This window comes from Microcoleus sp. EPA2, assembly GCA_020882975.1.
GTDB lineage: Bacteria > Cyanobacteriota > Cyanobacteriia > Cyanobacteriales > Microcoleaceae > Microcoleus.
The window spans coordinates 108,450-154,862 of the sequence record JAHRFD010000013.1 but is presented as its reverse complement, the minus strand read 5'-3'; the positions used below and the strand labels follow the sequence as shown (position 1 = coordinate 154,862).

Below are 46,413 nucleotides of genomic sequence, written 5' to 3'. Positions count from 1 at the left end.
AGGATGGCTAATCCTGAATTCACGCCTGTAGAGTAGAAGGAGCCGACTCCCTACGTAGAAGCAGGAAGTAAGTTTTAAGTGTCCGAGATGTCATTCTTGTCCGCTTTATGTCAATCTTATGTAGCAGTTGAAACAGGATAAATCAAAAGGCGATCGCCCTTAAGCGATGCCCCATCCCTTGTGGCGCGGGCTTCCCGCCCGCCATTTATATCAATTCCGGTTGTGTCGGAATGATTTAACCGCGAAGGCGCTAAGGACGCGAAGGAAGAGAAGAGAGAGTTTAATACAGGACGATGAAGACAGGATTTTATATTACCTGCTGTTAAAACAAGAACGATCGCTACTCAAAAAAATAAGGTGAGCCTCAGCCCACCTTACTAAGATTATTTAACTGTCACCAACTCGGCCGGCAACCTTTTAAACGCCAACCTTTCATTCTCGATATCCACAAAAATCGTATCCCCATCTATAAAATCTCCTCGCAAAATACCCTTCGCCATTTGCGTTTCCAACTCCCGTTGAATTCCCCGCTTCAAAGGCCGCGCACCATACACCGGGTCGTAGCCTATTTCTGCTAAGAAATCAAGAGCAGATTCCGACAATTTTAGAGACATTTTGCGATCGGCCAAACGTTTTTCCAACCGCTTAATTTGCAATAGCACAATCTGGCGCAATTCTGGCTTAGTCAAACTGTGGAAAATAATCATTTCATCAATCCGGTTCAAGAATTCCGGGCGGAAAGTTCCCCGCATCGCTTCCATCACCCGACTCCGCATTTGTTCCTCATCTCCCCCTACATCTAAAATGTATTGAGAGCCGACATTCGATGTCATAATAATCACAGAATTCTTAAAGTCAACTGTGTGACCTTGAGCGTCGGTAACGCGGCCGTCATCGAGAATTTGCAGCATGATATTGAAGACATCCGGGTGTGCTTTCTCGATTTCATCGAATAGAATCACCGAGTAAGGACGGCGGCGCACAGCCTCAGTTAACTGTCCACCTTCATCGTAGCCGACGTATCCCGGAGGCGCACCAATTAAGCGAGAAACTGCGTGTTTCTCCATGTATTCCGACATATCAATGCGCACGATCGCCTCTTCTGTATCAAACAGATAAGACGCTAAGGCTTTAGCTAATTCGGTTTTGCCCACACCCGTGGGGCCGAGGAATATAAAACTAGCAACGGGACGGTTGGGATCGGCTAAACCTGCGCGCGATCGCTGAATGGCATCTGCAACCGCAGTCACCGCTTCATCCTGACCAATTACCCGCTTGTGCAGTTCATCTTCCAAGTGCAGAAGTTTCTGCATTTCCGATTCAACTAACTTACTAATCGGAATTCCCGTCCACTTAGAAATGATTTCGGCAATGTCCGATTCAGTGACTTCTTCCCGCAGCAGAGTTTGACCTGTAGTTTGAGTTGCTGTTAGTTGAGATTCTGCTTCTTGCAGTTGTTTTTGCAACTGAGTTAAGGTTCCATATTTCAATTCAGCAGCCCGGTTGAGGTCGTATTTCAACTCAGCTTGTTGAATTTCAATATTCACCTTGTCGATTTGTTCTTTGATTTTTTGAATGCTACCAATGACACCTTTTTCCGATTGCCATTGAGCATTCAAACCGCTTTGCTGTTCTTTGAGGTTGGCTAAGTCTTTTTCCAGTCTTTCCAAACGTTCAATGGAAGCAGCATTGCTTTCTTTTTGCAGCGAGAGTCTTTCCATTTCTAGCTGCAAAATTTTGCGGTCGATTTCGTCTAGTTCTTCCGGTTTGGATGTAATCTCCATTTTGAGTTTAGCCGCCGCTTCGTCCACTAGGTCAATGGCTTTGTCTGGCAAAAAGCGATCGCTAATATATCTGGTTGACAAAGTAGCCGCCGCCACTAGGGCGCTGTCGGAGATTTTCACGCCGTGGTGTACTTCGTAACGTTCCTTCAAACCGCGCAGAATCGACACAGTATCTTCTACTGTTGGTTGGTCAACGTAAACCTGTTGAAAACGGCGTTCTAGGGCTGCATCTTTTTCCAGATATTTGCGGTATTCATCGAGAGTTGTAGCGCCGATACAGCGCAATTCTCCCCTCGCTAACATCGGTTTCAATAAGTTGCCTGCATCCATGGAACCTTGGGTAGCACCGGCACCGACAACGGTGTGAATTTCATCGATAAATAAGATGACTTTCCCGTTGCTGTCCATCACTTCTTTGAGGACTGCTTTCAAGCGTTCTTCAAATTCTCCTCGGAATTTTGCACCGGCAATTAATGCGCCCATATCTAAGCTGATTAATTGTCTGTCTTTGAGAGATTGGGGGACATCTCCGGTGATAATTCGCTGGGCGAGTCCTTCGGCGATGGCGGTTTTTCCTACTCCCGGTTCTCCGATTAATACGGGGTTGTTTTTGGTGCGTCGGCTCAATATTTGAATCGTGCGGCGGATTTCGTCATCTCGTCCGATGACTGGATCGAGTTTGCCTTGACGGGCTGCTTCGGTCAAGTCTCGGCCGTATTTTTCCAGCGCTTCGTATTTGCCTTCTGGATTTTGGTCGGTCACTTTGTTGTTCCCCCGGACTTGGGTAATTATTTCTTTGAGTTTGGCTTCATTTAGTTTAAATTCTTGTAACAGATTTTTGCCAAAGCGATCGTCTTTGACGTATCCTAGTATCAGGTGTTCGACGGAAATAAATTCATCACCATAATCTTTGCGGTAAGCTTCGGCCCGATCGAGTAAAGTGTCGAGAGAACGGCCGAGATAAACATTGTTGGTACTACCAGAGATTTTCGGCTGGCGGCTGATAAACTCATCGGTACGATCGCGAAATTTGGCTAATGATACGCCTGCTTTATTAAATAGGCTGCTAGCTAGTCCCGATTCTTGTTCCAGCAAAGCTTTCATCAAGTGTTCGCTTTCTAGCTGCTGCTGCTGGGCTGCTTTGACGAGTTCGGGAGTCCGAGACAGGGCTTCCCAGGCTTTTTCGGTAAATTGGTTTGGATTATTGGGTTGCATAAATTTTAATTCCCTGAATTCACAAAGAGCGATGCTTAGCGAGGCTAATGCTCGATCGCCCGTATAATTGTCATTGTAGGGAGTTAGTGGCGATCGGGCGATCGGTATTCCGCTATCTGAAGATAGGATTTCCGTCCTTTCTGGCAGTGAAGTTTTACAATACTTGCATCGTCACCCGTTCTGGGAGGCTGACAGTAAAAGTTGAACCTTTACCATCTTGGCTTTCGACACTAATTTCGCCACCCAAAATTTGACACAAACGTTGACTAATTGTCAATCCCAAACCAGTCCCTCCATACTTGCGAGTAGTTGAAGCATCGGCTTGAATAAAAGGCTTAAATATCTGCTGCAATTGCTCCTCTGTCATCCCTATGCCAGTGTCGCTGACTCGAAAGACTAAAACTTGAGCAGTATAGTATGAATTAGAGATAGAATCTTCCTTATTTTTAGTCCTTTTTATCGGTCGGAGTTTGTCAATTTTCATTCTTTCTACCCCAATGGTAATCACACCTTTTTCGGTGAATTTGGCGGCGTTGCTGAGCAAGTTGAGCAGAATTTGGCGCACTTTGGGCTGGTCGGCGTACATCGTACCTAGTTCACCTTCGGTTTTTAGTGCTAAAGCATTGCCTTTTTTTTCTACTAATGGTTGAGCCGTAGTCATCACTTCTTCAATCATTGTGGCTACATCGAAGTTTTCTAAATAAAGGGTGACGTGACCGGCTTCAATTTTGGAAATATCCAGGATATCGCTAATCATATCCAACAGGTGTTTGCCTGCTGTTTGAATTTTTTGTAAGTCGGGCAGAAAGTCTTCAGAACCGGAATCTTGAGCATCTTCTTGCAGCATTTCGCTGTAGTTGATGATGGCGTTGAGGGGGGTACGCAGTTCGTGGCTCATGTTGGCCAGAAATGCACTTTTGGAGCGGTTGGCTGCTTCGGCTGCTATTTTCGCTTCCTGCAAGTCTTCTGTATATTCTGCTACTCGTTGAATGAGTTCGTTGAGGGAAATTGCTAGCAGTCCTACTTCGTCGGGATTGGTGACAGGCGCTTGTAGGTCAAAGTTCGATTCTTCGGTAACTCGCTGAGCGATGAGGGTGGTGGCTTCTAGGGGGCCGGCGATCGCACCGCTGGTGTATGCTGCTAACATGGCTGCGATCGCTGCTGATATTCCTAGAGAACAGACGAGAATTAGAGTTCCCAGTTTTTCAGCTTGGTCATAGGTTCTGAATACTTCGTCTGCTTTGTCGCGAAAAGTACCCGCTAGTTGGGCGGAATCCTGGGAAAATTTTTCCAGTTTAAAAGCGCTGTCGCCTGTGGCAAAATTATTCCAGTTGCGCTCGAACACCTGCCGCTGTTTAGGATTCAAATCAGATAATTTCCCATTCCCTAATAGTTTCTGGACTTGTTGGAAGTAAGTTTCTACTGCTTTATTGTTGGCTTTAGCGAACTCTTGAATTTTTTGATAATCTGGGACTAAGCCGTGATTTGAAGTCCGCGGGAGGCTTTGCAGTTGTTCTAGTTCTGCGCTCATCTGAGCCACGCGACTGAGAAAGTCCGAGCGTTCGCGATCGAAAATTTGCGGTTTTTTCGTCAGACTCACCAGCAACAACTGGTGAATCCTGACTTCCTGGGCGATATTATTAAGGTTGGTCAAGATTTCAGCTTTGTCTCGCTCGATCGCCAGTTGTTCCCTAACCTGGTGTTTGCAATAGGATTCCACTGCCCGTCCCGTCACCGCGCCCAACATAGCAATACTAATGACCAAGGCGTATCCGCAGCCGATTTTCTGCCTGATACCCAAGCGACTGAATAGATGCTTTAACCCTGTTTGAGGAGGGTTCTGGAGTTGATTTTTCAAGATTAAAGTTAAAGACATGGGCAATGTACTCGTTACCCAGAAAGGCACTACCTAAATTGTAATTGATGGCAGCCTGACCGTAAATAAGTTGTTAGTCGATCGACAAATTTCGTGATTTATGGGGTCCTTGCATAATTCCGCTACCTGCTCTACTTGACATTTTGCGAAATTCATGGGTGTGGTTAACTGTGGACTGTTAACCAAAATCTGTCTGTGTAAAAAGCCCCCGCAGTTAATGTAAAATCCCCCGCACCTGACGACAGGGGGAGGAGCTGAAAATTTGCAACTTTCCTCTACTGGCAAACTCGAAATTGTGCTAGCTCAGGAGGAATTTTGGAAGCATTAGGTATGCTCGCATTGGCGGGAGCGAAGATTCCCATACCGAAACTACAACCCTCTGCTTTTGTACATTCCCCAGGCTTAGCGGTGATTTGATATTCACCTTGGGATGGAGGAGTAAAAGAGATTGTGGCGAGTTCGCCTGCCTTTTGACTGGTGGCGATTTCCTTACCGTTGACATCGGTGAGAGTTAGGTTTAAATCCTGGCAATTGCCGTCACAGGTAGCTGCAAAAACATACTCTACATCTGGATGTAGCGTCGCTCTAAAAGGAGAGGACACTTGTTTACGAACAGTGCCAAATAAAGGCACAAATACTAATTTTTTACCTTGGGATTTTCGCTGTTCAATTTCTGTTTTTAAGCGACAAGTAACAGTTTTTTGCTCGTTAGTGAGTTCTTGGGCGATCGCCTTTCCTACCATTGCCGTACCCAGCAGCAGTGCGATACCAGAAATAACCAGATGTTTGGTATTCATTGATGTCCCCTAAAGCTAATTTGTGGGTGATTGCAATAGACTGCTTTTGTCAGCAATCTATTGAGTTATCTGGAGCCTATCACATTTGTTGGGAATTGGCCAAACAGGGAATTGGGAATTGGGGATTTGACTAATGACTCAATCATTTCTTACGAAAATCCCAAGCTGGCACAAACTTGGAATCTCCCCAAACGCCGCGGCGATTTTTCTTAGCTGCTGCTTCGGCTTGTTCCAGAATACTGGCGCTGGGACAGTTTTTTAAGTAAGGACGATAAACCATTGCTAGTCCTTCGCTAGTCAAAACTTCTTGCACAAATGTGCCGTTTGGTAAGCGAACTTCGCTGATTTGGCGTCCGTAGCGATCGGTATCGGTGACAGTCAAAACCACTCGATCGCCTCCTTGTTTCACTAGCTGCTGTGTTCTTTGTTGCGCTAAATTTCCCCATTTAAATTGATTTTTTTGGGCTGCTGCTTTGCTATTCTTTTCAGCATTTGTGTGGGGAACTTCCGGTGCATCTACACAGGCAAAACGCACTTTGATATCTTTGCCAGTGCTGTCACTGGCGACAAGGGTATCGCCATCGCTCACTCGTTTGACAGCATAGTTATTTGCTGCTATTTTTTGGGGACATCCGAATAGTAACAATACCATACTTAAGGTCATCAATCTTGTCATTACTCGGAAAATAGTCATTTTTCTTTGATTCATAGTTCTCGGTTTTTATTTAGTTTCCATCCAATTTTGACCCGCGTGGATGTCAACTATCAATGGTACACTCAAAGGTAGGGCATTTTCCATAGCATCTTTGATTTTTGGCTGCAATTCTTCCCATTCCTGGGGAGGTACTTCAAAGATTAATTCGTCGTGAACTTGCAGCAGCAATCGCGCCTGATAGTTTTGCAAAACTTGGTTGACTTCTATCATGGCAAGTTTAATGATATCAGCACTGGAGCCTTGGATGGGAGCGTTGGCTGCCGCCCGCAAAGATTGGGCGTCATCTCGGCTGAGAGATTTAAGTCTATCGGGGTGGATGTCTTCGGGGTTAGTGCCTTTTAAGTCGCTGAGGCGATCGAAGTTTAAGTAACGGCGGCGGCCGAGTATGGTGGAAACATAGCCAAGGGCGATCGCCTCTTTTTTGACTTTCTCCAAATATTCAAATACTTGACTATAACGCTGGTTAAATCGTTCAATAAACTTTTTACCATCGGCGGCGCTTTTGCCCATAGATTTGCCAAACTTAATCGCCCCCATCCCATAAATTACCCCAAAATTAATCGTTTTGCCAAACCGTCTTTCATCCGGCGTAACTTCTGCTTTTTCAAATAATAATTGAGCCGTGACTGTATGCACATCTCTGTTATTTTGATAAGCTTCAATTAACACAGGTTCTTGACTCAAATGAGCTAAAATTCGCAGTTCAATTTGAGAATAGTCAGCCGACACCATCAGCCAACCTGATTCTGGTAAAAAAGCCTTGCGAATTTGTCGCGAAAATTCGGTACGGATGGGAATATTCTGTAAATTTGGATTGGAAGAAGAAAGCCTGCCCGTCCCGGTAGCAGTCTGGTTAAAATCTGTATGCACTCGCCCGGTATCTGCACGCACTAACTGGGGCAAAGCATCCACATAGGTAGATTTCAATTTGGATAATGTTCGGTGTTCTAATAAATCATCTACAATCGGGTGGTCTCCTTGGAGTTTATCCAAAACAGCGGCATCGGTGGAGTATCCTGTTTTGGTTTTGCGAGATTTTTTTTGAAACTCTTCTGGGATTTTTTCTAATAAGATTTCGCTTAGTTGTTTTGGGGAAGCTAAATTGAACTTTCTCCCCGCTGCTTCATAGGTGTTTTCTTCGAGTTGGGCTAATCTCTGTTCTAGTTGTTGTGAGAGTTCTTGCAGATAGGCTGAATTAATGCGAATGCCACGAAGTTCCATTTCGGCTAAAATTGGTTCTAGGGGCTGTTCGACATCGAGCAGTAATCGATGTAAAGATTTTTTAGATGGCGCATCGCGATCGGCTTCATCTAATTCTGCTCTCAGTTTATCTACTAATTGAAATGTGGTGTACACATCCATGCCGCAGTAGTCTGCTACTTCGGGAATGCTGATGTCAGCAATTGTTTTGTGTTTCGGTACTAATTCTTTGTAGCTTTTGGCGACAATGCCTAAGTATTTCCTGGATAATTCGCTGAGGCTGTGGCTGGTTTCGGGATTGAGTACATAACTGGCTAGCATGGTGTCGAAGATGACTCCTGTTAGTTTAATTCCCTGACAGCGGAAGATGAGGCGATCGAATTTAGCATTTTGCAGCGCTTTGGGATAATTTTCGCTTTCTAAAATCGGACGCAAAGTATTTAAAACTGTGGTTTTATCTAAGTTTTGGCCTGTTTTATGTCCGGTTGGGATATAGGCTAAATCTTGTTCGCCGGTTCCCCAACAACAGCCAATTCCAACTAATTCGGCGTCTCGTGGTTCTAAGGCGGTGGTTTCGGTATCCCAGGCCACTGGTGTTGTTTTGTCTGTGCGGGTTTCCAGCAGTTTGACTAATTCATTTAACTGTTCTATGTTTTGAATTATCCGGGGTTTGATTGGTAATTTGTTTGCTTCCTGGGCTGTTGTTGTATCAGCATAACTCCAAAACCAGAGGTCTTCTGAATTTTCAAGAGCTACAGGTAAGTTTTCTGTGGCACTGTCATTGGTATTTATAGTAACAGGTAAGTTTTCTGTTCCACTGTTGGAGGAGACTGCTTCTTGGTTATTGCTGATTGGTTCTGCTTTCTCTTCTACACCGCCGAAACGTTGTTGAATTTGTTTGACTTTGCTTAAAAATGTCTTAAATTCTAATTTTTCTAGCATCGGTATCAATGCTGCTTCATCAAAACCTTTGAGCTGGCAATTTTCTAGTTCTACTTCTAAGGGAACGTCTTGGACGATGGTTGCCATGTGCTGAGAATGATAGGCTGCTGCTTTTCCTTCTTCTAATTTTTTCTTGGTGGCTCCTTTGATTTCGTCTATCGCTGCATAAATTCCGTCCAGGGAGTTGTAAGTAGTTAGGAGTTGGATGGCGGTTTTGTCGCCAATGCCTTTGACTCCGGGAATGTTGTCGGATTTGTCGCCGCAGAGGGCTTTGTAATCTATTACTTGTTGGGGCAATATGCCGAGTTTTTCTTGGACTTGTTCGGGACCGTATTCTTGGGATTTGCCTTTTCCCGATCGCCTTAATTCATCTGTGCTTAAGTATAAAACACTGATTTTTTTAGCGGTGTCTACTAATTGAAATAAATCTCGATCGCCCGTGAGGATTTTGACCTCATAACCGGAGGTGCTGGCTTTGTTGGCCAAAGTTCCTAAAACATCGTCGGCTTCGTAGCCCGGAGCGGTGATCGCTGGTAAGTTTAAATAGCCCAGGAGTTCTTGGAGGTTTTGCAAATCGGGGATAAAATCTTCTGGGGTTTCGGCGCGGCCGGCTTTGTAGGTTTCGTCGGCTTCGTGGCGAAAGGTGGGTGTGGCGGTGTCAAAGGCGATCGCCATGTATTCTGGTGCGATCGCCGCCATGACTTCCAACAGAGACTTAAGAAAGCCGAAACAGACGCTGGTGGGAATGCCGGTGCTAGTTCGCAAACCTCCATCTCGACTTTTGGCAAAGGCGAAGTAGGAGCGAAAGGCCAAAGAGTGGCCGTCAACTAGGATGAAGGTGGGTGTTTGATTGGCGGACACTGGCACTGAGGGCGATCGCACGAAAGTATTTTCTCATTGTAGCGAGTTGTCGCCTCATCGTTCCTCAAGGATGAATCGATTTATTCCGACTCAGTAATTCTCAAGTTCCACATCCCCAATCTGAAATTTATTGGCTGTGCAGCTTGCCTGAGAATAGTGGAAGATATGAAGTACGATCGCACTTTTTCCAGATCGAAGTTTATGGCTGACATTGACCAATACTATGCAATCCTAGAAATTGAGCCTGGAGCTTCCTTAGAACAAGTTAAGCAAGCTTACAGAGATTTGGCCTTTGTGTGGCATCCCGATCGCTTTGCCCACAACGATCGGCTGCAACAAAAAGCTCAACAAAGATTAGCAGAGATTAATCAAGCTTACGAGCAATTGGTGTCGTTTCTGAGTCAGCCGGAATTAAAAGCGATCGAACCTGCGTTTGAGACAGCAGCAACTCCTGGACCTGTACGTGAAAAACTCAACAGAAGGGGCTTTATTAAGCCAAAAACTAGGGCAAATCTCAAAAAAAGTCAAAATTCTCCAAAAGCTACCTCAAAAAGACAAAAAGGATTTAAAGCTGAAAACCCTCAACGGTTTTCAGGGCGGCGTGGCAATCTCTACACTCCCAGCCATGCCCAGGCTATCTCGAACCGGAAACAACAATTTTCGATTCCATATTCAAAACCGCGAAACTTTGTTACTCCCAGGCGACAATCTCCCAAATATTCTGGCTTTCCTTGGTGGCCGCTGGCGATCGCCTTTGCCAGTTATGCTTTGACTAGCTGGATTTTGACGAAATCTGCCGTCCCGCTATGGATGTGGACTTTAATCTGTGGTGCTGATGGGCTGTGGGCGGTGATTTTGGTGGCGGAGGGTTCAGTAACAGCGAGAGTTTGGTTGGCGGCTTTTGTTTTAGCTGGGGCGGTGGGGGGGTCGATCGCAGGTTTTCAGGCGGGAGGCGCAATCACAGGGATGGTTTGGGCTCTGGTTGGGGCTGGCTTGGGGGCGATCGCCACTTCTGAGGCTGAGTCTAGGGCTGTGGCTGGTGTGTTGGCTGTGGCGGGAGTCGCGACAGTGACGGGATTGATGGCTGGAACTGCTTCTGGGGATTGGATCAGGACGATGGCGGGGGGTATCTGTTGGGGGGTTGTGGGCTTGCTGTGTGGGCTGATGGGGGAAGTATCTGTTAATTCTGACAGCCCTAGGGGGCTTGTAGGTTTAATTGGCTTGGGAGTTGGGGCGATCGCGGGTGCGGTGGCGTTGACTGGTGCCGAGAATCTGGGTTTAGCTTTGGTAATGGCGGGTTCTAAGGCTGTCTATGGGGCTTGGGTGGCGATCGGGATTATTGCTGGAGTTGTGGCGAGGATGGTGGCCGCCGAAAGGTCGATCGTCTCTGGGAATGGGTTTTACACCTCTATTCTGTTAGTGGCTACTTCTGGTTGTGGACTGTGGTTGGGAAATTGGTTAGCCGAGCAATTTTAGGGATTTTTTTGAATTTATTTTAAATGCCAGTGTTTACCGCTTTTCAACAGCGCTTCAAACTCATCCTGGGGCAAAGCCTTGCTGAAAAAATAGCCCTGAATTTCGTCACAATCGTGAGTACACAAAAAAGCCAGTTCCTGTTCATTTTCTACCCCCTCAGCCACCACCTTCATATTCATCGAGTGTGCCATTTGAATAATCGCGATCGTAATCGCTGCATTCTGACGATCCTCTGTAATATTCCGAATAAAACTCTTATCTATTTTCATCACATCAAAGGGAAACCGCTTGGAATAACTTAAGGAGGCATATCCCGTCCCAAAATCGTCAATTGCCACCCTAATTCCCATTTTTTTCCACACACTAAAAGCTTGGGCTACTGCCGTTTCATCTTGCAACACCAGACTTTCCGTCAATTCTAATTCCAGATATTTAGGGTCGAGACCAGTTTTTGTTAATATTTGACTGACTCTTTGCGTCAGATTTTTTTGATCGAATTGGCGGGCTGACACGTTGACTGCTACTCTTAGCGGACCCAAACCCTGGGCTTGCCAAGCTTGAGTTTGCCTACAAGCCGTCTCTAATACCCATTCCCCCAAAGGCGCAATCAAGCCCATTTCTTCCGCCATGGGAATGAATTCTCCAGGGGAAACCCGTCCCATTTCTGGATGGTTCCAACGCACTAAAGCTTCTGCACCTACTATTTTTCCACTCTTTATTTCTACTTTCGGCTCATAGTAAACTTCAAACTCAGACCGTTTTAAAGCATTACGAAGACTAATTTCTTGAGCTAGTTTATTAATAGAATGAGCTGCAATATTTCGGGCATGAAATTGATAATTATTTCCACCTTTTTCCTGAGCATAGTACATAGCTGTATAAGCATTTTTTAGCAAATTATCTGCATCCCTACCATCGGCGGGATACAAAGAAATACCCATACTAGCCGTGACGTAAACTTCGCTGCTTTCTACCATGATGGCTTGGGCGACAATTTCCAAAATGCTTTGAACAATCTTGGCCGCATCCTGTTTATCTTTAACAGGTTCGAGAACCAACGCAAATTCGGCTGCTTCCAAACGAGCCGCCAGATTAATTTTGTTTGTACAGTTATTCAGCCGCTGAGCAATACTGCAAATTACTAAATCACCAATATGGTGTCCCAAGGTACTATTAATCCGGTTAATTCTATCTAAGCTGAGAGTCACCACCGGAATGAATTCTGACAATTCTGTTTTTTCCTTTAATAGCTGACTTAGCTTCTCTTGAAGCAAGGAACGATTTGGTAGATTTGTCAAGCTATCATAGTGATGTCGGTGGAGGGCTATTTGAATAGTTGTGTGCAAGTTTTTTTCTTCAAATGGTTTGACGATGTAACCAAAAGGTTTAGTAGAATTGACTCGTCGCAAAGTATTTTCATCGGCATAAGCTGTGAGGTAAATCACTGGGATTTGGAAGCGAGACCTAATTTTTTCTGCCGCGGTTATCCCGTCTATTTTTCCTTGTAAATTCACATCCATTAACACTAAATCTGGTCGCACTTCTGATGCGGCTATAATCGCTTCTTCCCCAGAATAAACAATCGCAGTTACTTGATATCCCAGACTTGTTAAACTGTCGAAAAGATCTTCAGCAATGATGCTTTCATCTTCGACTATCAGTATTTTATTATTTGACATGAGGTTGGCTCTCCTAGTGGATTTGTGGTTGTGAAAATGTTATTTTAAAAACTGTCCCGGCAGTTTTTAAAAGTTCTATATTTCCCCGAATTTGCTTAACCAAAGATACTACTAAACGCAAGCCCAATGTGCGAGAATTTTTATAGTCTAATTCTTTGGGTAAACCAATGCCGCTGTCGCTAACGACTAGCACACAAACCCTGTCATCATCGAAACTAAAGTCTATTTGAATTGTACCTTGATTTGGCTCTGGGAAAGCATACTTTAGCGAATTTGTCACGAATTCGTTGATAATTAGTCCGCAAGGAACTGCGGTGTCAATATTCAAAAAACATGGTGCAATATTGGTTTGTAATTTAATTCCTTTGGCATTAATTTCATAGGCTTGGAATAAATTTTTGGCTAAGTTGTGGATATAATCAGCAAAGTCAATCTTTGATAAGTCTTTGGATTGATACAATTGCTCGTGAACCAGGGCCATTGATCTGACACGGTTTTGGCTTTCTTTGAGCATTTCAGTAACGTGGCTATCTTGAATATAGCGAGACTGAAGTTTTAGCAAACTGGAAATAACTTGCAGGTTGTTTTTGACGCGGTGATGAATTTCTTGGAGTAGCACTTCTTTTTCGGCGAGGGAAGCTTTGATTTGCTCTTCATCTCGCTTGCGGTCCGTAATGTCGCGCACTACTGCTTGTAAGAATTTTTCTCCATTAATTTCCATGCTGTTTAACAGCACTTCTGCGGGAAATTCTGAACCGTCTAGTCGTTTGTGAACCCAGTCAAATCGACAGCTTCCTGTTGCCATGGCTGTGGCTATTTTTTGTTTGGAAAGAGTCTTTGAATCTTCTCCGTTAGGCTGAAATGGTGGAGATAAATCCCTGGGATGTTTACCAGAGAAATCTTCTTTTTTGCTACAGCCAAACATTTTTAAGGTAGCGAAGTTGCAATCAAAAAATATCTCTTCATTTAGCAACATTACTGCGTCGCTGGTGGCTTCATAAAGGCTCCTAAATTTGTGTTCTGATTCTTGCAAGGAAGCAATTAACTTGGTTTTTTGAGCCTCGGCGCGTTTGCGATCGGTAATGTCGATTCCTACAGACACTGCTGCGGTTCCTTGATGATATTTTTGAGCGACTATTAAATAGTTGCGCAGGGAGCCGTTAATTTCTATTTCTATTTCTTGGGATGTTTCCCGATCTGAACTTTCAAAAAATTGCCGCAGTAGTTGTCCAAAGTTAGATCCTCGTTCGAGAAACCCTATTTCTTCACCAACAAAGCTTTCAGGAGAACGCTTGAATGAAGTTGCTAAGTGCTGGTTGACTCCTATATACCGCAAATCTGAATCCATCCAAGAAATTAATCCCGGTACGGCATTTAAAACTGCCCAAAGTTGGTCTGTTGTTTTTTCTAGAGCTTCTTCCGATCGCTTGCGATCGCTAATATCTGTCGCCGTACCAGTTAGTCCTAAAATAGTGCCGTTTTCGGCTTGGTTAACGATGCTGTTTACCCGCAGGTGAACGGGAGTGCCGTCTTTGCGAAGATGTACTGTTTCGTAAGCATAGTTAGGTGCTGGGGGCTGAAGGCTGGTGTTATCTAAAAGTTGTTCAAATATTTGTATTTGTAAGGGTTTGTGTTCGGGAAGCAAAAATTCCGTGAAACTGCGCCCGATCATTTCTGGTGGTTCATAACCGTAGATGCGTTCCGCGGCGGCATTGACAAAGGTTAACAAGCCTTGAATATCGACGGACCAAATTAATTCTTGGGAGGTTTGGACGAGATTGCGGTACTTTTTTTCGCTTTCGTAAAGTGCTGCATGAAAGTTTTTTGTTTGCTGCTGAAGCTGGCGTTGTAATTCTTGATTTGCTTTTTGCAATGCCAATGGCGATCGCGCTCCATCCCCTATTTCCGTAGAAACACCGACAGCACCGACAACTTCGCCTTGGGAATTGTATACAGGTGTCGATCGAATTTCGTATATTAAATCCCCCTGTTGGGCATTCCAATACCGCGAGTTTCCCGCCAATACCCAAGTCATATTTTCATAGATATCTGGATGGTGATTGTAAACTTCAAAAATCGAGGTTCTGGTGAGTTCTTCTGGCGAAAAACCCAAATTTTCTCGTCCTTTGCCTTCGGCAAGCGTTAATTTGCCGTTTTTGTCTGTCGCCCATAGCAGAATCGGAGCAACACCTATCGCTCTTTGCCAAGTCTCGTTGGCTGTTTTGAGGCGATCGATTTCCCCTTGAAGTTGCTCGCGGGTGTTGTTTAATTCTGCTGTTAGCTGCTCTACTATGAGCTGCAAGTTAGTAGTAGTGTCTGGCATTTGCGCCCTCGCACAGGAGCAATAGCTTGATTGGTTAGACTGTGACATAGTTTCTGTGAGATGCACTCTGATTTTTAGGCAAGCCTATTTTTTAAGCATAAACTTTTCCTGTCAACTCTTACGGTTAACTGGGATACTCATTTTGTAAATCAAGGATATTATAAAGCTTGTTTAAAGCAATTAGGAGTTACCTGTCGTGGCGCTGTTGTGATCCCAATCGATCGACAACAGGCTAAATCATTACTGGTAATCAGTATTTTTACGTCTATTATGGGTAGGCTTGCCAAAATCAATTCGGTAATCTTCACCTTTTGTCTATCCCAAAATTGTAAAGTTATGATTAATGTGCGTAAATATACTGAATATAGTCATTAGTTATTAGTTATTAGTTATTGGTTATTAGTTATTCGTCAACTGCGGCGCGCCGTGTCCTTCCACCCTTCGGCTACGCGGTTAGACCACCGGAGTCGAAGGGTCAACTGTCAACTGTCAACTATTTTCCCTACAAATCAGCAGCGTGCTGCTTCAATTCATCCAAAGAAACGTATTCCAAAGTTAAGGCATGAGTCGCTGACAAAACCACCTTGGGTGCAACTCCAGCATCCATCGCTTCTTTCCAGCGTGACGCACATAAACACCAGCAATCCCCTGGTTTTAAACCGGGAAAATTAAATGCTGGGACGGGAGTTATCAAATCATTTCCCCTCGACTTGCTGAATTGCAAAAAATCTGCTGTCAATTGAGCGCAAACTGTGTGAGCCCCATAGTCGCCACCACCAGTATTGCATTTGCCATCTCGATAATATCCCGTCATGGGCGACGTGCAGCAAGTTTCTAATTTTCCACCCAACACATTTGTAGCTTCTGTCACAATTCCCACTCCTTGATAAAATATTCTCTCTAAATTATACCGATAAAAATGTTAGAGATTTTTGCTCATGGCAAAGTTGATAAATTTTTGCCCTCTCCGTGCTACCTCTTGTTGTTTAATTACCACAAAGTTTTGGTTTTCAAAGAAAGGTTTGGCTGTAATACTGGCTTCGGTAAATATTGTTTTTAGTCCTAATTCTTTGGCTTGTGCTTCAATCTGTGCTAATATTTTTGTGCCTACTCCTTTCCTTTGAAAGTCCTTGTGACAGTAAAAGCAATCGATATGGCCGTTGGTTTCTAATTCTCCAAAACCTATAATTGTCTCACCTTCTGTCGCTACAAAGGTAAATTTATTGCTTAAACTTTTGACCCAATTTTCCCGGTCGATGTCAACAGGAGCCCAAGCGTCTACTTGTGCTTTTGTGTAATCCTGGATATTTACTTGGTGTACGGTTTCATAAAACAGTTTGATAATTTGTTCGGTATCCCCTATTTCGTAGTTTCTGACTTTCATAGTTGGTTTCCAGAGGGTGCAAAAAGGCGATCGATACAGTTGGATTAATTTCTGCCACTTCCATTGACTCAAATAATTTTACTGTACCTCTTGACAAAATATACCACTTTGTGCAAGATTAATTATAACAAATGTTCGATATACAAAAACCTAACTCAACAGCTAAACCTAAGCTAATACTTAGGTTATAGTATATCGGATGTTCGATATAGTAATATGTTTCGATCGATTTTAAATTTTCGATAACCTAGGATCTAAAATCCACCATTTCAGATCGATCGACCTTATGCCAAAGATCGTTGACCACGAACTCTACCGCAAACAACTGTTGAACCAATGCTTTGAGATCTTTGCCGAAAAAGGCTATTCCTCAGTAACAATGCGTGAAATAGCCTCAGAAATTGGAGTTTCTACAGGCACGCTTTACCACTATTTCCCAAGTAAAGAAAGCCTATTCGATCAATTAATTGAATATTTGAGCTATGAAGATACAAAAGAAGAAGCGCTGGCGGAATTAGGAAATCCACCAACCCTAGCCGAAAAGATTGAAAAACTGATGGAATATGTCTGTAAAAGTGAGGATTATATTGTCAAAAGTTTGTCAATTACTTTTGATTTTTGTCATCACAAAACTCGGCAAGAGGTTGAAAGTAATCAGGCTCTTCAGGAAGCAGGAAAGCGTTATGAAGAAGCCGTAGGCTGCTACTTAGGCATCTCCAATCCAGAAATTCCGATATTTATCATCAACTATGTTGATGGTTTGTTGGGAAGAAGATTTTATCAAGGTGAAAGGATTTCTTTCACGGAACAAGCGAATTTATTAAAAGAGATGTTGGTCGCTTATCTAGAAAAAACCAAGGGAAATAGAGGAGATATATGAACTTTCAAGATTACATCAAACCTCACAATCGATTGCTAACGGGATTAGTAATTGCTGGCGCTTTAATTAGCGTGGGTACTGCTTTTTACGGAATTTCTCAGTCGGGAATTATCAGTGAAAGTGCTGAACCTTTGCCTGTGGAAACAACTCCTCCAGCTAGGAAAATAACCGCTTTAGGAAGATTGGAACCCCAAGGAGAAGTGATTCGGTTGGGAGTATCGCAAAATCTCAATGGCGATCGCATTTCCCAGATTTTAGTCAAAGAAGGCGATGCGGTGAAAGCTGGGCAGTTAATCGCAATTTTGGATGCAGGCGATCGGCTAAAATCTGCCTTAGACGAAGCCAAAGAAAAAGTAAAAGTTGCCGAAGCAAATTTAGCAAAAGTCAAAGCCGGTGCAAAATCAGGAGAAATTGCAGCACAATCAGCGACAATTGGCAAGCTAACAGCAGAATTGCAAGGGAATCAAACAGCACAACAAGCAACAGTCGATCGCCTCCTTGCCCAATGGGAAGGAGACAGAAGCGCCCAGCAAGCAACAATAAACAGAATCAGCGCCCAGTGGGAAGGAGAAAAGAAAGCTCAAACAGCAACTATTAGCCGCATAAATGCACAGTGGAAAGGAGAAAAACAAGCACAAATAGCAGCGATTAACAAGTTGCAAGCAGAGTTAAATAATGCACAATCTGAATACGTGCGAAATCAACAACTTGTGGTTGAAGGTGCAATTTCTAAATCCGTAATGGATACCAAAAAGCTAGCAGTAGAAACCAACAGCCAGCAAGTTAAAGAAGCTCAAGCAAATCTCAGCAGGATTAATAGTACAGCAACAGAGCAACTTGAAGAAGCCCAAGCCAATCTCGATCGAATCAACAATACAGCCAAACAGCAACTGAAGGAAGCCGAAGCCAATCTTGCCAGAATTAATAATACAGCCAAACAGCAGCTAAATGAAGCCGAAGCCAATCTCAAACGCATCAAAGGAAGTGGTAGCCAACAACTAGAAGAAGCGAAAGCCACTCTCGAAAAAATAGCCGAAGTACGCCCGGTGGACATAGAAGCAGCCGAAACAGAAATCAATAGTGCGATCGCCCAAGTCAAGCTTGCCCAAGCGGAATTAAATCAAGCTTATATCCGCACCCCAACTCCCGGAAAAATCCTCAAAATTCATACTCGCCCCGGCGAAAAAATTAGCGATGAAGGAATTGTCGATGTAGGAAAAACTGAGCAAATGGTAGTAGTAGCCGAAGTTTATCAAACTGATATTAGTAAAATAAAAGTCGGTCAAAAAGCAAATGTCACCAGCCAAGCATTTCCCGGAGAATTGCCAGGAGTTGTTCAAGAGATTGGATTGAAAGTCAGCAAACAAAATGTGTTTAGCAACCAACCGGGAGAAAACTTGGACAGCCGAGTAGTGGAAGTAAAAATTCACTTGAATTCTGAAGGTAGCAAACAAGTTGAAGGGTTGACAAACTTGCAGGTAATGGTAGCAATTCAGAAAGACTAAAGTCCCGAATCCGAACCTTTAAGGATGGCAAGTTATGGCAGAATTTGGTCCAGATCAAAACCTACCTTATCCCATGATAGACCAGTCGCGGGTAGGTTTTATCAAAAACTTTGTGAAATCGCCTAATATTATGGTCGGGGATTACTCATACTATGACGATCCGAATGGTCCTGAACACTTCGAGGAAAATGTACTTTACAACTACGGAGACGACAGATTAATTATTGGTAAATTTTGTGCGATCGCCACCAATGTCAAATTCATCATGAATGGTGCTAACCACAAATTGGACGGCATTTCAACCTATCCTTTTCCAATTTTTGGCAAGGGTTGGGAAACGGCCATGAATTTATTAATGGAACTGCCAAGTAAAGGAGATATTGTGATTGGTAATGATGTGTGGATTGGTTACGAAGCAGTGATTATGCCAGGAGTCAAAATCGGTGATGGTGTGGTGATTGCAGCGAAATCTGTGGTGGTAAAAAATGTTCCGGCTTACACCATTGTCGGTGGAAATCCCGCAGGTATAATCAAACAGCGTTTCAGCGATGCTGAAGTTGCACAACTATTAGAAATTAGGTGGTGGGATTGGCAAATTGACAAGATTACGCGCCATATTAACTTGATTATGAACAGAGATATTCAAGCACTGATAGATGCGGAATAAAAGGGAGCATCCCGATTTGGTAAGGGCGAAGCATGGCCGCTGTAAATCTCAGGCGCGAGCTAATAAATTGTCTGCGGTCATGCTTCGCCCCTACGAATAACCAATAACCAATAACCAATAACCAATAACCAATAACCAATAACCAATTCCCCATTCCCCATTCCCAAATTATATGTTTCGTAAAACACCCCTTGCATGGTTGCAAGTAACCAGAGAAAAAACCCGCCTTGCAGTTGCCATTGCCGGCATTGCCTTTGCAGATATCCTAATCTTCGTGCAACTAGGATTCCGAGATGCACTTTTCGATTCGGCCATCAAACCGCACCAAAGTTTACAAACAGACTTAGTGTTAATCAATCCTCAATTTGAAACATTTGCTGCGGTAAAAAGTTTCAAAAGAGATAGATTATACCAAGCCCAAGGATTTGAAGGAGTCAAATCTGTAACTTCTTTGCATATTGATATTGGGCGGTGGCGAAATCCCACCAATCGCACTACGAGAGCAATTTTAATTTTTGGAGTAGATCCGGGAAACATAACATTTAATTTGCCAGATGTCAACAAACAACTCGATAAAATTCAAATGTTTAATCATGCCTTATTCGACCAATCTTCGAGACCTGAATATGGCGATATTGCCCAAATTATCCAGAAAGAATCCAGCCTTGAAACTGAACTAAATAAACGCAACATTCAAGTATCGGGTTTATTTACCCTGGGCACTTCTTTCACGGCTGATGGGAATGTCATAGTCAGTGACTCCACATTCATGAACTTATTTCCCGAAAGGAAAACCGATGAAATTGATGTGGGTTTAATCACCCTTAAACCTGGTGCAGATATCAAAAAAGTCCAGTCTATGCTACAAGCAACTTTACCCAATGATGTTAAAGTTTTAACCTTAGCAGAATTTGCGGAAATCGAGAAAGCTTACTGGGCAAATGCTACCCCCATCGGCTTTATTTTTGGATTTGGCACTATCATCGGATTTATTGTGGGTCTAATTATTGTTTACCAAATTCTTTACTCCGATGTTTCCGACCACTTGGCAGAATATGCTACTTTAAAAGCAATGGGATATAGCGATCGCTATTTAGTAGGAGTCTTAATTCAAGAAGCTCTACTATTAGCAGTTTTAGGTTTTCTGCCAGGAATTGTTATCGCGAATGGAATGTATTCTCTCGCACAATCTGCCACTTTATTACCAATTATAATGACCACAAACCGAGCAGTTGTTGTGTTAGGTTTGACGATTGTGATGTGTACAGGTTCCGGTGCGATCGCTCTTCGGAAACTTCAATCAGCAGACCCCGCAGACATCTTTTAATCAGCGCTAATTTTCGGTAAATTTTGCCCCAAAAATCCCCATGGAAACCCTAAATCTCCCTGCTGAAACAACCACGACAACCGAACCAGTAATTTCCGTCAAAAACCTCAATCACTACTTCGGTCAAGGGTCCCTCAAAAAACAAGCCTTATTTGACATAAATCTGGATATCAACCCAGGAGAAATAGTAATTATGACGGGGCCATCCGGTTCCGGGAAAACAACGTTATTAACCATGTTAGGAGGCTTGCGTTCTGCCCAGGAAGGGAGTCTCAAAATTCTCGGACAAGAAATAGTCTCGGCTAGCAAAAATAAATTAACCAAACTGAGAAAGCAAATTGGGTATATTTTTCAAGCACATAATCTGATGACATTTTTGACAGCCAAGCAAAACGTGCGAATGTCTTTGGAATTGCATAAAGAAATGCTAAATCAGAATATGGATGCTTTGTCCATAGCAATGTTAGAAGCAGTGGGTTTGGGAGAGAGGGCTAATTATTACCCCGAAAATTTGTCAGGAGGACAGAAACAAAGAGTGGCGATCGCCCGTGCGTTAGTCAGCCATCCTAAAATAGTATTAGCCGATGAACCCACTGCTGCTTTAGACAAAAAATCCGGGCGAGATGTGGTAGAAATTATGCAGAAACTAGCCAAAGAACAAGGTTGCACAATTTTGCTTGTCACCCACGACAATCGTATTTTGGATATTGCCGATCGCATTATTTACATGGAAGACGGGCATTTAGTCACAAATCTGGCAGATTAAAGTCATGAACCTGGAATGCCTGCTGTATCATCTCTCGTACCAACTTTGCAGCGCCAAACGATGAACTTCCCGCCAGCTAATATTTTTAAGTCGGGCAATTTCTGCACAATCTTCGTATTCCGGCTGCACATTAGTAATCATTTCTCCACTCTTGGCAACTTTGATGTTTACTGGGCCGTACTTGGTTTGAACTTTCTGGATTTCTCTGTGCAAAATAGTTCTGTGTTGAGTCGATCGCCTAATTCCCAAAGTAGTAGTTTCGCGAAAGATGACTGTTTCGCAAGCAGCCTGATGTTCGGGATGACAAATCACAGTTAACAACACCCCCAGCCGCGACTTTTTCATCACAATTGGTTGAGTAAAAACATCCAGAGCACCGCAGACAAACAAAGCATCAAAAACATAGGCGATCGCCTGGGGACTCAAATCATCAATTTGGGTTTCCAATACCATAATAGTTTCTTGGCAATTGTTCATGGGAAATGGGGAATCTGCGACTTTCCCCCCTTGGGGGGTGAATGGGGAATCTGCGACTTTCCCCCCTTGGGGGGTGAATGGGGAATCTGCGACTTTCCCCCCTTGGGGGGTGAATGGGGAATCTGCGACTTTCCCCCCTTGGGGGGTGAATGGGGAATCTGCGACTTTCCCCCCTTGGGGGGGGTAGGGGGGGGTTGACTTCTCCCCTCCAATTTTCCCCCCTTGGGCGGGGTAGGGGGGGGTTGACTTCTCCCCAATCCAGAGGCGCAAAATATTAGGAATTACCAGCATTCTAGAACCGGCACCCAACCCGATCGCCTGAATCTGCATAGATGGTGGCGGGCCAAACCCAGAAGCCAGAGTACAGGCGATTGCAGTACCCGTTGGCGTGCACAATTCGCGATCGATCCCATTGCTATAAACCGGCACTTGGTGCATTTCCCACAAGCGCATCACCGCCGGTGTCGGCACCACCAATCTACCGTGGGCTGCTTTCACCGTACCGCCCCCAGTGGGCATTGCCGAAAAGTAACACTCATCAATATCCAACCAATCCAAACCCAAACAAGTACCGATAATATCCACCAGTGCATCCGTAGCGCCCACTTCGTGAAAGTACACCTCCTCTGGGGAGATACCATGTACGGCACCTTCAGCCTCTGCCAATTTCCGAAATACAGCCAAACTCCAGGCTTCCACGCGCGGAGGTAACTGGGCCAAGAGGATGATGCGCTCAATTTCTGGCAAGTGGCGATGGGGATTGTGGCTAGTTTCGGCATCATCTTGGTGATGGTGAGAATGTTCGTCACCGTGGTGGTGGTGGTGGTGAGTGCGATCGAAGGTGGGGGATTCGGTTTCCGAGGGATCGAGGGTGGAGTCAGCAGCCAGATTTTGAGCTTTTTTCGGCAAATCCGCCATCAAATCCACATGAAATTTAGTTGCTTGTTGAGTATTGCGATGAACTAATTCGGTACGCAGTTGATATTCTGTCGAAATTCCCAATAAATTTAATTTTTCAATTAGGTACTCCAAAGGTACGCCGGCATGGACGAGGGCTCCCAGACACATATCGCCAGCAATACCAGTTGGGCATTCAAAATAAGCTATTTTATTCATTATTAACAATTAATTTTCATCATTGATTGTTTCAGCGGATATTTCGATCGCCCAATTAGCCTGCAATATCATAACATGGCAATTATTTACGAAGTGCATCCAGTGACACCCCAAAAAGACCGCATCGAGAAGATTAAAGCTTCCCTAAAAGCTGGGGCCGTAATGCTTTATCCGACTGATACGGTTTATGCGATCGGCTGCGATATCAATGCTAAATCTGCGGTAGAACGAGTCCGGCAGATTAAGCAACTCTCTAATGATAAACCTTTAACGTTCCTCTGTTCTTCTCTGTCAAATATTGCCGAGTATGCTGCTGTCAGCAATGAGGCTTACCGAATTATCAAGCGACTAATTCCCGGCCCTTACACGTTTCTGTTACCAGCTACCAAGTTAGTACCAAAGTTAGTAATGAACCCGAAACGCAAAACCACTGGAATTCGCGTGCCCGATCGCCCAATTTGTTTTACACTGTTGGAAGCCTTGGGAAATCCTATTATTTCCACATCCGCTCACATGACTACCGATGATGATGAAGGTGAAGCACCATCAGCCGCCAGCAACACACAAAGCTTTGGCAAAGCTGAACTATTTGACTGTTTGGAAAACTTGGTAGATATCATTGTTGATGACGGTTCCGATCCTGGATATCAAGTATCTACCATCTTAGATTTAACAGACAAAGAACCGGTGATTGTTCGTCGCGGTTTGGGATGGGAAGCTGCCGCTGCTTGGGCCGAGTCATAGTATAGCAGAAACTCCCCCCTGTTCGAGCTTTGAAAATACCATAAAACTAACTCTTGATAGAACAGGCTGGATTGCCTGTTCTATCAAGAGATTAACTCAAAACAGCCTTAAGCTTCTACCTTAACACCTTTCCAAAAAGCAATGTACCCTGCAATATTTTTAGCAGCATCTTTCGGAGTCGGATAATACCAAGCGGCATCTTTATTAACTTGTCCACCGACTTCAATGCTATAATAACTAGCGACACCTTTCCAACCGCAAGTAGTGTGGGTGCTGCTGTCCTTAAAGTATTCACGTTTGATGGCATCTGGCGGAAAATAATAGTTGTTATCCACAACTTCGCACTTGTCGCTTTCGGCCAAAACGGCATCATTCCAAATTGCTTTCGGCATCGGTTTCTCTGGTTAAATTAAGAATTTTAATTATTGTAACTGTATTTGTACTCAAAAAGCATAGAATAATGTAGAACTCACAAACCAACTACTGCAAATGTCAGGGTCGAATCTGCCCACATCTCCTGTCCCACCCTCCCTCGAACAAGCTCTGAAACATTTTTTTGGCTATGACTCCTTCCGTGCGGGACAACGAGAAATTGTCGAAGCTGCTCTCCAAAAACGAGATCAGATGATTGTGATGCCGACAGGGGGTGGCAAGTCTTTGTGTTTTCAATTGCCAGCCCTATTGAAACCGGGTTTAAGTGTAGTTGTTTCCCCCTTAATTGCTTTGATGCAAGACCAGGTGGAAGCTTTGGTAGATAATGGAATTGGGGCGACTTTTCTCAATAGCACTTTGAACTCTCAGGAAGTGCGATCGCGAGAAAATGCGATTCTCCAAGGTAAAATTAAACTGCTCTACGTTGCTCCCGAACGCTTGCTGGGGGAGAGATTTTTGCCATTCTTAGATATAGTAGCAGATAAGTTGGGAATTTCAGCTTTTGCGATCGACGAAGCCCACTGCGTTTCCGAATGGGGACACGATTTTCGTCCCGAATATCGACAAATGGAACGAGTGCGCGATCGCTACCCAGACATCCCCATTATGGCACTAACGGCCACCGCCACCGAGCGCGTCCGCCAAGACATTATCCAGCAGTTAACCCTGCGCAATCCTTACATCCACGTCGCCAGTTTCAATCGCCCCAATTTATACTACGAAGTCAGACAAAAAAACAAGCATAGTTTTGCCGAAGTTTTGCAAATAATCCAAAAAAAAGGCGGTTCGGGAATTATCTACTGTCTCAGCCGCAAAAAAGTAGAAGAAGTTGCCTATAAATTGCAACAGAGTGGCATCCCAGCTTTACCATATCACGCTGGCATGAACGATAGCGATCGCACAACCAACCAAACCCGCTTCATTCGCGACGACGTACAAGTAATGGTAGCCACAGTTGCCTTCGGAATGGGAATCAACAAACCCGATGTCCGATTTGTCATTCACTACGACTTACCCAAAAATCTCGAAGGATACTATCAAGAATCAGGTCGAGCAGGCAGAGACAACGAACCATCCCATTGTACCCTATTTTTTGGATTCGGTGATGTCAAAACCATCGAATATATCATCGATCAAAAACCCGATGAACAAGAACAGCGCATAGCCCGCCAACAATTACGAAGAGTCATCAACTACGCTCAATCCACCGATTGTCGTCGCACAGTTCAGCTAAGTTATTTTGGGGACTCATTCCCCGGAAATTGTGCAAATTGCGATAACTGTTGCCACCAAAAACCTGTAGAAGACTGCACAATAGAAGCCATGAAATTTCTTTCCTGCGTGGCTAGATGCAAAGAAAAATTTGGCATGAATCACATCATAGACGTGTTGCGCGGCTCTAAAAATCAAAAAGTATTGCAATACCAACACAACCAACTTTCTACCTACGGCATCGGCAAAGATAGAAGTGCAGAAGATTGGAAAAACTTAGTGCGATCGCTATTAAATCAAGGTTTAGTAGATGAAACAACCGACGGCTTCCCCATCTTGAAACTCAACGAGAAAAGTTGGGAAGTCATGAGACGCCAGCGCACAGTAGAAATCGCCATTCAACCCAAACGCGAAGTACAAGCCACAAATCGCTCCTTAGCCGTAGAAGTCGAAAGTTTATTTGCCATATTACGGACACTGCGCAAACAAATTGCCGACGAACAATGCGTGCCACCCTACGTCATCTTTGCCGATAAAAGCTTGCGAGACATGGCAGAAAAACGCCCCCAAAACCTCACAGAATTCGTAGAAGTTTACGGAGTTGGTAGTAACAAGCGAGATAAGTACGGGAAAGTTTTCTTAGAAGCAATCCGCACCTTTTGCCAAGAAAAAGGCTTACCAACAGGTGCAGCACCTTCTGCTGTAGCTCAAAGTTCTAATGCTGGGAATATACCTTCTTATACACAGATGCAAACCTGGGAATTGCACAGAAGAGGTTTGACAGTTGAAGGCATAGCAGAAATCAGAGGCATGAGTCCTAATACGATTGTTGGGCACTTAGTAGAATTAATAGATATGGATCAAAAAGTCGATATTCATTTGTTAGTGGAACCAGAAAGACAGCAACCAATTGTGCAAGCAATTGAGATAATTGGGGATGAAAGATTGAAAGCAATCTATGATTTTTTGCAAGAAGCTTATAGCTTTGAGGAGATTAAATTAGTGCGTGCTTGGTGGCGGCAAAATTACGTGGGTTTTTGATGCCAAGCCTGGTTGTATACAATGTTATATTCAAAATGTCAGATTGCGATGTGGCGCAGTCCGACGAGGGTTAAAACCCCTGGCGGACTATCGGGCTTACCCTTAAACATTGTGTACATCTTCAGTCCTCTTTGAGAGGACTTTCGCTATGAGACAGGGGTTTTAACCCCTGGCGGACTTGGGGACTAACAAAGAATCCCCACAATTCTTGCTACAATAACCAAAACCAACCGCCTCACAATCTCACCAATGTTAGATAAAATTTGGCGCTTCCTCAAACAATTAATTCAGCGGATTTTTCGCATTTTTGGCAAAGATTCTAACCCCCCCCTAACCCCCCCCTTGGTAAGGGGGGGGGACAAGAAAGAAAATATTTCCTCCTCCCTTAGCAAGGGGGAAGAACAAAATCTTGCTTCCCCCCTTAGCAAGGGGGAAGAACAAAATCTTGCTTCCCCCCTTAGCAAGGGGGAAGAACAAAATCTTGCTTCCCCCCTTAGCAAGGGGGAAGAACAAAATCTTGCCTCCCCCCTTAGCAAGGGGGGACAGAGGGGGGTTCTTCCAACTTTGACGGAGAAAGAAAATCTTGCTTCCCCCCTTAGCAAGGGGGAAGAACAAAATCTTGCTTCCCCCCTTAGCAAGGGGGAAGAACAAAATCTTGCCTCCCCCCTTAGCAAGGGGGGACTGAGGGGGGTTCTTCCAACTTTGACGGAGAAAGAAAATCTTGCTTCCCCCCTTAGCAAGGGGGAAGAACAAAATCTTGCTTCCCCCCTTAGCAAGGGGGAAGAACAAAATCTTGCTTCCCCCTTTAGCAAGGGGGGACAGAGGGGGGTTCTTCCAACTTTGACGGAGAAAGAAAATCTTGCTTCCCCCCTTAGCAAGGGGGAAGAACAAAATCTTGCCTCCCCCCTTAGCAAGGGGGGACAGAGGGGGGTTCCTCCAACTTTGAGTGATGCGGAATACGAGTCGAAGTTGATGCAACTTCTGGAAGGGGTGAATCAGGGCTGGGGAAGAGGCGATGTTGCGGAATTCTTAATCGCAAAACGGATTAAAGATGGTGATTTGGCGGCTTGGTTGCGGAGGTTTGGAGTGCGATCGTTGGAGGGCGCGCAGGGGAGTACAGAGGGCGGGCACGCACCATCCACCGCCCCTACAAATGCGGTGGTATCGCTTCAGGAATTGGCGCGCAGGTTGGAGTTGTTGGGTAGAGTTGCGGGTGGGGAATTGGGAGAGGTGGCGGGGAATGTTGGTAGGGAGATTTTGGTTGAGTTTCCGCCAGTTTCGGGTGAGGGGGATGAGGATGTTGATGGGGAGGCTGAGGCTTGGTTCGATAGAGGATATGAGCAATGTATGAAAGGAGATTTTGAAGGAGGACTTGTATCTTTCGACGAAGCCTTAGAATTCAAACCAGATTATCACAAAGCCTGGAACGGTCGGGGCATTGCACTGGATGATTTAGGATTGCTTGAAGAGGCGATCGCCTCCTACGACAAAGCCTTAGAATTCAAACCAGATTTTCACCAAGCCTGGCACAATCGGGGCAATGTACTGCGTAATTTAGGATTGCTTGAAGGGGCGATCGCCTCCTACGACAAAGCCTTAGAAATCAAACCAGATTTACACGAAGCCTGGCACAATCGGGGCGTTGCACTGCGTAATTTAGGATTGCTTGAAGAGGCGATCGCCTCCTACGACAAAGCCTTAGAATTCAAACCAGATAAACACGAAGCCTGGCACAATCGGGGCGTTGCACTGCGTAATTTAGGATTGCTTGAAGAGGCGATCGCCTCCTACGACAAAGCCTTAGAATTCAAACCAGATGATCACCAAACCTGGTACAATCGGGGCAATGCACTGCGTAATTTAGGATTGCTTGAAGAGGCGATCGCCTCCTACGACAAAGCCTTAGAATTCAAACCAGATAAACACGAAGCCTGGTACAATCGGGGCAATGTAGTCAAAAATGCAGCTAAACATAGGCTGCTAGTTTATGAAATCTTACAAACAAAATTCCCTAAATCTCCACCTGTTACCAGAACTCTCTTAACCCACAACCTGACACAGCGCGGCTACGAAGGACAAGTATTAACATTACAAGCAGGCTTAGAATATTGTCGCCAAAATACCCATCCCAAAGGATATGGAGAACTACATCAAGCACTAGGAAATGCTCATTATAGTCGCGGCAAACTCAATTCTCCGTACACCTATTGGAATAAAGCCACCGCCAGCTACAAAGAAGCACTCAAAACTCTCACACCAGATGCTTTCCTAAAACTGCATTTAGAAGTTTTGCAGAGTTTAATCAAAACCTTAGTCAGCTTAAAACAAACTGACGAAGCCAATAAATTACGACGAGATGCCACCGATTTATTGCAACGCTTGCTGAAACAGCAAAACTATGCCCAACTCACCCAACAGCAACTCACCGACAAATTAGTTAGCTTTGAACAATTAACCGTAAATATATTCATCCAATCCGGGCAGTTTGCCCAAGCCTTAGCCACAGCAGAAACCGATAAAAATGTCTGCCTATCTTGGCTGCTAGATGCCTTGCCAACTCCCGATTACGCCACCGAAGAAACAGTCACCCACGCCCAAATTCAGCAACTTCTCAATCCCGCAACCGCCGCCATTTACTGGCATCTGGGCGACGCAGCCCTGACAGCATTTATCATTAAATCCGATGGCTTGTTGTCTCCCGAAACCTGTTTCAGCGATTTTCCCGATGAATTTGAAGCATGGGTGAAGGAGTGGAATCAACAATACACCGATTATCAATCTAAGCAGAAAGAAGGTCAACAAAATCATCCTTGGCGTGGGGGAATGGCAAGTAAATTTGCGCGACTTAAGGAAATATTGAAAATCGATGTTATCGAACAGCAATTAGAGGGAATTACCGACTTAATTTTGATTCCGCATCGGGACTTGCACCGCTTCCCAATTCATGCTTTGTTTAGTCGGGATTTTGTGGTGAGTTATTTGCCTAGCGCCGCCGTTGGGATTAATTTGCAACAGCGGTTTACCGGAATCTCTCGTTTATCTCCAAGTCTAGATCCCCCTAAATCCCCCTTAAGAAGGGGGACTTTGAATGAACAGATTCCTCCCTCCACAAGCGAGACATTGAACACTCCAGTCCCCCCCTCACAAAGCGAGACTTTGAACACTCTTGTCCCCCCCTTCTTAAGGGGGGTTAGGGGGGATCAAAGCATAGAAAACCCAGCCGAAATCTCTCACTTACCTCCAAGTCTAGATCCCCCTAAATCCCCCTTAAGAAGGGGGACTTTGAATACTCCAGTCCCCCCCTCACAAAGCGAGACATTAAACACTCTAGTCCCCCCCTCACAAAGCGAGACTTTGAACACTCCAGTCCCCCCCTCACAAAGCGAGACTTTGAACACTCTTGTCCCCCCCTTCTTAAGGGGGGTTAGGGGGGATCAAAGCATAGAAAACCCAGCCGAAATCTCTCACTTACCTCCAAGTCTAGATCCCCCTAAATCCCCCTTAAGAAGGGGGACTTTGAGTACACCAATTCCCCCGTCACAAACCGAGACTTTAAAAACTCCTGTCCCCCCCTTAGCAAGGGGGGCTAGGGGGGTTCTTTCCATCCTCAGCATCGAAAATCCCCACAGCGTAATTACCGATAAAAACGGCCAACCAAAAAGACTCGCCCCTCTCCCCGCCGCGGAAATTGAATCGGAAATTATTTGCCGAATGTTCGACAATTCCACCCGACTCAAAGAAGACGCAGCTACCCTCGATGAAGTCGAAAGATTATGGCAACAACCGCACAATATTTTTCACTTCACGGGCCACGGCAGCTATAATTTCGATCATCCCCTAGAATCGACTTTATACCTCAGCAACACCCACCGATTAACAGTCAGAGAAATCATCAAACACAATCTCAGCAACTACCAATTAATCTGCCTTCCCGCCTGCGAAACCGCATTGACAGACAAACAAACAATTCTCGCCGAATATGTAGGATTGACTAGCGGTTTTATGCGCGCCGGAGTTGGCTGTGTCGTCAGTACCCTGTGGCCCGTAGAATCCGGTGCGAGTACGTTATTAATGATTTATTTTTACCACCGCTGGCGAGAAGTAGGCGATTCTCTACCCGTGGCTTTAAGAAATGCTCAAAAATGGCTGCAAGAAGCCACCCGCGAGGATTTAGCCACCTGGTATCAAGGGGAAATTGACAAGATTTCCGCAAACAGCCCCGAACTTTCTGAAGTTGAATTTATGCTAAGCCGATTCTTTAAGAGGAATCGCCAAGCATTAGCTACAATGGAATTAGACCCACCCTATCAGCATCCCTATTACTGGGCTGCTTTCACCATCACCGGATTATGATAGACACGCAAGACGAAATTTTCAAAGCTTTTATTGTCGCCCTAGTCCAACAGACTGAACCTTTGCCCGCAGCCGTCCAATCAGAGTTCAATAAAATAGGTGAAACTCTAACAATTAGAGACATCGAGAGACTTGCTGAATTGCATCCACCTCTGCTAGTAGCATATGAAGAAGCTGACACTTGGTTGGCGAATCATAGCAGCCAACGCAGCAAAGGATTAGATGTTTTGCCGAATGCTGAATCTGAAATAAACAACACTACTAATATTGAAACTGATAACAGCGCTAGCGACATCAGCGACTTGACAAATTTACCACAAATTATCAATAAAATAGAAGCAAAAGTCCAGCCGCGTGGCTTTAGAGAATTCCTCAGCAAGATTTTGCAAGCTGGGGACTCAGTGCAAGCAAGTCGAGATACAATCTTAGTGTCGATCGCAGATGGTTTAATCCATGAGTAACGAGAATTGGCTAATCTACCCGACTGTCGATTTGTTTGTCTACGATTTAGCAGACGGTATCGGGCAAAATGAGGAGAAGATTAGCCAAAATCGCACACAGTTTTGGCAAAAGATTTATGGCGACAAAATCTCTGTGCCACAATTAGAAAATCTCAAGCAAGCTGAAACTGTAACTGCTGAGTATATCGAGTTACTGGGCGACAAAAAATTAGCAGCATTTGAGTCTCCCCTCGATGGCTATGCTTATCCAGTCAAATTCGGCGATACCTATGCGGCACAATTTGACTTGTCTGGGAAAAGAGAACCCGACGCAGACAAGAGATTTGCACCGAAAGAAATCGACTGTTTGGAATGGCTGCAACAACAGGTGATTTCCCGTGTCAATCCACCTGGGACAATTGGTCAAAGTTGGCTGGTTTGGGGACAATTAACTGCTGATGACCAAGATGCTTTAGCAACTGCTCAAAAATGCTATAGTAAACTCAATCTATTCCCCAAGGCTAAATGGGATAGAGACTTAAAAGCTGAGGGTAAATTTTTAGGTGCTGATTTTTACGAATTGTGGCTACCACCTGGGGATAGGGGCAATATTGGTCAAAATTATCATGTCTTAATTTGCTTGTTTCCTTACAATAACGGTCAAGCAATTGCCGATATTAGCGAGACTGTCGCCAAACTTTACGTGCATTTAATGCGATTGTTTGCTTTCCGCAATAAGGTGATTTGGGCTTATACTCAAAGCCGCCAACTTAAGGCTGATTTGAAAGATGCGGCACGGACGATTCAACAAATTGTTACCCAACTCCCGAATCAGGTGAATGCGCCTAAAGTTGACTTGAAAGAATTGCAGCAAAGTTTGGTTAAATCCTTGACAATTTTTTCGGTTTATGCTAACTATATCAGCAAATTGGAAGAGCAAGAAAATATAATCAAAACTAATCTGAAAAATTATAAGAGACGGCTGGAAACTATTGGTAAGGACATGGGAAATGATGCCGAAGCTTTTAAGTTTATGGCAAGTTTTAGCGATTTTGCTAAGGAGAAGTATGTTTGGCAAGCGGCGGCGGATAACAGGAGTTTGAGTGCGGGTTTGAGGTTGCTAGAAAATGCGATTCAGACGATTGAGGGGATTATTGAGATTGAGAGGGCTAAGGGCGATCGCACTTTGAATGTTACCCTTGGAGCTGTAGGTGTGGGAATTGCCACCAGTGGGGTTTACGCCAGTGTTTATGCAGGCCAAGTTGCACCTCCCAAAAATCCGATGGATGTGAATACTGTTTTTTGGTCTAGTATTGGTTGGGGATTTTTATTTAGTGCGTTGAGTGCGATGTTGCTGATAATAATTGGTAAAAACAGGCGTTAAATCAGTTGACAGTTGACTGTTGAGGGCTAACAACCAACAGCAAACAGTTGACCAATAGTGGGCGATCGCCAAAGTAAATGTGCTGTATTATACTAAACTCGACCTTGTTACCCCCTCTAGGATTCTGCGGTTGAAACCCCGATTTGGTATCAGGTGCCCAGCCATCCCTAAATCTGCCAGTTGTATCCCAGAGCTCCCAGCGACTCGGACTACGGATTAATACTGTACTTGATGGCCCTGTAATGTACTATCAATCTACCGTTCCTCCGCCAAAATGTAGATATTACACAGTAGCCACTCTCAAAAATTACCTCAACCTAATCAGCACTGAGGATGATTCCGCTCCCGTAATTGCCCTGATAACTTAGGAACATCAACAACTACTTCATTCCTTGCAGAGGTGTATCATGTTCGGACTTTCTATCTTGGCTATGTACGTGATGACTTTTTTGATACTGACTCAACCCATGAGTAGCAGTAGAACTCGCGACTGGTGGGTGGAAGTGGATACAGACTCAGGAAACCGCACTTATTACTTTGGTCCCTATAGAACTAAAGATGAAGCCGACAATAGCACGATCGGCTATATTAGAGACCTGGAGAGAAAAGGAGCTAAAAAAATTAGCATCGACATCAAACAAGGTCGCCAACCCAGCCAACTACAAACCAGCGAAGAGTAACACCAAAGGTTGAAGGCTAAAACATGAAGACGTCGATCGATATAAATCCTGTCACATTGCGGGTTCACAAATATCCATAACTTCAAATCTAGATATTTGTCAACCCGCCTCAATCCCAGAACAGGTTTGCTGTCCTTCCTTGGTTCATCAGGTATCGGTGACTAAAGTTTGTCAAAGCAGGCCTTGGTTTAAATGGGTGCGAGGATTAAAAGTACGATTTGCCTTGATTTTTTCATAACATTCCCGTTCCAGAGTGCTGATTTCTTTTGGCGGTACGATCGCAATTTTCACCAAAAGATCCGTTCGTTCCTCTTTGTTAGGTTTCGGCCATCCCTTACCCCGCAACCGCAAAGACTGTCCCGATCGCATTCCAGCAGGAAATTTTACCGTTATCATACCTTCGGGGGCCGGCACTTCAATCGACGCTCCCAAAACTGCTTCATCGGGAGTTATCGGCACTTCGCAAACCAAATTTTCTCCTTCAAACTGGAAGAAAGGGTGAGGCAAAACTTCCACTTTCAAGTACAAATCTCCCTGCTGCTTCGTATAGGGATCGATTTGACCTTTGCCTTTCACCCGAATTTTGCTACCCGTTTTCACTCCCGCAGGAATCGAAACTTCCCCGCTGGCAACTTTCTTAGAAGTGCCACGAAATGCTTCCCCCAAAGTCAGAGAAATACTGACTTCAGTGTTGAGAGAAGTTCCTGGTGCGCGGTTTTCGTACCCCGCAAAATCTTCAAATCCGCCAAAACCAGTCGGGCCTCCTGCGGTAGTGCGGTAGTTACTGTAATTCCACTTACCACTGCGGCCGGCACTAGCACCCGCGCCGCCCCCCCGGCCGAGCAATGTATTGATAAATTCATCAAAACTGCCGTACTGACTGAAGTCCACGCCACCAAAGTCTGTAGGGCCGCTTCCCGAAGGCCCGCCCCCACCGGGCCAGCCCCCAGTCGTTGCAGCAGCTTGCTTCCAATATTGACCGTATTGGTCGTATTTTTTGCGTTTTTCTGGATCTGACAAAACTTCGTAGGCTTCGTTGACTTCTTTAAAACGAGCTTCGGCTTCTTTGTTCCCTGGGTTCATGTCCGGGTGATATTTCCGGGCTAGTTTGCGGAAAGTTTTTTTAATTTCATCTGCGCTGCTAGTTTTGTTGAGTCCCAAAATAGCGTAATAGTCTTTAAAGTCGGTTGCAGCCATTTACCAATCTCCTCTTTATTAGTTGTTACTTGTTAGTTTTTAGAAGCAATAAATCCTAGATTCATCGGATAGGCAATAAGTTTGATGGTGGTGGTGAAATTCCCCTGGGGTATCTCATCCAAATTATAGGTTATCAAATGTTTGGAGTCGATCGAGTGCGGTTGTTCCAAGCTTTACGTCCGCAATTTCCACACCTGGTCAGATTTGAGATGGGATATTTAAGATTTTAAATTAGGGAACTCTGGTCACCAAAGCTGTGGAGTGATTACGGGCTGGAGGCTTTTTGGCATGGTTGAGGCGATGCTAGGGATGTGGCTGCGCTGAGGTGCGCCCCGTTTACTGTCACGGACGATCGCTCTTTGGGATCGATGACTAGAAGGCGATCGTCTTCACCTAGTCCGGGCGCGCGATCGTCTTTATCTATTTTGGGAGCGGTGAAAATTTTACAGTCAACTCCCTTGTTCACAACCGCCCATCTAATTTTTAGATTCCCAAACCCAAAAAAAGCTGTTTGTCTAAAGGAGTATTCTGATTTTGTCGTTACTCTTCATATCAATAAAATGTTGTCTTTGTCAAGGGTTAGTAGTCAGATTTTTTAGGGCTTATAGATAGATTTAATTCAACAGCAAACTGCACATTTATGGAGTTTTTGGTTAACTAGAACACACACTTTCCAAAAAATTAAGATAGGATGGGATTTCAATAAATTATTCACACTACCAGGGTGACAAGATGATTAACTATTTGCTGGGCTGGCCTTGTGGCTGCTGCGACGATTGGAAGGATCTTTCCGAAAACTCGATTGTACTCAGAAGCGGGCAGCACATTTGTCAGTCTTGCTACGATCGCAAAATCCAGGCTCAGAAGCTAGCGGCTAGACGCAAGAAAGCGAAGATTTCTGTATCACAGCAGACTGTTTTACAGAGTTGGCCTCGCTAAGGGGCGATCTCTCGCGCGTGCAAAATTCGAGGGGCCATGGAGAGCGATCGTCAACAGCGATTTTCCATCGGAGTAATGATATAGATCTATCATTAGTCATTAGTCATTGCTCATCCATCGCTATTAATTATTCATTAATTCACAATCATTTATCATCAGTTATCGATCGGGTATGCCACAGATTTAAAATTCAATAACAAACTACAGAGAACTAATGAATAACTAATCATGAGTAAGAGCCAATGACTAATAACTAATAACTAATAACTAAATGATTGTGCCATCGGGAATCGTAGCATTTTTCAGCACTACCACAATGCCGCTGCGAATGTAAAAACCTTCGCTTTCGCGATTGGCTTCTTCTACTCGGTCTTTATTAATGATTTGAACATTGCGGCCGATGCGTGCATTTTTATCCACAATCGCGCGGCGAATTGTGGTATCTGCACCGATGCCCAGGGCAACGCCACTGTTTTCCAATGCTGAATGGCGTTCGGCATCGGGTTCGTAGAAGTCAGAACCCATGACGAGGGTGTCTTGAATTGTACATCCGGCTTCAATGCGCGATCGAACTCCCAACACAGAATGGTCGATCCGGCACTGTTTGAGAATACACCCTTCGGCAATAATTGATTCAGTAACCGTAGCATCTAACAACTTAGTGGGTGGCAAGAAACGCGGGCGAGTGTAAATGGGAGCATTTTCATCGTAAAAACTGAAAGGAGGCTTAGGCTGTTTGGTCAGCGCCAAATTAGCATCATAAAAAGCCTCAATTGTTCCGATATCTTCCCAGTAATCGTCAAACAAATAAGCTTGAACGTTATGGTCTTTTGCCGATGCCGGAATAATCTCTTTACCAAAATCAGTTTGGTTTAGGGATTCTTTAAGAAGTTTAATCAGAACCTCTTTTTTGAAAACATAAATCCCCATCGAAGCAATGTAAGGACTTTCCTTGGCTTGTTCTGATGTCAGTCCCAGTTTAGTAGTATCCACCTGCATTGCTTTGAGCGCATCACCTTTTGGCTTTTCGCTAAAAGAAACAACCCGACCATTGTCGTCAATTTTCATCAAACCAAAATCCGAAGCCCGCTTCTCATCCATGGGCAAAACGGAGAGGGTGATGTCAGCATTGGTTTGGCGGTGTCTCTCCACAAATTTGCGGTAGTCCATGCGATAGAGGTGATCGCCGGAAAGAATCAAGTATTCGTCAACGTCCCACTCTTGTAGCAGCCAGAGATACTGGCGAACTGCATCGGCTGTCCCTTGAAACCAGTCAGGGTTTTCCTGAGTTTGCTGGGCTGCGAGTACCTCGGCAAATCCGTCTGTGAAGCCGGAAAATTGGTAGGTACGAGCAATGTGGCGGTTCAGCGATGCGGAGTTGAATTGGGTAAGGACGTAGATTTTGAGTATTTCTGAGTTAATGCAATTGCTGACTGGAATATCGATGAGGCGATATTTGCCGGCAAGGGGAACCGCGGGTTTGGCGCGCAGTTTGGTTAGGGGGTAAAGGCGGGTGCCTACACCGCCACCGAGAATGATGGCTAATACTCTTTTCAAGGAACTTCCTCCAGGGGGCCGATGAACTCTCCAAGTCCAGTGTCTGATGGTGAGGACTTCTTGACAAGGGGGGAACTTTGGATTTTGGATTTTAGATTATAGATTGGGGATTTTTGAGTTTAAATACTTATCAATAAATTGAGTATATCTTCAAAAAGATCTTGTATTTTCTACCAAAAGTTAGATACCTCAGCAACCTCTGCTACATTAGCCTAAGCCATAGCAAGCTAGGAAAACTGTATGCAGATTCAAACGCCGGACTGGGTTAAACACGCCGTATTCTACCAAATATTCCCCGATCGCTTCGCCAAAAGCAAACAGCCCCGCCAACGCCTGCTACAAAACTTCATGTGGGAGGAGTGGCACGAAATCCCGACCCTGCAAGGCTACAAAGGTGGCGACTTGTGGGGCGTGATGGAACAGCTAGACTACTTGCAAGATTTAGGGATTAACGCCATTTACTTTACGCCGATTTTTCAATCGGCGAGCAATCACCGCTATCACACTCACGACTACTATCAAGTCGATCCGATGTTGGGCGGTAATCAGGCTTTTAAAGATCTTCTAGATGCTGCTCACGCCCACAACATCAAAATCGTCCTCGATGGCGTATTTAATCACGCCAGCCGCGGCTTTTTCTTCTTCCACGACATCCTCGAAAACGGCTCCCATTCTCCCTGGTTGGATTGGTTTAAAATTGAAGGCTGGCCACTAGCTCCCTACGATGGCAATTCTCCGGCTAATTACGCCGGTTGGGATGGCAATCGAGCGCTACCTGTATTCAATCACGACAATCCAGAAGTCCGGGAATATATCATGGAAATAGCCGAATACTGGATTAAATTCGGCATTGACGGCTGGCGGCTAGATGTTCCTTTTGAAATTAAAACGCCAGGATTTTGGCAGGAATTTCGAGACCGAGTGAAGGCGATTAATCCCGAAGCTTACATTGTGGGCGAAGTCTGGGAAGATGCGAGGGAATGGCTCGACGGTACTCAATTTGATGGGGTGATGAATTATCTGTTTGCTGGACCAACTATTGCTTTTACAGCAGGCGATCGAGTAGATTTAGCTCAAATTGAAGGTCGTGCTTACCGTCCCTATCCCCCACTTTTTGCTCAGGAGTACGGCGAAAAAGTTCAGCACGTTTTAGAATTGTATCCTTGGCCGATTCAGCTCACTCAACTCAATTTGTTAGCCAGTCACGACACCGCCCGGTTATTGTCCATTGCCGGAGGCGACGAAAAAAGTGTTGAACTTGCTACCTTGTTGCTGTTAACTTTTCCCGGAGCTCCCAGCATTTATTACGGCGATGAAGTTGGTTTACCTGGTGCTCTCGATCCCGATTCCCGTCGCGGTTTTCCGATGAAATCAGATTGGAAACAGGATGTTTTAGATTACCACAAGCAATTGATAGCTTTGCGACAAAAATACTGTGCCCTCCGCACCGGAAGGTATGAAATTTTGTTTTCTCAGGGAACAGTTTATGTTTTTGCTAGAATCTTGGGGGATGAAGAAATCGTGGTTGCGGTGAATGTCGCCACAGAATCTGCACATATTAGCTTTGAGATGCAGGTCACAGAACCCGGACGAAGTTTCAAATATGCTGACCCAAAATTGCTGTTTGGTCAAGGTGATTTTGTTTGGAAAGAGCAAGGGGAAACTCGGTATTTAGAATTGAGTCTGCCGGCGCGATCGGGCTTGATTTTAGGTTAAGCTAATTTAGCAAGCAGTGGCTAAATTAGTCTGGGACGCAGCCATCTTAAGAATAGGGCAACCATCGGGGTTGCCCCTAAAAATGTTAATTGATTGCTTCTGGCTTGCGGAAAAATTGCTTTAAAATCTCTCCGGGTGCTCTGTCCCAACTATCAATATGTTCGTAAATTAAGCCATCTTCATCCAGCTTGTAAGTAGAATAGCCGTTGAAAAAAATCTGGGCCTTCCAGGGAACCCGCAATACCCCGCGAACAGTCCAATTTGCCAAAATAGTATCCGATGCTGTCTGAGTCACGTCGTGGAGGTCGAAGAAAATTTCGGTGAAAAATAGTTGACCGTGAAATCGCAGAGTCCAAAAGATAATTCGGTAGTTGATTTTTCCTTTGAATTTGTTAACAGGGTCTTGAAAATAAACATCTTTTCTGTAGATGTCGTAGGAGATGTCTGTCTCAAAAAGGGTCGGGAGATCCGCTTTGAGTGTGTCTAGGGCTTGCGCTACCTGCTTTTGATATTCGATCGAACTCAAGATATCACCTTTTAACACGAAGGTACTTCAACTATAATTTTATTGTCCACACTCCCATTGCCATCTCACCACCCAAGTACAGATTTGATGGATTACCCCCAGTCCTCGGACATTATCGCAGAACTCAGCAGTGGCAAACTGTTGCTGGTAGATAGCCGTCGCCGGAACGGTCTAATTTTAATTAAACGTTTCCACGCGGAGTTTGCAGGGCCAGGGGCCGCCGTCGGGGGTGCTTTTGATGTTGACTCTCAGCAAGCAATTCCCGTAGGCGACTTTTGTTTGGTGTATCCTGAATCTCCCGAAGCAAGACAGAAAGCGTTTGGGATTCGGCGTCACTGGGTGCGGTTGACGGAACAGTTAACTGCTAAGCCGGAAGCTTTGGAACGCGCCCAAATGCTTTTAACTCAGTTTGAACACTATTTTGATGTCCCAACAGTGGCACAAATTCCCGATCGAGCTTTGGCACTTTTAATCGGTGTCTTCCCCCAAACGATTGGCAAGGCACGACAGAGCCATCGTTAACCATGGTATGATTAATTTTGGTCATCTCATACCATTTCTTAAGGTTTTTGTCAAGTCAATATCTGGGAAAGGCGATCGCAAGTTCGCTGATTTTCCTGGGGGCTACCTACTGTAATTCGCAAACCTCCCCCAGTATGGCGAATTAATGTTCCTTCAGCTTTTAGTTGCTCCATGATTTGTTTGTGTTGTTGTTCTGCTAAATTACGATTTTCGGCTTTCACGCGCAGGTAGACAAAGTTAGCGGCACTAGGCCAAATTTGTAATTGTTGATGCTGAGCGATCGCTGCAATTAACTTAGCTCGTTCTGATATGGTTTCAGGGATTACTGCTAACAATAATTGGCGCTGGGCTAGGGCAAATTCTGCTGCTAATTGGGAGAAAGTTGGGAGGTTGTAGGGAAGGCGGATTTTTTCTAAGGCGGCGGTGAGTTCGGGATTGGCGATCGCATATCCGACTCTCATGGATGCCAATCGAAATGCTTTGGAAAATGTTCGCAAAATTATCCAATTCGGATGTTCTTGTAATTTTCCAGCTAAGGTGTTTTGGCTGAATTCAAAATAGGCTTCGTCAATTACTACTAAAATATCTTCGGGCAAACTCGACAGCCATTCTATTTCATTGGTTGTCAAAGCATTGGCGGTGGGGGAATTGGGATGAACGACAAAGACGACGCGCACGGGGGGATTTTCGGTTTGGGAGATCGCCTTTTTAGCCTCCTCGATATCCATTTCAAAAGTCTCTGGTTGGCGCGGAACACTGACAACGGGAATTCCCAGGGTTTGGGCGATAATTCCATACATCGAAAAGGTGGGATTGGCAACCAGAATTGAGCCAACCGCTCCCAAGCACGTCGCAATTAAGAGCGATCGAATTAATTCATCGGAACCGTTCCCGACAGAAATATTATCGGCTGTGATGGCAGTTTTTGGAGGTAGAACCCCCCCTAGCCCCCCCTTGCTAAGGGGGGGGACATGAAGCCCACCCTTGCTAAGGGGGGGGACATTAAGCCCACCCTTGCTAAGGGGGGGGACATCAAGCCCCTCCTTGCTAAGGGGGGGGACATCAAGCCCACCCTTGCTAAGGGGGGGGACATCAAGCCCCTCCTTGCTAAGGGGGGGGACATCAAGCCCCTCCTTGCTAAGGGGGGGGACATCAAGCCCCTCCTTGCTAAGGGGGGGGACATCAAGCCCCTCCTTGCTAAGGGGGGGGACATGAAGCCCACCCTTGCTAAGGGGGGGGACATGAATAGATTCAGCGATCGATTCGTTGACGTATTGGGCGATCGCCTCTTTCAGTGGTGCGTGGCCACCATCGGGATAGCGATTTGTCTCAATTAGCTGCTGATAATTCCAAGCTAACTTTTGTTTTAATTCCGCTGGTAAGTCGTAGGGACATTCGTTGGTATCTAGGCGATCGATCGCACTTTTCGACGGCACTGATTCTCCCGAAGCGGAACCGGGATGGGGAGTGTATGCGTTAAGTTCGGCTAAGTCTTTTCGGATAAAAGGTAGCATGGTATGATTTGCTAATGACTAATGACTACTGACTAATGACTTCTGACTAATGACTTCTGACTATTTTAATCGCGCCACAAAGCAATTCCGCCTAACAAACCAGTCACATTTGGCACTATTTTCACCTGAGCCGGTAATTCAAAAACAATTTTTTTAGTATTACCACCACCCAGGTATAAGTAATCCAAACTAAACAGATTTTGCAGCGATACAATCGCCTTTTCCAGACGGCGATTCCATCTTTTCGTACCGACTGTATCTAAAGCAAAACGTCCTAATTGCTGTTCGTAAGTTTCCCCTTTCCGAAATGGGTGATGTCCGAGTTCCAAATTAGGGACTAAAATACCATCAACAAATAAAGAAGAACCGAAACCTGTCCCCAGAGTCACTACTAATTCTACTCCGTTACCAGCAATTGCTCCCAATCCCTGAATGTCGGCATCATTAGCCACTCGTACTGGTTTCCCTAACCGATCTTTAAGAGTAGTTGCTAGGTCAAAATCGATCCAAGAGGGGTCTAAATTGACGGCGGTTTTAGTGATGCCGCGACGCACGACTCCGGGGAAACCAACGGATACTCTGTCAAATTCCCCTTGTCCCCCAGCTAAGGAGGCTATGGCTTCTAGTATCGGTTCCGGTTTTGGTGGTTGAGGGGTTTCTAAGCGACTGCGTTCCGTTTGGGGTTGGCCTTCATCGTCCAAAACCATCATTTTGATACCGCTGCCACCAATGTCAATGGCTAAGGTGCGAGTCGATCGATCTTCTTGAGTCATTGGAATCTTGAGAGTTGCAAATTAATCAAATTTTAATTGAATTGGCAAAAATTTTGAATCGCTTCCCACATTTCTGCTAGAAAATTTCCCAAGGAATGGTCGTCTTCTAGTTCGATTAATTGCACCCAGGGACGGTTAGCGGCAAAATTTCTGCTAGCCTGAATCGGTATGATTGTATCATGCAGACCGTGGATAATTAACGTAGGCACTGACCGTATTAATTTTTCTTCATGGTATTGAGCCATATCTTCCACAAATTGATAGTGCAGTGGCAGATAACGCTGTTCGCCGTAGTGGTATACGGGTAAATACTTCTCTGACTGCCACTTTTGTAACTGTTCCTGTCCCAATCGGGGCAGCCAGTGGGAGAGAAAGTCAAAAGCCGGTGCTAACAAAACTATTTGTTTTACCGATAGTTGTCGTTGGGCCAACCAAGCTGCTGTCAGCCCGCCAAAACTGGAACCAATGATGGTGACTTCACTAGCATTTTTGATATTTTCTGCCACTGGCTGAAGTGTTTGGGGCGACAAAAATGCTGTTTCTATTTGGTGTAATTGCCTGGTGAGGGTGAGACTGGAAAAATCTTGGTGATTGAGATCGGGAGTTTTCAGGTCAATTGCTAGGGAAGAAAAGCGATCGCGGAAATATTTTGCCTTTAGGGAATTGGGACTGGAAGCAAATCCGTGTAAATAAGTGTAACTCGAATTCTTGTGGAGATTCATTCAGCCGTTTTTGTTAAATTTAACAATAAATATGAATTATAACACCAAAAACCAAGACTTATTTAAGAAGTCTTGGTTCTCAGAAACCTAGATTTAAATGGGAGTATTACTGGGGTTTAGCGCCGTTTTGCATCCTGTTTTTAGCTGTTTCGCGGCGCTGCTTCATCAGTTCAGCTAATTGGGTGCGCTGTGCTGGCGTGAGGATCTCTCGCATTGCCAGCATACTTTCAAGTCTCGCATCATCCAACTGCTTTTTTAATCCGCTTATTTGCGTGTTTTTCTCGCGGATCTGGCTAGCAGTAGCAGTGCCACTCATCATCGTTTGCAATTCTTGTCTGGCTTGACGCACAGCTTGCATTCGCTGGGAAATTTGGTCTTTATAGCGATCGCGAACAGCCTGCATTTTCTGTTTTTGGTCGGCACTTAAATTAAGCTTCTCGAACATCCCACCTTCCTTAGCACCAGTTCGATTTGGTCGCTGATTTTGGGCAATAGTTTCTGCGGGTAGGGGATTGGGAACTGCGATGGCGGCGGTAGCGCTACCGAGGGTCAGCATTAACAGGGCTAGGGTAGAAATACGACGCATTGACATGAAAATTACCTCTTTAAGATTTAGTTATTGGTGGGCTGTTCGCTGTCAGCAGGAATCTGAAAATTCAACCAGTCTATTTGTGAGCTATCGCTCATATTCTCCGCGCGAGAATCATGCAACACATCTTCCCAATTATTTACTAGAAAGGCTTCTAGGTGTGCACCCTCATCTGGGTGAAATTGTGCGGGGAATAGCAGACGATAGCCAGACCCAAAAAGTATCAGCATCCCGGCAATTGCCCCAGGGAAAGACCACTGGGATAAACCGGGAAAAATTGACCTATTTTTAGATACAATTGAACCGATTTTTTTCCGGTATATTTGCTGGTTTTCTGTCTGCTCATGCCTTTCTATTGTTGCTAACAGCTTTAACTCTAAATCTGGCGTAGCTTCTGGACAATTTGGGCAATTTTGCTTCAAGAAATTAACTAACTTTTCGTCGCTGCTTGGGTTATTCATAGCTCGCTGACACCTTCTTTTTGCAAAAATTGCCGCACAGCATTTCGGGCATAAAACACGCGAGATTTGACAGTTCCTGCCGGTAGTCCCAAAATTTGGGCTACTTCTTTTTGCGGGATATCTTCTAAGTCATGTAGCACCAAAACGCTGCGGTGTTCAAAGCTCAATTGCTCTAATCCCCGCTGCACTAAATCTTGATAGTGCAACTGCATCAATTCTGAAGTATGTTCTTTGACAACAACTAAATTGATTTGTGCTTGACTTTTGAGTTTGGCATCAAAAGAATGTTGTTTAGCAAAAGCTTGTCTTTGGTCAGAAGCTACATTCCAAGTGATTCGATAAAGCCAAGTAGAAAAGTTGTCTTGGTGTTTGAGTTTGGGTAATCCTTTCCAGACTCGCAGGAATACTTCTTGCATTAAGTCGTCAAGCAGGGATGGCCCGCAGAGTTGGTAAAGGGTTGACCTGACTTTGTGTTGATAGCGTTGGTAAAGGTGGCGAAAGGAAGTGCGATCGCCCTTTAAGCATTCAGCAACTAAGTCTGAGTCGGAACAGTTATCGATTAAAACATTGGCTGACACACCTAACACCTGTGAAGTATCCCTCACCAGTTCGTTATCTGAGGCGTTTAGACAGGACAAGTTCAAAAAAGGTTCAATTTATTTAAAATAATATTTTGAGCATGAATCCGCTTGGGGTGTAAAACTGCACCAATATCGATCGCAAGCAAGATGCTGTTCCACAAAGAATCACAAGCAAGAGCCTGTTCCACAAAAATTGAATTTTATTGTGGGGTGGGCTTCTAGCCCAGGGCTGTTTCATTCTCAGATAAATCATCGTTTTGTAGGGGTAGTGGATGGTGCGTGCCTACCCCCCCAACGACAATGTTCCGTCATTTCAGGCATTGGGGCAGCCACGGGGGGCTGCCCCTACAAGAGAATGAAACCGTCCTGGCTTCTAGCCCGCCCTGAAAAGCTGATTAAAAATGGTAATCTTCAGTCGGTTTTAACCGACTTTAGCTATTAGCCAGGGACTTAAGTCCCTGGCTGCTGCTGCTAACGACTTCGCCCTATTTACCGCAGAGTCACGAACTCTTCAGCCGTCGATGGATGGATGCCGATCGTCGAATCGAAATCTTTCTTCGTAGCTCCCATATTAACCGCGATCGCCATTCCTTGAATAATCTCGCCAGCATCTTTCCCCACCATGTGCACGCCCAAAACTTTGTCAGTATTAGTCTCAACAACTAACTTGACAAAAGTTTTCTCATCTGCACCAGTCAAAGCATGAAACATCGGTCTAAACTTGGCTGTATAACACTTGATTGATTCCGGAAACTTGACTCTAGCTTCCTCTTCTGTTAAGCCCACTGTCGCCGCTTCCGGCTGGGAAAATACGGCCGATGCCACGTTTTCGTGACTGATGGATCTGGGGTTATTCCCAAATTCAGTATCGGCAAAAGCACGTCCTTCGGCGATCGCAATTGGCGTTAAATTAATCCGGTTAGTACAGTCTCCCACTGCAAAAATGTGTGGCTGACTGGTGCGGCTGTCTTTGGTGACAGCGATCGCACCTTTTGTTGTTTCTACTCCCGCATTTTCCAAACCCAATTTTTCTAAATTAGGCAAGCGCCCGGTAGCGCACAAAATCGCATCAACTGTCAAGGTTTCTTCCGATTTTCCTGACAGGGTTAATTTTAAGCCTTCGGTGGTTTTTTCAATTTTGGCGATCGAACTTCCTGTCACAAATTCAATGCCATGCTTAACCATGCCTTCTTGCACGTTGGCGCGAATTTCTTCATCGAAGTGTTGCAGAATGCGATCGCGCCGGATGATTTGAGTTACTTGACTTCCCAGCCCGTGCATAATGCAGGCAAATTCAACACCGATGTAACCACCACCCCAAATAGCCAACCGTTTTGGCTGCTCTTTTAGTAAAAAGATTTCGCGGGAAGTAATCGCGTGTTCGATACCGGGAATATCAATTCTGTGGGCTTCTCCACCGACAGCGATTAAGATTTTGGCAGCGGTGTATTTTTTGTCACCAACTTCGACGGTGTGAGGGTCGATAAATTTGGCGTATCCTGAAATTAATTCAACTCCGGCTTTTTCCAGAAAGCTAATGTGCAGTTTGCTGAGTCGTCGCACTTCTGTGTCTACGGTAGTGACGAGTTTATCCCAGTCGAAGCTGCTTTCTACAGGGCTCCAACCGTAACCCACCGCATCTTCATAAAGGTGCGAAAATGTTGAGGCATAAACCATCAGTTTTTTCGGCACGCAGCCACGAATTACGCAGGTTCCCCCTACTAAGTCATTTTCGGCGATCGCCACTTTTGCCCCGTAGGATGCCGCCCGCTTGGAACTCGCCAATCCACCGGAACCCGCACCTATCACAAACAAGTCGTAATCGTATGTCATAATTGTCGCTAGTTTATTATCTCAATTTTACCAATTTTCCGCTAGTCCGGCAGGGACTTAAGTCCCTGCCTCAAAGGTAAAGTCCTCTAAAGAGGACTGATAAGTTTTTTAGTTTTATGCGAAAGTTGTCGGTTGAGAACTAATAAGTTCTTTAGATTTTTCCAGAAAAGCAAGTCTGGGGTACGCAGGATGCCTACCCCAGATAAA

37 protein-coding genes are annotated in these 46,413 nt (G+C 44.8%); 14 read left to right on the top strand and 23 right to left on the bottom strand.

All coding sequences use genetic code 11. The annotated features are described in order from the left end of the window. Positions 1 to 383: 383 nt before the first annotated feature. The 6 genes from clpB to AAFP14_RS14095 form a co-directional block, all read right to left on the bottom strand. Positions 384 to 2,999 (bottom strand): ATP-dependent chaperone ClpB, encoded by a 2,616-nt coding sequence (gene clpB / locus AAFP14_RS14120; protein ID WP_341732880.1) that lies wholly within the window; start codon positions 2,997 to 2,999, stop codon positions 384 to 386. A 154-nt stretch (positions 3,000 to 3,153) separates the two neighbouring features. After that, positions 3,154 to 4,875 (bottom strand): sensor histidine kinase, encoded by a 1,722-nt coding sequence (locus AAFP14_RS14115; RefSeq protein WP_341732879.1) that lies wholly within the window; start codon positions 4,873 to 4,875, stop codon positions 3,154 to 3,156. 275 nt (positions 4,876 to 5,150) lie between these two features. After that, positions 5,151 to 5,672 (bottom strand): hypothetical protein, encoded by a 522-nt coding sequence (locus AAFP14_RS14110; protein ID WP_341732878.1) that lies wholly within the window; start codon positions 5,670 to 5,672, stop codon positions 5,151 to 5,153. 142 nt (positions 5,673 to 5,814) lie between these two features. Next, entirely contained in the window at positions 5,815 to 6,381 is a 567-nt protein-coding gene (locus tag AAFP14_RS14105) for a thermonuclease family protein (RefSeq protein WP_341732877.1), read from the bottom strand. A gap of 12 nt (positions 6,382 to 6,393) precedes the next feature. After that, a complete protein-coding gene (polA, locus tag AAFP14_RS14100) occupies positions 6,394 to 9,411 on the bottom strand; it encodes a DNA polymerase I (protein WP_341732876.1) in 3,018 nt (1,005 codons plus the stop codon). 59 nt (positions 9,412 to 9,470) lie between these two features. Beyond that, positions 9,471 to 9,602, bottom strand: a complete 132-nt coding sequence (locus AAFP14_RS14095) for a hypothetical protein (protein WP_341732875.1) — start codon at positions 9,600 to 9,602, stop codon at positions 9,471 to 9,473. Between AAFP14_RS14095 and AAFP14_RS14090 the strand changes: the two genes are divergently transcribed. Then, a complete protein-coding gene (locus tag AAFP14_RS14090) occupies positions 9,592 to 10,866 on the top strand; it encodes a J domain-containing protein (RefSeq protein ID WP_341732874.1) in 1,275 nt (424 codons plus the stop codon). The two genes, AAFP14_RS14095 and AAFP14_RS14090, sit on opposite strands and share 11 nt — an antisense overlap. A gap of 14 nt (positions 10,867 to 10,880) precedes the next feature. Here the strand turns inward: AAFP14_RS14090 and AAFP14_RS14085 are convergent, their stop codons facing one another. The 4 genes from AAFP14_RS14085 to AAFP14_RS14070 all read right to left on the bottom strand — a co-directional run bounded on the left by AAFP14_RS14085 (position 10,881) and on the right by AAFP14_RS14070 (position 16,252). After that, positions 10,881 to 12,545, bottom strand: a complete 1,665-nt coding sequence (locus AAFP14_RS14085; protein WP_341732873.1) for a putative bifunctional diguanylate cyclase/phosphodiesterase — start codon at positions 12,543 to 12,545, stop codon at positions 10,881 to 10,883. 13 nt (positions 12,546 to 12,558) lie between these two features. Next, positions 12,559 to 14,868: a PAS domain-containing sensor histidine kinase gene (locus tag AAFP14_RS14080; protein ID WP_341732872.1), complete on the bottom strand. Its 2,310-nt coding sequence runs from the start codon at positions 14,866 to 14,868 to the stop codon at positions 12,559 to 12,561. Positions 14,869 to 15,370: 502 nt separating this feature from the next. Beyond that, positions 15,371 to 15,742 carry a DUF2237 family protein gene (locus AAFP14_RS14075; RefSeq protein WP_340524759.1) on the bottom strand — a complete coding sequence of 124 codons (372 nt, stop codon included), beginning with the start codon at positions 15,740 to 15,742 and terminating at the stop codon, positions 15,371 to 15,373. A 48-nt stretch (positions 15,743 to 15,790) separates the two neighbouring features. Then, positions 15,791 to 16,252, bottom strand: coding sequence for a GNAT family N-acetyltransferase (locus AAFP14_RS14070; RefSeq protein WP_341732871.1), 462 nt, complete (start codon positions 16,250 to 16,252; stop codon positions 15,791 to 15,793). A 286-nt stretch (positions 16,253 to 16,538) separates the two neighbouring features. Between AAFP14_RS14070 and AAFP14_RS14065 the strand changes: the two genes are divergently transcribed. From AAFP14_RS14065 to AAFP14_RS14045, 5 genes are all read left to right on the top strand, one after another. Continuing rightward, positions 16,539 to 17,132: a TetR/AcrR family transcriptional regulator gene (locus AAFP14_RS14065; RefSeq protein ID WP_341732870.1), complete on the top strand. Its 594-nt coding sequence runs from the start codon at positions 16,539 to 16,541 to the stop codon at positions 17,130 to 17,132. Next, positions 17,129 to 18,637, top strand: coding sequence for an HlyD family efflux transporter periplasmic adaptor subunit (locus AAFP14_RS14060; RefSeq protein WP_341732869.1), 1,509 nt, complete (start codon positions 17,129 to 17,131; stop codon positions 18,635 to 18,637). The genes AAFP14_RS14065 and AAFP14_RS14060 overlap by 4 nt, the downstream gene beginning before the upstream one ends. Positions 18,638 to 18,671: 34 nt before the next feature. Further along, on the top strand, positions 18,672 to 19,304 hold the full coding sequence (locus AAFP14_RS14055; RefSeq protein WP_341732868.1) for a CatB-related O-acetyltransferase: 633 nt from the start codon (positions 18,672 to 18,674) through the stop codon (positions 19,302 to 19,304). 172 nt (positions 19,305 to 19,476) lie between these two features. Further along, complete coding sequence (gene devC / locus AAFP14_RS14050; RefSeq protein WP_341732867.1) at positions 19,477 to 20,631, top strand: ABC transporter permease DevC; 1,155 nt, start codon at positions 19,477 to 19,479, stop codon at positions 20,629 to 20,631. A 40-nt stretch (positions 20,632 to 20,671) separates the two neighbouring features. Next, a complete protein-coding gene (locus AAFP14_RS14045) occupies positions 20,672 to 21,397 on the top strand; it encodes a DevA family ABC transporter ATP-binding protein (protein WP_341732866.1) in 726 nt (241 codons plus the stop codon). Between the two features lie 27 nt (positions 21,398 to 21,424). Here the strand turns inward: AAFP14_RS14045 and larC are convergent, their stop codons facing one another. Beyond that, positions 21,425 to 22,990 carry a nickel pincer cofactor biosynthesis protein LarC gene (larC, locus tag AAFP14_RS14040; RefSeq protein WP_341732865.1) on the bottom strand — a complete coding sequence of 522 codons (1,566 nt, stop codon included), beginning with the start codon at positions 22,988 to 22,990 and terminating at the stop codon, positions 21,425 to 21,427. Positions 22,991 to 23,065: 75 nt separating this feature from the next. Between larC and AAFP14_RS14035 the strand changes: the two genes are divergently transcribed. Beyond that, a complete protein-coding gene (locus AAFP14_RS14035) occupies positions 23,066 to 23,734 on the top strand; it encodes an L-threonylcarbamoyladenylate synthase (RefSeq protein WP_341732864.1) in 669 nt (222 codons plus the stop codon). Positions 23,735 to 23,841: 107 nt separating this feature from the next. Here AAFP14_RS14035 and AAFP14_RS14030 read toward each other — a convergent pair whose 3' ends face one another. Continuing rightward, on the bottom strand, positions 23,842 to 24,126 hold the full coding sequence (locus AAFP14_RS14030; RefSeq protein WP_341732863.1) for a DUF427 domain-containing protein: 285 nt from the start codon (positions 24,124 to 24,126) through the stop codon (positions 23,842 to 23,844). Between the two features lie 97 nt (positions 24,127 to 24,223). Between AAFP14_RS14030 and recQ the strand changes: the two genes are divergently transcribed. From recQ to AAFP14_RS14005, 5 genes are all read left to right on the top strand, one after another. Next, on the top strand, positions 24,224 to 26,419 hold the full coding sequence (recQ, locus tag AAFP14_RS14025; RefSeq protein ID WP_341732862.1) for a DNA helicase RecQ: 2,196 nt from the start codon (positions 24,224 to 24,226) through the stop codon (positions 26,417 to 26,419). Positions 26,420 to 26,668: 249 nt separating this feature from the next. Further along, complete coding sequence (locus AAFP14_RS14020) at positions 26,669 to 30,772, top strand: CHAT domain-containing protein (protein WP_341732861.1); 4,104 nt, start codon at positions 26,669 to 26,671, stop codon at positions 30,770 to 30,772. Beyond that, complete coding sequence (locus AAFP14_RS14015) at positions 30,769 to 31,233, top strand: hypothetical protein (protein ID WP_341732860.1); 465 nt, start codon at positions 30,769 to 30,771, stop codon at positions 31,231 to 31,233. Before AAFP14_RS14020 ends, AAFP14_RS14015 begins: the two co-directional genes overlap by 4 nt. Further along, positions 31,226 to 32,596: a hypothetical protein gene (locus AAFP14_RS14010; RefSeq protein ID WP_341732859.1), complete on the top strand. Its 1,371-nt coding sequence runs from the start codon at positions 31,226 to 31,228 to the stop codon at positions 32,594 to 32,596. The genes AAFP14_RS14015 and AAFP14_RS14010 overlap by 8 nt, the downstream gene beginning before the upstream one ends. A 407-nt stretch (positions 32,597 to 33,003) precedes the next feature. Further along, positions 33,004 to 33,276 carry a DUF1816 domain-containing protein gene (locus AAFP14_RS14005; RefSeq protein ID WP_341732858.1) on the top strand — a complete coding sequence of 91 codons (273 nt, stop codon included), beginning with the start codon at positions 33,004 to 33,006 and terminating at the stop codon, positions 33,274 to 33,276. A 171-nt stretch (positions 33,277 to 33,447) separates the two neighbouring features. On the opposite strand, the gene AAFP14_RS14000 is transcribed toward AAFP14_RS14005, so the two are convergent. From AAFP14_RS14000 to AAFP14_RS13990, 3 genes are all read right to left on the bottom strand, one after another. Continuing rightward, positions 33,448 to 34,473 (bottom strand): J domain-containing protein, encoded by a 1,026-nt coding sequence (locus AAFP14_RS14000; RefSeq protein ID WP_341732857.1) that lies wholly within the window; start codon positions 34,471 to 34,473, stop codon positions 33,448 to 33,450. A 265-nt stretch (positions 34,474 to 34,738) separates the two neighbouring features. After that, on the bottom strand, positions 34,739 to 34,939 hold the full coding sequence (locus tag AAFP14_RS13995) for a hypothetical protein (protein ID WP_341732856.1): 201 nt from the start codon (positions 34,937 to 34,939) through the stop codon (positions 34,739 to 34,741). Between the two features lie 740 nt (positions 34,940 to 35,679). Beyond that, complete coding sequence (locus AAFP14_RS13990; RefSeq protein ID WP_341732855.1) at positions 35,680 to 36,969, bottom strand: glucose-1-phosphate adenylyltransferase; 1,290 nt, start codon at positions 36,967 to 36,969, stop codon at positions 35,680 to 35,682. Positions 36,970 to 37,209: 240 nt separating this feature from the next. Between AAFP14_RS13990 and AAFP14_RS13985 the strand changes: the two genes are divergently transcribed. Then, positions 37,210 to 38,685, top strand: coding sequence for a glycoside hydrolase family 13 protein (locus AAFP14_RS13985; protein ID WP_341732854.1), 1,476 nt, complete (start codon positions 37,210 to 37,212; stop codon positions 38,683 to 38,685). An 85-nt stretch (positions 38,686 to 38,770) separates the two neighbouring features. On the opposite strand, the gene AAFP14_RS13980 is transcribed toward AAFP14_RS13985, so the two are convergent. Next, a complete protein-coding gene (locus tag AAFP14_RS13980; RefSeq protein WP_341732853.1) occupies positions 38,771 to 39,229 on the bottom strand; it encodes a DUF2358 domain-containing protein in 459 nt (152 codons plus the stop codon). 69 nt (positions 39,230 to 39,298) lie between these two features. Between AAFP14_RS13980 and AAFP14_RS13975 the strand changes: the two genes are divergently transcribed. Further along, entirely contained in the window at positions 39,299 to 39,733 is a 435-nt protein-coding gene (locus tag AAFP14_RS13975) for a hypothetical protein (protein WP_341732852.1), read from the top strand. Positions 39,734 to 39,783: 50 nt separating this feature from the next. On the opposite strand, the gene AAFP14_RS13970 is transcribed toward AAFP14_RS13975, so the two are convergent. The 7 genes from AAFP14_RS13970 to gor form a co-directional block, all read right to left on the bottom strand. Next, positions 39,784 to 41,247 (bottom strand): histidinol-phosphate transaminase, encoded by a 1,464-nt coding sequence (locus AAFP14_RS13970; RefSeq protein WP_341732851.1) that lies wholly within the window; start codon positions 41,245 to 41,247, stop codon positions 39,784 to 39,786. A gap of 65 nt (positions 41,248 to 41,312) precedes the next feature. Next, positions 41,313 to 42,020, bottom strand: coding sequence for an ROK family protein (locus AAFP14_RS13965; RefSeq protein WP_341732850.1), 708 nt, complete (start codon positions 42,018 to 42,020; stop codon positions 41,313 to 41,315). A gap of 32 nt (positions 42,021 to 42,052) precedes the next feature. Continuing rightward, the gene (locus tag AAFP14_RS13960; protein ID WP_341732849.1) at positions 42,053 to 42,742 is read right to left on the bottom strand and encodes a YqiA/YcfP family alpha/beta fold hydrolase; all 690 of its coding nucleotides are present in this window, start codon (positions 42,740 to 42,742) and stop codon (positions 42,053 to 42,055) included. A gap of 106 nt (positions 42,743 to 42,848) precedes the next feature. Further along, positions 42,849 to 43,334, bottom strand: a complete 486-nt coding sequence (locus tag AAFP14_RS13955; protein WP_341732848.1) for a Spy/CpxP family protein refolding chaperone — start codon at positions 43,332 to 43,334, stop codon at positions 42,849 to 42,851. A 20-nt stretch (positions 43,335 to 43,354) separates the two neighbouring features. Continuing rightward, positions 43,355 to 43,792: a hypothetical protein gene (locus tag AAFP14_RS13950; protein WP_341732847.1), complete on the bottom strand. Its 438-nt coding sequence runs from the start codon at positions 43,790 to 43,792 to the stop codon at positions 43,355 to 43,357. After that, positions 43,789 to 44,379, bottom strand: a complete 591-nt coding sequence (locus tag AAFP14_RS13945; RefSeq protein WP_341732884.1) for a sigma-70 family RNA polymerase sigma factor — start codon at positions 44,377 to 44,379, stop codon at positions 43,789 to 43,791. The genes AAFP14_RS13950 and AAFP14_RS13945 overlap by 4 nt, the downstream gene beginning before the upstream one ends. 483 nt (positions 44,380 to 44,862) lie before the next feature. Beyond that, the gene (gene gor / locus AAFP14_RS13940) at positions 44,863 to 46,206 is read right to left on the bottom strand and encodes a glutathione-disulfide reductase (RefSeq protein ID WP_341732846.1); all 1,344 of its coding nucleotides are present in this window, start codon (positions 46,204 to 46,206) and stop codon (positions 44,863 to 44,865) included. Between the last annotated feature and the right edge of the window lie 207 nt (positions 46,207 to 46,413).

Excerpts from the sequence above, each read along its gene's own strand:
- clpB (WP_341732880.1), bottom strand. The coding sequence starts at position 2,999 with ATGCAACCCAATAATCCAAACCAATTTACCGAAAAAGCCTGGGAAGCC.
- AAFP14_RS14115 (WP_341732879.1), bottom strand. The coding sequence starts at position 4,875 with ATGTCTTTAACTTTAATCTTGAAAAATCAACTCCAGAACCCTCCTCAA.
- AAFP14_RS14110 (WP_341732878.1), bottom strand. The coding sequence starts at position 5,672 with ATGAATACCAAACATCTGGTTATTTCTGGTATCGCACTGCTGCTGGGT.
- AAFP14_RS14105 (WP_341732877.1), bottom strand. The coding sequence starts at position 6,381 with ATGAATCAAAGAAAAATGACTATTTTCCGAGTAATGACAAGATTGATG.
- AAFP14_RS14090 (WP_341732874.1), top strand. The coding sequence starts at position 9,592 with ATGGCTGACATTGACCAATACTATGCAATCCTAGAAATTGAGCCTGGA.
- AAFP14_RS14095 (WP_341732875.1), bottom strand. The coding sequence starts at position 9,602 with ATGTCAGCCATAAACTTCGATCTGGAAAAAGTGCGATCGTACTTCATA.
- AAFP14_RS14085 (WP_341732873.1), bottom strand. The coding sequence starts at position 12,545 with ATGTCAAATAATAAAATACTGATAGTCGAAGATGAAAGCATCATTGCT.
- AAFP14_RS14080 (WP_341732872.1), bottom strand. The coding sequence starts at position 14,868 with ATGCCAGACACTACTACTAACTTGCAGCTCATAGTAGAGCAGCTAACA.
- AAFP14_RS14070 (WP_341732871.1), bottom strand. The coding sequence starts at position 16,252 with ATGAAAGTCAGAAACTACGAAATAGGGGATACCGAACAAATTATCAAA.
- AAFP14_RS14065 (WP_341732870.1), top strand. The coding sequence starts at position 16,539 with ATGCCAAAGATCGTTGACCACGAACTCTACCGCAAACAACTGTTGAAC.
- AAFP14_RS14060 (WP_341732869.1), top strand. The coding sequence starts at position 17,129 with ATGAACTTTCAAGATTACATCAAACCTCACAATCGATTGCTAACGGGA.
- AAFP14_RS14055 (WP_341732868.1), top strand. The coding sequence starts at position 18,672 with ATGGCAGAATTTGGTCCAGATCAAAACCTACCTTATCCCATGATAGAC.
- devC (WP_341732867.1), top strand. The coding sequence starts at position 19,477 with ATGTTTCGTAAAACACCCCTTGCATGGTTGCAAGTAACCAGAGAAAAA.
- AAFP14_RS14045 (WP_341732866.1), top strand. The coding sequence starts at position 20,672 with ATGGAAACCCTAAATCTCCCTGCTGAAACAACCACGACAACCGAACCA.
- larC (WP_341732865.1), bottom strand. The coding sequence starts at position 22,990 with ATGAATAAAATAGCTTATTTTGAATGCCCAACTGGTATTGCTGGCGAT.
- AAFP14_RS14035 (WP_341732864.1), top strand. The coding sequence starts at position 23,066 with ATGGCAATTATTTACGAAGTGCATCCAGTGACACCCCAAAAAGACCGC.
- AAFP14_RS14030 (WP_341732863.1), bottom strand. The coding sequence starts at position 24,126 with ATGCCGAAAGCAATTTGGAATGATGCCGTTTTGGCCGAAAGCGACAAG.
- recQ (WP_341732862.1), top strand. The coding sequence starts at position 24,224 with ATGTCAGGGTCGAATCTGCCCACATCTCCTGTCCCACCCTCCCTCGAA.
- AAFP14_RS14020 (WP_341732861.1), top strand. The coding sequence starts at position 26,669 with ATGTTAGATAAAATTTGGCGCTTCCTCAAACAATTAATTCAGCGGATT.
- AAFP14_RS14015 (WP_341732860.1), top strand. The coding sequence starts at position 30,769 with ATGATAGACACGCAAGACGAAATTTTCAAAGCTTTTATTGTCGCCCTA.
- AAFP14_RS14010 (WP_341732859.1), top strand. The coding sequence starts at position 31,226 with ATGAGTAACGAGAATTGGCTAATCTACCCGACTGTCGATTTGTTTGTC.
- AAFP14_RS14005 (WP_341732858.1), top strand. The coding sequence starts at position 33,004 with ATGTTCGGACTTTCTATCTTGGCTATGTACGTGATGACTTTTTTGATA.
- AAFP14_RS14000 (WP_341732857.1), bottom strand. The coding sequence starts at position 34,473 with ATGGCTGCAACCGACTTTAAAGACTATTACGCTATTTTGGGACTCAAC.
- AAFP14_RS13985 (WP_341732854.1), top strand. The coding sequence starts at position 37,210 with ATGCAGATTCAAACGCCGGACTGGGTTAAACACGCCGTATTCTACCAA.
- AAFP14_RS13975 (WP_341732852.1), top strand. The coding sequence starts at position 39,299 with ATGGATTACCCCCAGTCCTCGGACATTATCGCAGAACTCAGCAGTGGC.
- AAFP14_RS13970 (WP_341732851.1), bottom strand. The coding sequence starts at position 41,247 with ATGCTACCTTTTATCCGAAAAGACTTAGCCGAACTTAACGCATACACT.
- AAFP14_RS13965 (WP_341732850.1), bottom strand. The coding sequence starts at position 42,020 with ATGACTCAAGAAGATCGATCGACTCGCACCTTAGCCATTGACATTGGT.
- AAFP14_RS13960 (WP_341732849.1), bottom strand. The coding sequence starts at position 42,742 with ATGAATCTCCACAAGAATTCGAGTTACACTTATTTACACGGATTTGCT.
- AAFP14_RS13955 (WP_341732848.1), bottom strand. The coding sequence starts at position 43,334 with ATGTCAATGCGTCGTATTTCTACCCTAGCCCTGTTAATGCTGACCCTC.
- AAFP14_RS13950 (WP_341732847.1), bottom strand. The coding sequence starts at position 43,792 with ATGAATAACCCAAGCAGCGACGAAAAGTTAGTTAATTTCTTGAAGCAA.
- gor (WP_341732846.1), bottom strand. The coding sequence starts at position 46,206 with ATGACATACGATTACGACTTGTTTGTGATAGGTGCGGGTTCCGGTGGA.